General features: G+C 72.2%; 48 protein-coding genes. 4 read left to right on the top strand and 44 right to left on the bottom strand.

Annotation, left to right across the window (positions count from 1 at the left end; genetic code table 11):
* Positions 1-166 precede the first annotated feature (166 nt).
* The 14 genes from ACWDNY_RS18690 to pyrR form a co-directional block, all read right to left on the bottom strand.
* Positions 167-2314, bottom strand: coding sequence for a primosomal protein N' (locus tag ACWDNY_RS18690; protein ID WP_451646861.1), 2148 nt, complete (start codon positions 2312-2314; stop codon positions 167-169).
* A gap of 245 nt (positions 2315-2559) precedes the next feature.
* Entirely contained in the window at positions 2560-3768 is a 1209-nt protein-coding gene (gene metK, locus ACWDNY_RS18695) for a methionine adenosyltransferase (RefSeq protein WP_451646862.1), read from the bottom strand.
* Between the two features lie 237 nt (positions 3769-4005).
* Entirely contained in the window at positions 4006-5208 is a 1203-nt protein-coding gene (gene coaBC, locus ACWDNY_RS18700; protein ID WP_451646863.1) for a bifunctional phosphopantothenoylcysteine decarboxylase/phosphopantothenate--cysteine ligase CoaBC, read from the bottom strand.
* A gap of 150 nt (positions 5209-5358) precedes the next feature.
* The gene (rpoZ, locus tag ACWDNY_RS18705) at positions 5359-5631 is read right to left on the bottom strand and encodes a DNA-directed RNA polymerase subunit omega (protein WP_004933985.1); all 273 of its coding nucleotides are present in this window, start codon (positions 5629-5631) and stop codon (positions 5359-5361) included.
* Between the two features lie 50 nt (positions 5632-5681).
* The gene (gene gmk, locus ACWDNY_RS18710) at positions 5682-6239 is read right to left on the bottom strand and encodes a guanylate kinase (protein ID WP_451646864.1); all 558 of its coding nucleotides are present in this window, start codon (positions 6237-6239) and stop codon (positions 5682-5684) included.
* Positions 6240-6276: 37 nt separating this feature from the next.
* Positions 6277-6600 (bottom strand): integration host factor, encoded by a 324-nt coding sequence (locus ACWDNY_RS18715; RefSeq protein WP_003977346.1) that lies wholly within the window; start codon positions 6598-6600, stop codon positions 6277-6279.
* A gap of 262 nt (positions 6601-6862) precedes the next feature.
* The gene (pyrF, locus tag ACWDNY_RS18720) at positions 6863-7708 is read right to left on the bottom strand and encodes an orotidine-5'-phosphate decarboxylase (RefSeq protein WP_451646865.1); all 846 of its coding nucleotides are present in this window, start codon (positions 7706-7708) and stop codon (positions 6863-6865) included.
* Positions 7705-8820: a quinone-dependent dihydroorotate dehydrogenase gene (locus ACWDNY_RS18725; RefSeq protein WP_451646866.1), complete on the bottom strand. Its 1116-nt coding sequence runs from the start codon at positions 8818-8820 to the stop codon at positions 7705-7707. The genes pyrF and ACWDNY_RS18725 overlap by 4 nt, the downstream gene beginning before the upstream one ends.
* A gap of 73 nt (positions 8821-8893) precedes the next feature.
* The gene (carB, locus tag ACWDNY_RS18730) at positions 8894-12202 is read right to left on the bottom strand and encodes a carbamoyl-phosphate synthase large subunit (RefSeq protein ID WP_451646867.1); all 3309 of its coding nucleotides are present in this window, start codon (positions 12200-12202) and stop codon (positions 8894-8896) included.
* Positions 12195-13340, bottom strand: coding sequence for a glutamine-hydrolyzing carbamoyl-phosphate synthase small subunit (gene carA, locus ACWDNY_RS18735; RefSeq protein ID WP_451646868.1), 1146 nt, complete (start codon positions 13338-13340; stop codon positions 12195-12197). Before carA ends, carB begins: the two co-directional genes overlap by 8 nt.
* A complete protein-coding gene (locus ACWDNY_RS18740; protein ID WP_451646869.1) occupies positions 13337-13906 on the bottom strand; it encodes a PH-like domain-containing protein in 570 nt (189 codons plus the stop codon). The genes carA and ACWDNY_RS18740 overlap by 4 nt, the downstream gene beginning before the upstream one ends.
* Positions 13903-15189 carry a dihydroorotase gene (locus ACWDNY_RS18745; RefSeq protein ID WP_451646870.1) on the bottom strand — a complete coding sequence of 429 codons (1287 nt, stop codon included), beginning with the start codon at positions 15187-15189 and terminating at the stop codon, positions 13903-13905. The genes ACWDNY_RS18740 and ACWDNY_RS18745 overlap by 4 nt, the downstream gene beginning before the upstream one ends.
* Entirely contained in the window at positions 15186-16172 is a 987-nt protein-coding gene (locus ACWDNY_RS18750; protein ID WP_451646871.1) for an aspartate carbamoyltransferase catalytic subunit, read from the bottom strand. The genes ACWDNY_RS18745 and ACWDNY_RS18750 overlap by 4 nt, the downstream gene beginning before the upstream one ends.
* Before the next feature lie 96 nt (positions 16173-16268).
* Positions 16269-16838: a bifunctional pyr operon transcriptional regulator/uracil phosphoribosyltransferase PyrR gene (pyrR, locus tag ACWDNY_RS18755; protein WP_451646872.1), complete on the bottom strand. Its 570-nt coding sequence runs from the start codon at positions 16836-16838 to the stop codon at positions 16269-16271.
* Positions 16839-17091: 253 nt separating this feature from the next.
* On the opposite strand from pyrR, the gene bldD reads away from it, so the two are divergent.
* On the top strand, positions 17092-17595 hold the full coding sequence (gene bldD, locus ACWDNY_RS18760; RefSeq protein ID WP_451646873.1) for a transcriptional regulator BldD: 504 nt from the start codon (positions 17092-17094) through the stop codon (positions 17593-17595).
* Positions 17596-17800: 205 nt separating this feature from the next.
* On the opposite strand, the gene nusB is transcribed toward bldD, so the two are convergent.
* The 13 genes from nusB to ACWDNY_RS18825 all read right to left on the bottom strand — a co-directional run bounded on the left by nusB (position 17801) and on the right by ACWDNY_RS18825 (position 30909).
* Positions 17801-18235 carry a transcription antitermination factor NusB gene (gene nusB, locus ACWDNY_RS18765; protein WP_451646874.1) on the bottom strand — a complete coding sequence of 145 codons (435 nt, stop codon included), beginning with the start codon at positions 18233-18235 and terminating at the stop codon, positions 17801-17803.
* A 2-nt stretch (positions 18236-18237) separates the two neighbouring features.
* A complete protein-coding gene (efp, locus tag ACWDNY_RS18770; protein ID WP_451646875.1) occupies positions 18238-18804 on the bottom strand; it encodes an elongation factor P in 567 nt (188 codons plus the stop codon).
* Between the two features lie 56 nt (positions 18805-18860).
* The gene (locus ACWDNY_RS18775; protein WP_451646876.1) at positions 18861-19970 is read right to left on the bottom strand and encodes an aminopeptidase P family protein; all 1110 of its coding nucleotides are present in this window, start codon (positions 19968-19970) and stop codon (positions 18861-18863) included.
* Between the two features lie 162 nt (positions 19971-20132).
* Positions 20133-21035 (bottom strand): Pro-rich N-terminal domain-containing protein, encoded by a 903-nt coding sequence (locus ACWDNY_RS18780; RefSeq protein WP_451646877.1) that lies wholly within the window; start codon positions 21033-21035, stop codon positions 20133-20135.
* A 162-nt stretch (positions 21036-21197) separates the two neighbouring features.
* Positions 21198-22289, bottom strand: a complete 1092-nt coding sequence (aroB, locus tag ACWDNY_RS18785; protein ID WP_451646878.1) for a 3-dehydroquinate synthase — start codon at positions 22287-22289, stop codon at positions 21198-21200.
* Positions 22286-22804: a shikimate kinase gene (locus tag ACWDNY_RS18790; protein WP_451646879.1), complete on the bottom strand. Its 519-nt coding sequence runs from the start codon at positions 22802-22804 to the stop codon at positions 22286-22288. The genes aroB and ACWDNY_RS18790 overlap by 4 nt, the downstream gene beginning before the upstream one ends.
* Positions 22801-23985 (bottom strand): chorismate synthase, encoded by a 1185-nt coding sequence (gene aroC, locus ACWDNY_RS18795; RefSeq protein ID WP_451646880.1) that lies wholly within the window; start codon positions 23983-23985, stop codon positions 22801-22803. The genes ACWDNY_RS18790 and aroC overlap by 4 nt, the downstream gene beginning before the upstream one ends.
* Before the next feature lie 322 nt (positions 23986-24307).
* On the bottom strand, positions 24308-25147 hold the full coding sequence (locus ACWDNY_RS18800; RefSeq protein WP_451646881.1) for a shikimate dehydrogenase: 840 nt from the start codon (positions 25145-25147) through the stop codon (positions 24308-24310).
* Complete coding sequence (mltG, locus tag ACWDNY_RS18805) at positions 25128-26822, bottom strand: endolytic transglycosylase MltG (RefSeq protein WP_451646882.1); 1695 nt, start codon at positions 26820-26822, stop codon at positions 25128-25130. Before mltG ends, ACWDNY_RS18800 begins: the two co-directional genes overlap by 20 nt.
* A gap of 122 nt (positions 26823-26944) precedes the next feature.
* Positions 26945-27409 carry a Holliday junction resolvase RuvX gene (ruvX, locus tag ACWDNY_RS18810; RefSeq protein ID WP_451646883.1) on the bottom strand — a complete coding sequence of 155 codons (465 nt, stop codon included), beginning with the start codon at positions 27407-27409 and terminating at the stop codon, positions 26945-26947.
* 15 nt (positions 27410-27424) lie between these two features.
* A complete protein-coding gene (gene alaS, locus ACWDNY_RS18815; protein WP_451646884.1) occupies positions 27425-30097 on the bottom strand; it encodes an alanine--tRNA ligase in 2673 nt (890 codons plus the stop codon).
* Complete coding sequence (locus ACWDNY_RS18820; RefSeq protein WP_451646885.1) at positions 30097-30456, bottom strand: hypothetical protein; 360 nt, start codon at positions 30454-30456, stop codon at positions 30097-30099. Before ACWDNY_RS18820 ends, alaS begins: the two co-directional genes overlap by 1 nt.
* A gap of 9 nt (positions 30457-30465) precedes the next feature.
* Entirely contained in the window at positions 30466-30909 is a 444-nt protein-coding gene (locus tag ACWDNY_RS18825; protein ID WP_451646886.1) for a DUF948 domain-containing protein, read from the bottom strand.
* Between the two features lie 157 nt (positions 30910-31066).
* Here ACWDNY_RS18825 and ACWDNY_RS18830 point away from each other — a divergent pair, with 157 nt between their 5' ends.
* Positions 31067-33199: an ATP-binding protein gene (locus ACWDNY_RS18830; RefSeq protein ID WP_451646887.1), complete on the top strand. Its 2133-nt coding sequence runs from the start codon at positions 31067-31069 to the stop codon at positions 33197-33199.
* A gap of 24 nt (positions 33200-33223) precedes the next feature.
* Here ACWDNY_RS18830 and rpsD read toward each other — a convergent pair whose 3' ends face one another.
* From rpsD to ACWDNY_RS18855, 5 genes are all read right to left on the bottom strand, one after another.
* Positions 33224-33838 (bottom strand): 30S ribosomal protein S4, encoded by a 615-nt coding sequence (rpsD, locus tag ACWDNY_RS18835; RefSeq protein WP_451646888.1) that lies wholly within the window; start codon positions 33836-33838, stop codon positions 33224-33226.
* Between the two features lie 345 nt (positions 33839-34183).
* Positions 34184-35539: a replication-associated recombination protein A gene (locus tag ACWDNY_RS18840; protein ID WP_451646889.1), complete on the bottom strand. Its 1356-nt coding sequence runs from the start codon at positions 35537-35539 to the stop codon at positions 34184-34186.
* A 108-nt stretch (positions 35540-35647) separates the two neighbouring features.
* Positions 35648-36304, bottom strand: coding sequence for a vitamin K epoxide reductase family protein (locus ACWDNY_RS18845; RefSeq protein WP_451646890.1), 657 nt, complete (start codon positions 36302-36304; stop codon positions 35648-35650).
* Positions 36305-36830: 526 nt separating this feature from the next.
* Positions 36831-38093, bottom strand: coding sequence for a histidine--tRNA ligase (gene hisS, locus ACWDNY_RS18850; RefSeq protein WP_451646891.1), 1263 nt, complete (start codon positions 38091-38093; stop codon positions 36831-36833).
* Between the two features lie 11 nt (positions 38094-38104).
* Complete coding sequence (locus ACWDNY_RS18855; protein ID WP_451646892.1) at positions 38105-38821, bottom strand: MBL fold metallo-hydrolase; 717 nt, start codon at positions 38819-38821, stop codon at positions 38105-38107.
* A 196-nt stretch (positions 38822-39017) separates the two neighbouring features.
* On the opposite strand from ACWDNY_RS18855, the gene ACWDNY_RS18860 reads away from it, so the two are divergent.
* A complete protein-coding gene (locus ACWDNY_RS18860; protein WP_451646893.1) occupies positions 39018-39836 on the top strand; it encodes a peptidylprolyl isomerase in 819 nt (272 codons plus the stop codon).
* 134 nt (positions 39837-39970) lie between these two features.
* Positions 39971-41200, top strand: a complete 1230-nt coding sequence (locus tag ACWDNY_RS18865; RefSeq protein ID WP_451646894.1) for a DUF349 domain-containing protein — start codon at positions 39971-39973, stop codon at positions 41198-41200.
* Between the two features lie 128 nt (positions 41201-41328).
* Here ACWDNY_RS18865 and ACWDNY_RS18870 read toward each other — a convergent pair whose 3' ends face one another.
* From ACWDNY_RS18870 to ACWDNY_RS18925, 12 genes are all read right to left on the bottom strand, one after another.
* Entirely contained in the window at positions 41329-43893 is a 2565-nt protein-coding gene (locus tag ACWDNY_RS18870; RefSeq protein ID WP_451646895.1) for a RelA/SpoT family protein, read from the bottom strand.
* A gap of 239 nt (positions 43894-44132) precedes the next feature.
* On the bottom strand, positions 44133-44672 hold the full coding sequence (locus ACWDNY_RS18875; RefSeq protein WP_451646896.1) for an adenine phosphoribosyltransferase: 540 nt from the start codon (positions 44670-44672) through the stop codon (positions 44133-44135).
* Positions 44669-45787, bottom strand: a complete 1119-nt coding sequence (gene secF / locus ACWDNY_RS18880) for a protein translocase subunit SecF (RefSeq protein ID WP_451646897.1) — start codon at positions 45785-45787, stop codon at positions 44669-44671. Before secF ends, ACWDNY_RS18875 begins: the two co-directional genes overlap by 4 nt.
* A gap of 1 nt (position 45788) precedes the next feature.
* Positions 45789-47582: a protein translocase subunit SecD gene (gene secD, locus ACWDNY_RS18885; RefSeq protein WP_451646898.1), complete on the bottom strand. Its 1794-nt coding sequence runs from the start codon at positions 47580-47582 to the stop codon at positions 45789-45791.
* 129 nt (positions 47583-47711) lie between these two features.
* Positions 47712-48209 carry a preprotein translocase subunit YajC gene (gene yajC, locus ACWDNY_RS18890; protein WP_451646899.1) on the bottom strand — a complete coding sequence of 166 codons (498 nt, stop codon included), beginning with the start codon at positions 48207-48209 and terminating at the stop codon, positions 47712-47714.
* A gap of 166 nt (positions 48210-48375) precedes the next feature.
* Complete coding sequence (gene ruvB, locus ACWDNY_RS18895; RefSeq protein ID WP_451646900.1) at positions 48376-49470, bottom strand: Holliday junction branch migration DNA helicase RuvB; 1095 nt, start codon at positions 49468-49470, stop codon at positions 48376-48378.
* 132 nt (positions 49471-49602) lie between these two features.
* Positions 49603-50208: a Holliday junction branch migration protein RuvA gene (gene ruvA / locus ACWDNY_RS18900; protein ID WP_451646901.1), complete on the bottom strand. Its 606-nt coding sequence runs from the start codon at positions 50206-50208 to the stop codon at positions 49603-49605.
* Positions 50205-50789, bottom strand: a complete 585-nt coding sequence (gene ruvC / locus ACWDNY_RS18905; protein WP_451646902.1) for a crossover junction endodeoxyribonuclease RuvC — start codon at positions 50787-50789, stop codon at positions 50205-50207. The genes ruvA and ruvC overlap by 4 nt, the downstream gene beginning before the upstream one ends.
* A gap of 136 nt (positions 50790-50925) precedes the next feature.
* Positions 50926-51678 carry a YebC/PmpR family DNA-binding transcriptional regulator gene (locus ACWDNY_RS18910; protein ID WP_451646903.1) on the bottom strand — a complete coding sequence of 251 codons (753 nt, stop codon included), beginning with the start codon at positions 51676-51678 and terminating at the stop codon, positions 50926-50928.
* Positions 51679-51760: 82 nt separating this feature from the next.
* The gene (gene pdxT / locus ACWDNY_RS18915; RefSeq protein WP_451646904.1) at positions 51761-52369 is read right to left on the bottom strand and encodes a pyridoxal 5'-phosphate synthase glutaminase subunit PdxT; all 609 of its coding nucleotides are present in this window, start codon (positions 52367-52369) and stop codon (positions 51761-51763) included.
* Positions 52370-52421: 52 nt separating this feature from the next.
* Complete coding sequence (pdxS, locus tag ACWDNY_RS18920; protein WP_451646906.1) at positions 52422-53270, bottom strand: pyridoxal 5'-phosphate synthase lyase subunit PdxS; 849 nt, start codon at positions 53268-53270, stop codon at positions 52422-52424.
* Between the two features lie 215 nt (positions 53271-53485).
* On the bottom strand, positions 53486-54028 hold the full coding sequence (locus ACWDNY_RS18925; RefSeq protein WP_451646905.1) for a hypothetical protein: 543 nt from the start codon (positions 54026-54028) through the stop codon (positions 53486-53488).
* Positions 54029-54671: the final 643 nt, after the last annotated feature.

The raw sequence follows: 54671 nt of genomic DNA on the forward strand, positions 1-54671 counted from the left end.
CACCGCCCTCCCGGGGCGCATCCCGGGAGGGCGGTGGCGCGCCGACGCCGGCCACACGGCGCCGCCCCGCGCCTCCCGCACCGTGGGCAGGCCCGCCCGGGTTCCCCTCGTCGGGCATGCCGCGGTGCGGCTTCGGCGCCGCCCTGCGCGCACCGGCGCGCACCGCTCAGCCGATGTCCGGCGGGTCGATCCGTACCCAGACCGCCTCGCCGCTCCCCCGCGCCGTCCGCGCCGCCTGCGCGGCCTTCAGCGCGGAGGCCAGCACCGCCCCGCTGCCCGGCGGCACCCGGATCAGGGCGCGTTCCCATTGCTCGCCGGGCGGCGGCGCCCCCGTCCGGCGCGGCCGTCCCGCCGGGGTGACCGGGAGGGGGACGGGCCCCAGCACCTGCGCCTCGCCAGGCAGCTCGACGGCGCGGAGGAACTCGGCGACGGCCTCCGGCGGACCGGACACGGCGGCCATCCGCGACACCGGCGGAAAGCCCAGTTCCGCCCGCTCCGCGAGTTCCCGGACCGCATGGCCGACGGGGTCCCACCGCACCAGTGCCTGCACGGGCCGCAGCGTCGGCTCGGCCACGACGACCACGGTCCCGCCCGCCTCCTGCGGCCGGACCAGCGCCGCGGCGCCGATCCACCGGCGCAGCGCCTCCTCACCCGCCCGAAGATCCGGCCGGCCCAGCATGGCCCAGCCGTCCAGCAGCAAGGCCGCCGCGTATCCGCCCTCGGCGACCGGTTCGGCGCCGGGTGTGCTGACCACCAGCGCGGGAGCCGCGGGCACCGTGTCCAGGACGTGCTCGCGCCCCGACGTGCGCACCGGGACCGCGGGGAAGGCGCGGCCCAGTTCCTCGGCGGTCCGCCGGGCTCCGACGACCTGCGCCCGCAGCCGGAACGCGCCGCACTCCGGGCAGTGCCAGGCGGCCTCCTCACGCCCGCACCACTCGCACCGCGGCGCCCCGGCGTCCTGCGCCTGCAGGGGTCCCGCGCAGTGCCGGCAGCGCGCGGGCGCCCGGCACTGCGCGCACGCCATCCGCGGTACGTACCCCCGCCGGGGCACCTGCACGAGCACGGGTCCGTGCCGCAGGCCCTCCCTGGCCACCGACCAGGCCGCCGAAGGCAGCCGCGCGGCGCGCGCGGCCTCGTCGCGCGCCAGGTCCCCGTCCCCCACGGTGCGCACCAGCGGCGCCACACGCCGGACCTGCTCCCGCGCCGCGGTCAGGGGGCGCGCCCAGCCCCTCTCGACGAGCTGCGCTGCCTCCACGGTGCAGGACCGGCTGCCCAGCAGGAAGGCGCAGCCGTCCTGCGCGGCGCGCAGCATCAGCACCTCCCGGGTGTGCGGCTGCGGCGCGTGCGGCTCGCTGTGACTGTCGTCCCCGTCGTCCCAGACGGCGACGAGCCCCAGGTTCCCCACCGGTGCGAACATCGCGGCCCGCGTCCCCACGACGGCCCGCACGGAGCCGCGGCGCACCGCGAGCCACTGCCGGTACCGCTTCTCCGGCCCCGCGTCGGCGGTGAGCAGAGTGTGCCGTCCCTCGCCCAGGAGGGCGGTCAGCGCGGCGTCGACCCGGCCGGCGGCCCGTCCGTCCGGTACGACGACGAGCGCGCCGCGTCCCGAGGCGAGCGTGGCCGCGACGGCGCGGGCCAGCTCCTCGCTCCACCCGGGACCCGGCAACGCGTTCCACACGGCCCGCGGTGAGCCGCCGGCGGCCAGTGCCTGCAGAAAGCCGGCTCCTCGCTCGTACCGCGTCCAGGAGCCCGCGCCGGGCGCCGGCGGGGGCGGCAGCGGCGCGGTTGACGGCCGCTGCTCGGCCCGCGCGCTGCGCGGCGGCACGGCGAGCTGCAGTACGTCGGCGACGCTGCCCGCGTACCGGTCGGCGACCGCCCGGGCGAGCCCCAGCAGCTCCGGGCTCAGCACCGGTTCCGGGGACACGACCTGGGCGAGCGCGGCGAGCGGCCCGGAGTAGTCGCTGTCGGCACGCCGCTCCACGAGGAATCCGTCGATGAGTCCGCCGCCCTCGCGGCGGCCCTCGCGCACCCGGTGGCGCCCGGCGCCGAACCGCACGCGCACCCGGACTCCCGGCTGGGCGTCGGCGTCCAGCTCCGCCGGCACGGCGTAGTCGAAGTACCGGTCGAGGTGCAGCACGCCCTTGTCGACGAGTACCCGTGCGACGGGCAGTTCCTCGGCGAGCGCGGCCCCGCGCCAGGTCCGCGGCCTGGCCCGCGGGGCCTTCGCCTTGCGGACGCTGTCCCGGATGAGCGCGAGCTGCTCCGGCGGCGCGCCCTCGGCCCCGCTGTCCCCCCGCTCGTTCTCGCTGCTCACGCTTGCATTCTTACCAAACGGCACGGACAACCGGCGGCGCCCGAGCCCCCTCGCGGCCGGGCTGCGGGCGGGAGGCCCGAAGGACCGCGGGCCGGAAGACACGGGCCGGAGGTCACGGGCTCGCCCACCCCGCGTCGCGTGGTGCCCCGCCGCACACTGCTCGGGTGCCCCGGTGCCGGCACGCCGGAGGCCCGGTTCCCCCGCCTGGGGAACCGGGCCTCGGAGCACCACCTGCTTCGGAGGCCCTACAGCCCCGCCGCCTCGCGCAGGGCGTCCACGCGGTCCGTGCGCTCCCACGTGAAGTCGGGCAGCTCACGGCCGAAGTGGCCGTAGGCGGCGGTCTGGGCGTAGATCGGGCGCAGCAGGTCGAGGTCGCGGATGATCGCGGCCGGGCGGAGGTCGAAGACCTCCTCGATCGCCTTCTCGATCTTCTCGGGTTCGATCTTGTGGGTGCCGAAGGTCTCCACGAACAGGCCGACGGGCTCCGCCTTGCCGATCGCGTAGGCGACCTGGACCTCGCAGCGGGAGGCCAGACCCGCCGCCACGACGTTCTTCGCGACCCAGCGCATCGCGTACGCCGCCGAGCGGTCCACCTTGGACGGGTCCTTGCCGGAGAAGGCGCCGCCGCCGTGGCGGGCCATGCCACCGTAGGTGTCGATGATGATCTTGCGGCCGGTCAGGCCGGCGTCGCCCATCGGGCCGCCGATCTCGAAGCGGCCGGTGGGGTTGACCAGGAGCCGGTAGCCCTCGGTGTCGAGCTTGATGCCGTCCTCCAGCAGCGCCTTGAGCTCGGGCTCCACGACGAACTCGCGGATGTCGGGCGTCAGCAGCGACTCGAGGTCGATGTCGGAGGCGTGCTGGGAGGAGACGACGACGGTGTCCAGGCGGACCGCCTTGTCGCCGTCGTACTCGATGGTGACCTGCGTCTTGCCGTCCGGGCGCAGGTAGGGGATCGTGCCGTTCTTGCGCACGTCCGACAGGCGCTTGGACAGGCGGTGGGCCAGGAAGACCGGCAGCGGCATCAGCGTCGGCGTCTCGTCCGAGGCGTAGCCGAACATCAAACCCTGGTCACCGGCGCCCTGGCGGTCCAGCTCGTCGTCATCGCCCTCGACCCGGGTCTCGTAGGCCGTGTCGACGCCCTGCGCGATGTCCGGGGACTGCGCGCCGATCGACACCGACACGCCGCAGGAGGCGCCGTCGAAGCCCTTCTTCGAGGAGTCGTAGCCGATCCCGAGGATCGTGTTGCGGACCAGGGTCGCGATGTCCGCGTAGGCCTTGGTGGTGACCTCGCCGGCCACGTGCACCAGGCCGGTGGTGATGAGGGTCTCCACGGCGACCCGGGAGGTCGGGTCCTCACGCAGAAGCGCGTCGAGGATGGTGTCACTGATCTGGTCAGCGATCTTGTCGGGGTGGCCCTCGGTGACGGACTCCGAGGTGAACAGGCGACGGGACACAACGCTCCCTGGGGTTGCAGCGGCTGCTGGCTGATCATTGTGGACGGGCACGGGGCTGCGCCCGGCGGCGTCCGGGGGACAGTTTATCGGGCGGACTCGACCACCGGCCCACCTGTCTCGCCTCTCGGGAGCTCTGTGACCTGCGGCACGGGCATTCTGCCCAAGCCGAGCGGCCCTGACCAGAGCGGCCGCGCGCCGGACCGGACCTCCGGCGCACCCCGCTCGGCCCGGGCCCGATCAGGGCAGGCGGGTGGCCACGAGGTCCCAGACGATGTCGGCCAGCGCCTCCTTCGGACCGTGCGGCACAAGGGTTTCGCTGCCGTCGGCGCCGAGCACCACGGCCTCGTTCTCCTCCTCGCCGAAGGTCTTGCGCTCGCCCACCTCGTTGACGACGAGGAGGTCGCAGCCCTTGCGCGCGAGCTTCGTACGGCCGTTGGCGAGGACGTCGTCGGTCTCGGCGGCGAAGCCCACGATCACCTGTCCGGGCCTCGCCCGGTCGGCCGATATCTCCGCGAGAACGTCCGGATTGCGCACCAGGGCGATGGGCTCCGGCTCCCGGTCGTCCTTCTTCTTGATCTTCCGCCCCGCGTAGACCGCGGGACGGAAGTCCGCGACGGCCGCCGCCATGACCACCGCGTCGGCGTCCGCGGCCGCCTTCAGCACCGCCTCGCGCAGCTGCAGGGCGGTACCGACAGGCACGACGTCGACGCCGGCGGGGTCCGGCAGGCCGGTGTTCGCGGCGATCAGCGTGACACGGGCGCCGCGCGCGGCCGCCGTACGCGCGAGGGCGTAGCCCTGCTTGCCCGACGAGCGGTTGCCGAGGAAGCGGACGGGGTCCAGCGCCTCACGGGTGCCCCCGGCGCTGACCACGACGTGCCGGCCGCCGAGGTCCGGCTCGGTGACGCCGCGGGCCAGCACCCGGCGGCAGACCTCGAAGATCTCGGCGGGGTCGGGCAGCCGGCCCTTGCCGGTGTCGACGCCGGTGAGCCGGCCGACCGCCGGTTCGATGACGACGGCGCCGCGGCGGCGCAGCGTCGCCACGTTCTCCCGGGTGGCCGGGTGCTCCCACATCTCCGTGTGCATGGCCGGCGCGAAGACGACCGGGCAGCGGGCGGTGAGCAGGGTGTTGGTGAGGAGGTCGTCCGCCAGACCGTGGGCGGCCTTGGCGAGCAGGTCCGTCGTGGCCGGGGCCACCACCACCAGGTCGGCGTGCTGGCCGATGCGGACGTGCGGCACCTGGTGGACGTCGTCCCAGACCTCGGTCGTGACGGGGTGACCCGACAGGGCCGACCAGGTCGCGGCACCCACGAAGTGCAGCGCGGAGGCCGTGGGGACGACGCGGACGTCGTGTCCCGACTCCGTGAACCTGCGCAGCAGCTCACAGGCCTTGTAGGCGGCGATGCCTCCGCTCACGCCCAGAACGACCCTCGGCTTGTCCACCGTCTCTCCCGCCACTCGGCTGCCCCGCGCCCGGGACGGGCGCACGGGACCATGACACACCACAGGCCCGACGATCGCGCCGTCGGGCCTGTGGAAAAACCTGCCGCGATCCGCTGATACGCAGATACGCAGTATTGCTGCTACGTCGCGTTACTGCCCCGGGCCCTCGACGGCCTCGGAGGTCAGCAGACCCGCGTTGATCTCGCGCAGGGCGATGGAGAGCGGCTTCTCGTGGACGTGGGTGTCCACGAGCGGACCGACGTATTCCAGCAGACCCTCGCCGAGCTGCGAGTAGTACGCGTTGATCTGGCGGGCCCGCTTGGCCGCGTAGATCACGAGGCTGTACTTCGAGTCCGTGGCCTCGAGGAGCTCGTCGATCGGCGGGTTGATGATGCCCTCGGGCGCGGAGATGGAAGAGGACACGCTCTACCTTCCGATGGATGGGAAAGAATCAGTCAGTGTGACCGTCACGATCACACCACGTCCATCAAGGCTAGCAGCTCGCGCGCCACGTCCTCGACGGAGGTGTTGACCAGGGTCTCGTCGAACTCGGGTTCGGCCGCCAGCTCGACCCTGGCCGCCTCCAGCCGGCGCTCGATCACCGCCGGCGATTCGGTGCCCCGTCCGGTGAGCCTGCGCACCAGCTCCTCCCAGGACGGCGGAGCCAGGAACACCAGGTGGGCCTCGGGCATCGACTCCCGGACCTGCCGGGCGCCCTGGAGATCGATCTCCAGGAGGACCGGCACGCCGGCCTCCAGGTGTTCCAGGACGGCGGCGCGCGGGGTGCCGTAGCGGTTGCCGGCGAACTCGGCCCACTCCAGCAGCTCACCGTTGGCGATCAGCTTGTCCATCTCGTCGTCGGTGACGAAGAAGTAGTGGACCCCGTGCTGTTCGCCGGGGCGGGGCTTGCGGGTCGTCGCCGACACCGAGAGCCAGACCTCGGGGTGTTCCTTGCGCATATGGGCGACGACCGTGCTCTTGCCGACCCCCGAGGGGCCGGAGAGCACGGTCAGCCGCGGACGTTCACTCATGCAGCGATTATTCCAGCAATCCCGGGGTTCCCGGGACTCAGGAGCCGGTGCTGCCGAACTCGCGCTCCAGGGAGGCGATCTGGTTGGAGCCGAGGCCCCGCACACGGCGGCTCTCTGAGATGCCGAGACGCTCCATGATCTGCTTGGCGCGGACCTTGCCCACGCCCGGCAGGGACTCGAGCAGGGCGGAGACCTTCATCTTGCCGATGACGTCGTTCTCCTGTCCCTGCTTGATGACCTCGTGCAGGGAGGCGCCGGAGTGCTTGAGTCGATTCTTGACCTCGGCCCGCTCCCGGCGAGCCGCGGCGGCCTTTTCGAGCGCGGCTGCGCGCTGTTCAGGGGTAAGGGGCGGAAGAGCCACGCCTACGTCACCTCGGATGTCGAACTGTCGGATACGGACCGGTGAGGAACCTAGTCGCCCCACACCTGGGGAGAGACGAGCAACACGCTTGCCCGTTCTCTCGACGGAGACTAGCGGTCAACTCCGCCAGAGTCAGCGAGAACGGCGGAAAAGTCCTGGTCAGCCTCCGTGAGGACGGACATTTAGGTCATACTGCCCTGGATTTGGAGATGTATCCAGACCTGGCAGGTCCCCGGACCGGCGCCGCGGGCCGCCGGAGGCTTCAGCCGCCGGCGACCGCCGCCCGGACCTCCTCCGCGAAGCGTTCCGCGGCGTCACGCAGCGCGACGGCGTCGGGACCGTGGCGCAGGACACCCCGGCTGACGTTGGGCACCACGTTGCGCACCGCGGCGCCGAAGACGCGCGGCAGGTCGGCGGGTGTCGCCCCCTGGGCCCCGATCCCGGGTGCGAGGAGCGGCCCGTTGATGTCGAGGCCGTAGGAGGACAGGTCGCCGAGCGTGGCGCCCACGACCGCGCCGAAGGAGCCCAGCGGTGCCCGGCCCGCGTTCTCCTCGGCCAGGTGCGCGAGCACGGTGGCGCCGACGGTGCGGCCGTCGGGCCGGACGGCGTGCTGCACCTCACCGCCCTCCGGGTTCGAGGTCAGCGCCAGCACGAACAGCCCGGCACCGCTCGACCGCGCCAGTTCGACCGCGGGCCTCAGGGACCCGTAGCCGAGGTAGGGCGAGACGGTCAGGGCGTCCGAGAACAGCGGCGCGTCCGGGTGCAGGAAGGCCTCGGCGTAGGCGGCCATGGTCGAGCCGATGTCGCCGCGCTTGGCGTCCATGACGACCAGGGCACCGGCCGCCCTCGCCTCCTGGACCGACTTCTCCAGCACGGCCAGGCCCCGGGAGCCGAAGCGCTCGAAGAAGGCGCTCTGCGGCTTGAGCACCGCGACCCGGTCGGCGGTGGCCTCCACCACCGTGCGGCTGAACCGCTCCAGACCGGCGACGTCGTCGTTCAGGCCCCACTCGGTGAGCAGGGACGCGTGCGGGTCGATGCCGACGCACAGCGGGCCGCGCTCGTCCATGGCGCGGCGCAGACGGGCGCCGAAGGGCTCCAGGGGATTCATGCGGTCCGGTCCGCCTTCCTGACGTCGGCGCCGACCGCGTCGGCGAGCGTGGCGTACGGGCTGGTGCGCAGACGCGCGGCCAGCCCCTTGTGCAGGGCGCGGGCCCAGCAGGGCCCCTCGTAGACGAAGGCGCTGTAGCCCTGGACCAGCGTCGCGCCGGCCAGGATGCGCTGCCAGACGTCCTCGGCGTTCTCGATGCCGCCCACGCCCACCAGGGTGATGCGGTCGCCCACGCGCGCGTACAGTCGGCGCAGCACCTGCAGGGACCGTGCCTTGAGCGGGGCGCCCGACAGGCCGCCGGTCTCCTTGACCAGGGCGGATTCCGACCTCAGGCCGAGTCCCTCGCGGGCGATGGTGGTGTTCGTGGCGATGATCCCGTCGAGGTCGAGCTCGACGGCCAGGTCGGCGACCGCGTCGACGTCCTCGTCGGCGAGGTCCGGCGCGATCTTCACCAGCAGCGGCACACGGCGGCCGGGGACCGCGCGGTCGGCGGCCTCGCGCACCGCGCTCAGCAACGGCCGCAGCGCCTCGGTGGCCTGCAGGTCGCGCAGGCCGGGGGTGTTCGGGGAGGAGACGTTGACGACCAGGTAGTCGGCGTACGGAGCCAGGCGCTCGGCCGACTTCACGTAGTCGCCGACGGCCTGGGTCTCCGGGACGGCCTTGGTCTTGCCGATGTTGACGCCGACGACGGTCCTGAAGACCGGCGTGCGGGAGGCCAGGCGTGCGGCGACGGTCAGCGAGCCGTCGTTGTTGAAGCCCATGCGGTTGATCAGCGCCCGGTCGGCGACCAGGCGGAACAGCCGCTTCCTGGGGTTGCCGGGCTGCGGCTCCCCGGTGACCGTGCCGATCTCGACGTGGTCGAAGCCGAGCATGGCCATGCCGTCGATGGCGACGGCGTTCTTGTCGAAGCCGGCGGCGAGCCCGAACGGGCCGTGCATGCGCAGCCCGAACGCCTCCGTGCGCAGTTCCCGGTGGCGGGGGGCCAGGGCGGCCGCGAGGAAGGTGCGCAGCACGGGGATGCGGGCGGCCAGGCGGATCCAGCGGAAGGCCAGGTGGTGCGCGGCCTCCGGGTCCATCCGTCGGAACACCAGGCGGAAGAACAGCTTGTACATGTGTCGGTGAGTCCTCGTGAAGCCTCATGAGGAGGGGGACACCGTTTCCGGTGTCCCCCTCTCCTGTGGGCTGCTAGTCGCGGGCCGCGGTCAGGAATCCGGCGTGTTCCTGGAGGGAACGGACGCCCACGTCGCCGTGGGTGAGGGCGTCGATGCCCTGGACCGCCGCGGCGAGCGCCTGGACCGTCGTCAGGCAGGGCACGGACCGCGCCACGGCCGCCGTACGGATCTCGTAGCCGTCGAGGCGGCCGCCGGTGCCGTAGGGGGTGTTGACGATGAGGTCGACCTCGCCGTCGTGGATGAGCTGGACGATGGTCTTCTCGCCGTTGGGGCCGGTGCCCTCGGACTGCTTGCGCACGATCGTGGCGTTGATGCCGTTGCGCTTGAGGACCTCGGCGGTGCCGGAGGTGGCGAGCAGTTCGAAGCCGTGGGCGACCAGCTCGCGCGCCGGGAAGATCATCGACCGCTTGTCCCGGTTGGCCACCGAGATGAACGCGCGGCCCTTCGTCGGCAGCGGGCCGTACGCCCCGGCCTGCGACTTGGCGTAGGCCGTGCCGAAGACGGAGTCGATGCCCATGACCTCGCCGGTGGAGCGCATCTCCGGGCCGAGGACCGTGTCGACGCCGCGGCCGTGGATGTCGCGGAAGCGCGACCACGGCATCACGGCCTCCTTGACGGAGATCGGCGCGTCCAGGGGCATGGTGCCGCCGTCGCCGTTCTTCGGCAGCAGGCCCTCGGCGCGCAGTTCGGCGACGGTCGCGCCCAGCGAGATCCGGGCGGCCGCCTTGGCCAGCGGCACCGCGGTGGCCTTGGAGGTGAAGGGCACGGTGCGCGAGGCGCGCGGGTTGGCCTCCAGGACGTAGAGGATGTCGCCGGCCAGGGCGAACTGGATGTTGATCAGGCCGCGCACGCCGACGCCGCGGGCGATGGCCTCGGTGGAGGTCCGCAGGCGCTTGATGTCGAAGCCGCCCAGGGTGATGGGGGGCAGGGCGCAGGCGGAGTCGCCGGAGTGGATGCCGGCCTCCTCGATGTGCTCCATCACGCCGCCGAGGTAGAGCTCCTCGCCGTCGTAGAGGGCGTCGACGTCGATCTCTATGGCGTCGTCGAGGAAGCGGTCGACGAGGACCGGCCGGGAGGGGCTGATCTCGGTCGACTCGGCGATGTACGTCTCCAGGCGCGTCTCGTCGTAGACGATCTCCATGCCGCGTCCGCCGAGGACGTAGGAGGGCCGCACGAGCACCGGGTAGCCGATCTCGTCGGCGATGGCCTTGGCCTCGGCGAAGGTGGTGGCGGTGCCGTGCTTCGGGGCGGGCAGGCCGGCCTCGGCGAGGACGCGGCCGAAGGCGCCGCGGTCCTCGGCCGCGTGGATCGCCTCGGGGGACGTGCCGACGATCGGCACGCCGTTGTCCTTCAGCGCCTGCGCGAGGCCCAGCGGGGTCTGGCCGCCGAGCTGGACCACGACACCGGCGACCGGGCCGGCCCGGCGCTCGGCGTGGACGATCTCCAGCACGTCCTCCAGCGTCAGCGGCTCGAAGTACAGCCGGTCGGAGGTGTCGTAGTCGGTGGAGACGGTCTCCGGGTTGCAGTTGACCATCACGGTCTCGTACCCGGCGTCGTGCAGGGCGAAGGAGGCGTGGACGCAGGAGTAGTCGAACTCGATGCCCTGGCCGATGCGGTTGGGGCCGGAGCCCAGGATGATGACCGCGGGCTTCTCGCGCGGGGCGACCTCGGTCTCCTCGTCGTAGGAGGAGTAGAAGTACGGCGTCCTGGCGGCGAACTCGGCGGCGCAGGTGTCGACCGTCTTGTAGACCGGGCGGACGCCGAGGGCGTGCCGGACCTCGCGGACGACGTCCTCGCGCAGGCCGCGGATCTCGCCGATCTGCTGGTCGGAGAAGCCGTGCCGCTTGGCCTCGGCGAGCAGCTCCGGGGTGAGTTCGGCCGCTTCGGCGAGCTCGTCCGCGATCTCCTTGATCAGGAAGAGCTGGTCGACGAACCACGGGTCGATCTTCGTGTACTCGAAGATCTCCTGCGGGGTGGCGCCGGCGCGGATCGCCGCCATGACCGTGTTGATCCGGCCGTCGGTCGGGCGCACGGCCTCGCGCAGCAGGGCGTCCTTGTCGCCGGGGTCGCCGGTGAAGGTGAACTGGCTGCCCTTCTTCTCCAGCGACCGCAGCGCCTTCTGGAACGCCTCGGTGAAGTTGCGGCCGATGGCCATGGCCTCGCCGACCGACTTCATCGTGGTGGTCAGCGTGGAGTCGGCGCTGGGGAACTTCTCGAAGGCGAACCGGGGCGCCTTGACGACCACGTAGTCCAGGGTCGGCTCGAAGGAGGCAGGGGTCTCCCGTGTGATGTCGTTGGGGATCTCGTCGAGGGTGTAGCCGACGGCGAGCTTGGCCGCGATCTTGGCGATCGGGAAGCCGGTCGCCTTCGAGGCGAGGGCCGAGGAGCGCGAGACGCGCGGGTTCATCTCGATGACGATCACACGGCCGTCCTCGGGGTTCACCGCGAACTGGATGTTGCAGCCGCCGGTGTCGACGCCGACCTCGCGGATGATGGCGATGCCCATGTCGCGCAGGACCTGGTACTCGCGGTCGGTGAGCGTCATCGCCGGGGCGACGGTGATCGAGTCGCCGGTGTGGACGCCCATCGGGTCGAAGTTCTCGATGGAGCAGACGACCACGACGTTGTCCTGCTTGTCGCGCATCAGCTCCAGCTCGTACTCCTTCCAGCCCAGGATGGACTCCTCCAGCAGCACCTCGGTGGTCGGGGAGAGCGCGAGGCCGGTCCCGGCGATGCGGCGCAGCTCCTCCTCGTCGTGGGCGAAGCCGGAGCCGGCGCCGCCCATCGTGAAGGAGGGGCGCACGACGACCGGGTAGCCGCCCAGTTCCCCGACGCCGGCGAGCACCTCGTCCATGGTGTGGCAGATGACCGAGCGGGCGGACTCCCCGTGCCCGATCTTCTTGCGGACCTCCTCGACGACCAGCTTGAACTGGTCGCGGTCCTCGCCCTTGTGGATGGCCTGGACGTTGGCGCCGATCAGCTCGACGCCGTACTTGTCCAGGACGCCGTTGTCGTGGAGCGAGATCGCCGTGTTGAGCGCGGTCTGGCCGCCCAGGGTGGGCAGCAGGGCGTCGGGGCGCTCCCGGGCGATGATCTTCTCGACGAACTCGGGGGTGATCGGCTCGACGTAGGTCGCGTCGGCGATCTCCGGGTCGGTCATGATCGTCGCCGGGTTGGAGTTGACGAGGACGACGCGCAGGCCCTCGGACTTCAGGACGCGACACGCCTGGGTGCCGGAGTAGTCGAACTCCGCGGCCTGGCCGATGACGATCGGGCCGGAGCCGATGACCAGGACGGACTGGATATCGGTGCGCTTAGGCACGCTGGCCCTCCATCAGGGAAACAAAGCGGTCGAACAGGTAGGCGGCGTCGTGCGGGCCGGCAGCCGCTTCCGGGTGGTACTGGACGCTGAAGGCGGGCCTGTCGAGCAGATTCAGGCCCTCCACCACGTTGTCGTTGAGGCAGACGTGGGAGACCTCGGCGCGGCCGAAGGGGGTGTCGGAGACCTTGTCGGTCGGGGCGTCGACGGCGAATCCGTGGTTGTGCGCGGTGACCTCGACCTTGCCGGTCGCCCGGTCCTGCACCGGCTGGTTGATGCCGCGGTGGCCGTACTTCAGCTTGTAGGTGCCGAAGCCCAGCGCGCGGCCGAGGATCTGGTTGCCGAAGCAGATCCCGAACAACGGGGTGCCGCGCTCCAGGACCCCCCGCATCACGGAGACGGGGTGGTCGGCGGTGGCCGGGTCGCCCGGCCCGTTGGAGAAGAACACGCCGTCGGGCTCGACCGCGTACACGTCCTCGACCGTGGCCGTGGCGGGCAGTACGTGCACCTCGATGCCGCGCTCGGCCATGCGGTGCGGGGTCATGCCCTTGATGCCGAGGTCCACCGCGGCGACGGTGTACTTCTTCTCGCCCAGCGCGGGGACGACGTAGGCCTCCTTGGTGGCGACCTCGGCGGCCAGGTCCGCGCCCACCATCTCGGGGGCCTGCCGCACGCGCGCGAGCAGCGCGGCATCGTCCCGGACCGCGTCGCCGCTGAAGATGCCGACGCGCATGGCGCCGCGCTCGCGCAGGTGGCGGGTGAGGGCCCGGGTGTCGACGCCGCTGATGCCGACGACGCCCTGGGCGGTGAGCTCGTCGTCCAGCGTGCGCCGGGAGCGCCAGGAGGACGGCACGCGCGCGGGGTCGCGCACGACGTAACCGGAGACCCAGATCCGCCGGGACTCGGGGTCCTCGTCGTTGATGCCGGTGTTGCCGATGTGCGGGGCCGTCATCACGACCACCTGACGGTGGTACGACGGGTCGGTGAGGGTCTCCTGGTAGCCGGTCATGCCGGTGGAGAACACGGCCTCGCCGAACGTCTCCCCCACGGCCCCGTAGGCGCGGCCGCGGAAGACCCGGCCGTCCTCCAGGACGAGTACGGCGGGAACCTTCTGTCCGGTTCCCCTGGTGGAGGTGGTCATCGTTCGACGCCTTCCGTGGTGTTCGTCTCGGTCATGGTGGTGAGGGCCTGGACCCACCGGGTGTGCTCGGCCGCCCGGTAGGAGCGGAAGCCGGAGTCGATCAGCCTGCCGCCGTGCTCCCAGGTCACGACGAGCAGTCCGCCCTCGGTGAGGACCTTGCCGGCGATGCCCTTGTCCAGCCGGGCCCCGCGCAGCCGTGCCGCGGGGACGAAGAAGTCCGTGGCCCCGGGGCGTACGACGTCCAGGCCCGCGTCCGTCAGGGTCAGCTCGGCCCGGCTGCGGGTGCCGAGTCCGTGCGCGACGATGCGGTCGAGCCACTGCCCGGCGGTGGTGGAGCCGTGGTAGCGCCCGCTCATCGTCAGTGTCGGCTCGCCCGGGTCCTCGGGAGCGTCCGGCAGGTCGGGCAGGTCGCCCTGGAGCGTCGCGCGCCACTTCCAGCCCTCGCGCATCAGCCAGTAGACGAGGGCGACGAAGAGGGCGAGGCCGACGAGCCAGCCGATCCGGGCGGCCCAGTCGGTGACGTCGGCCGACTTCCGTGCGGCCGCGAGCAGGGTTACAGATGTCACGTGAGCTTCCCGTCGACGAGCGTGGCCTTGCCCCGGAGCCACGTATGGGTGACACGGCCCGGCAGCTCACGCCCCTCGTAGGGGGTGTTGCGGCTGCGCGAGGCGAAGCCCGCGGGGTCCACCTGCCCACGGTATGCCGGGTCGAGCAGTGTGAGGTTTGCGGGCTCACCTGCCGAGACGGGCCGTCCATGGCCCCGGGCCCGGCCGATGCGCGCGGGCGTGAAGGACATGCGGTCCGCGACGCCGGCCCAGTCGAGCAGACCGGTGTCGACCATGGTCTCCTGGACGACCGACAGGGCGGTCTCCAGGCCGACCATGCCCATGGCGGCCGCCGCCCACTCGCAGTCCTTGTCCTCGTGCGGGTGCGGGGCGTGGTCGGTGGCGACGATGTCGATCGTGCCGTCGGCGAGCGCCTCGCGCAGGGCCCGCACGTCGCGTGCGGTGCGCAGCGGCGGATTGACCTTGTAGACCGGGTCGTAGGTGCGCACCAGCTCGTCGGTGAGGAGCAGGTGGTGCGGGGTGACCTCGGCGGTGACCTGGATGCCGCGGGACTTGGCCCAGCGGACGATCTCGACGGACCCGGCGGTCGACAGGTGGCAGATGTGGACGCGGGAGCCGACGTGCTCGGCGAGCAGCACGTCCCGGGCGATGACCGACTCCTCGGCGACGGCGGGCCAGCCGCCGAGGCCGAGCTCGGCGGAGACGACGCCCTCGTTCATCTGGGCGCCCTCCGTCAGCCGCGGTTCCTGCGCGTGCTGGGCGACGACACCCCCGAAGGCCTTCACGTACTCCAGCGCCCGGCGCATGATCACCGCGTCGTCGACGCACTTGCCGTCGTCGGAGAAGACGGTCACGCCGGCCGCCGACTCGTGCATGGCGCCCAGCTCGGCGAGCTTGCGGCCCTCCAGACCGACGGTGACGGCACCGACGGGCCGCACGTCGCAGTAGCCGTGCTCCCTGCCCAGCCGCCAGACCTGCTCGACCACGCCGGCGGTGTCGGCGACCGGGAAGGTGTTGGCCATGGCGAACACGGCGGTGTAGCCGCCGGAGGCGGCCGCGCGGGTGCCGGTCAGCACCGTCTCGGAGTCCTCGCGGCCGGGCTCGCGCAGGTGGGTGTGCAGGTCGACCAGGCCCGGCAGGAGGATCCTGCCGCCGGCCTCGACGACCTCGGCGCCCTCGGCGGACAGCCCGGTGCCGACCTCGGCGATCGTCTCGCCGTCGATCAGGACGTCCTGCGGCGCGCCGCCGAGCACCTTCGCACCACGGATCAGGGTCTTGCTCATCGCTCTTGCTTCTCCTCGGTACGAGAGTGGGTGAGGGCGGGCTCCTTGCCACCGAGCAGGAGGTACAGCACGGCCATGCGGATGGAGACGCCGTTGGCGACCTGTTCGACGGCGGTGCAGCGGCCGGAGTCGGCGACCTCGGCGGTGATCTCCATGCCGCGGACCATCGGGCCGGGGTGCATCACGATGGCGTGCTCGGGCATCCGCGCCATGCGGTCGGCGTCGAGGCCGTAGCGGCGGGAGTACTCGCGCTCGGTGGGGAAGAACGCGGCGTTCATGCGCTCGCGCTGGACGCGCAGCATCATCACGGCGTCCGACTTGGGCAGCGCGGCGTCGAGGTCGTAGGAGACCTCGCAGGGCCAGGACTCGACGCCGACCGGCAGCAGCGTGGGCGGGGCGACCAGGGTGACCTCGGCGCCCAGGGTGTGCAGCAGGTCGACGTTGGAGCGGGCGACCCGGCTGTGCAGGACGTCACCCACGACGGTGACGCGCCTGCCGGAGAGGTCATGGCCCAGGCCCGCGTCCCGGCCGACCAGGCGGCGGCGCATGGTGAAGGCGTCGAGCAGGGCCTGCGTGGGGTGCTGGTGGGTGCCGTCGCCGGCGTTGATGACGACGGCGTCGATCCAGCCGGACCCGGCGAGGCGGTAGGGGGCGCCGGAGGCGCCGTGCCGGATGACCACGGCGTCGACGCCCATGGCCTCCAGGGTCTGCGCGGTGTCCTTCAGGGACTCGCCCTTGGACACGCTGGAGCCCTTGGCGGAGAAGTTGATGACGTCCGCGGACAGCCGCTTCTCCGCGGCCTCGAAGGAGATCCGGGTGCGGGTGGAGTCCTCGAAGAAGAGGTTGACGACGGTGCGGCCGCGCAGGGTCGGCAGTTTCTTGATCGGCCGGTCGGCGACCCGGGCCATCTCCTCGGCGGTGTCGAGGATCAGGACGGCGTCGTCGCGGGTGAGGTCGGCGGCCGAGATGAGATGACGCTGCATCTGTCAGGCTCCGTAAGGCAGTTCATTCAGGAGAATTCGGGCAGGCGAGGGCGCGGCGGTGCGGCGTACGGCGGCGCGTACGCCGGAGCGCTGCTGCTACTGCTCGCCCAGGGCGGCCGGCGTGGCACCGAGCAGGACGGTGTCGCGACCGTCCTCCTCGGCCAGCTGGACCTTGACCGTCTCCCGCAGCGACGTGGGGAGGTTCTTGCCGACGTAGTCGGCGCGGATGGGCAGTTCGCGGTGGCCGCGGTCGACGAGGACCGCCAGCTGCACGGCGCGGGGACGCCCGATGTCGTTCAGTGCGTCGAGGGCGGCGCGGATGGTGCGGCCGGAGAAGAGCACGTCGTCGACGAGGACGACCAGGCAGCCGTCGATGCCGTCACCGGGGATCTCGGTGCGGGCCAGCGCACGCGGCGGGTGCATGCGCAGGTCGTCGCGGTACATGGTGATGTCGAGCGAGCCGCAGGGGACCTTGCGCTCGGTGATCTGCTCGAGCTTGGCGGCGAGCCGCTGGGCGAGGAAGACGCCCCTGGTCGGAATGCCGAGGAGCACCACGTCGTCGGCGCCCTTGGCGCGCTCGACGATCTCGTGGGCGATGCGGGTCAGTACCCGCGCGATGTCCGGCCCCTCGAGGACGGGCCTGGCATCGGACGCTTGTGTGTCCATGGGAAACGGACCTCCTTCTCCGCCTCACGGGACGGACCTTAAAGGACGTCGGGATTGCGCCACCCACGGTAGCAGGCCCCGCGGGGGACTCCGTTCACCCCCTGACCCCCTCGACCGCGGGCCGTACGGAAGGGGCGGTGCGGCCCATTCGGCTTGACGCAGCAGAGTAACTCTGCGTAACCTCACAGTGAGTTACCAGCCGCGCGGCACGGAAACAGAGCCGACGGCGCCGACACAGTGTCCGGGGAGCCATATGTCCAGCGAATACGCCAAACAGCTCGGGGCGAAGCTCCGGGCCATCCGCACCCAGCAGGGCCTTTCCCTCCACGGTGTCGAGGAGAAGAGCCAGGGACGCTGGAAGGCGGTCGTGGTCGGTTCGTACGAGCGCGGAGACCGTGCCGTGACCGTGCAGCGTCTTGCCGAGCTGGCCGATTTCTACGGTGTTCCGGTGCAGGAGCTGCTGCCGGGCACGACCCCTGGCGGCGCCGCCGAGCCCCCGCCGAAGCTGGTCCTGGACCTGGAGCGGCTGGCCACGGTGCCGGCCGAGAAGGCGGGCCCGCTGCAGCGGTACGCGGCGACCATCCAGTCCCAGCGTGGTGACTACAACGGCAAGGTCCTCTCGATCCGCCAGGACGACCTGCGCACGCTCGCCGTCATCTACGACCAGTCCCCCTCGGTGCTCACCGAGCAGCTGATCAACTGGGGTGTGCTCGACGCCGACGCCCGCCGCGCCGTGGCGGCTCACGAGGACAGCTGAGTCCCGGGGGACTGGGCAGGCCTCAGCAGAAACGTGCCGCCGGGGCGGCCGGACCATGATGGTTGCGGCCGCCCCGGCGGCTCTCTGCGTCCCTCACGGGGCGCTGACGGGCCCGGGGGGCGGGCGGCGCGCCGAGGGCCCGCAGCGGCGACGCTGCGGGCCCTCGAGGGTGTCCGGGTCCGTGCCCGTGCCGTGCCTGGCGTCCTCAGGCCCCTTCGCGCCGCAGGGAGGGCTTGAGGTCCTTCAGGCGGCCGAGCAGACCGTTGACGAACGAGGGCGACTCGTCCGTCGAGAACTCCTTCGCCAGCTGCACCATCTCGTCCAGGACGACGGCGTCCGGGGTCTCGTCGACCCAGATCAGCTCGTAGGCGCCCAGGCGCAGGAGGTTGCGGTCGACGACGGGCATGCGGTCCAGCGTCCAGCCGACCGCGTACTGCGCGATCAGCTCGTCGATACGGGTCGCGTGCTGGGCGTACCCCTCGATGAGCTGCATGGTGTACTCGCTCACCGGCGGCTGACGGGTGTCGGTCCGGGCGTGCCGGACCCAGTCCGCGAGGACGGTCAGGACGTCGGCGTCTCGCTGGTCGCCCTCGAAGAGGATCTGGAAGGCGCGCTTGCGGGCCGTGTTGCGGGCAGCCACGGTTAGCTGTTCACCCGGCCGAGGTAGTCGCTCGTGCGGGTGTCGACCTTGATCTTCTCGCCGGTGGTGATGAAGAGCGGGACCTGGATCTGGTGGCCTGTCTCCAGCGTGGCGGGCTTGGTGCCGCCGGTGGAACGGTCACCCTGGACGCCCGGCTCGGTCTCCGCGATGGTCAGCTCGACGGCGGCCGGGAGCTCCACGAAGAGCACCTCGCCCTCGTGCTGGGCCACGGTGGCGGTGAAGCCCTCGATCAGGAAGTTGGCGGCGTCGCCGACGGCCTTCCGGTCGACGTGCAGCTGGTCGTAGGTCTCCATGTCCATGAAGACGAAGTAGTCGCCGTCCATGTAGGAGAACTGCATGTCGCGCTTGTCAACGGTGGCCGTTTCGACCTTGACGCCGGCGTTGAAGGTCTTGTCGACGACCTTGCCGGACAGCACGTTCTTGAGCTTGGTGCGCACGAAGGCCGGGCCCTTGCCGGGCTTGACGTGCTGGAACTCGACGACGGACCAGAGCTGGCCGCCTTCGAGCTTGAGCACCATGCCGTTCTTGAGGTCGTTCGTGGAAGCCACGGTTGCGGAATCTCCTGGACTGACGTACGACCCCGGGGCAGGCGCGCAGCGCGAGGCTAGAGCGCGAGCAGCTCCTTGGTCGTGATGGTGAGTAGCTCGGGTCCGCCGTCCGCCTCGGGGCGCACGACGAGCGTGTCATCGATCCGGACACCGCCCCGGCCCGGGAGGTGGACCCCCGGTTCGACGGTGACCGGCACGCAAGCGTCCAGTTTACCCATGGCCGTGGGGGCCAGCTGCGGGTCCTCGTCGAATTCGAGTCCCACGCCGTGGCCCATCAGCGGAGGCAGGCCTTCCGCGAACCCGGCGGCGTCGAGTACCTGGCGGGCCGCGCGGTCCACTTCACGGTAGACGGTCCCGGGCGCCAGCGCCTCCCGTCCGGCCCGCTGCGCGGTGAAGACCAGGTCGTAGAGCTGGATCTGCCAGTCCGCGGGGGACGTGCCGATGACGAAGGTGCGGCCGATCTCGCAGCGGTAGCCGCGGTAGGCCGCCCCCAGGCAGACGGAGAGGAAGTCGCCCTCCTCGACCCGCCGGTCGGTGGGCCGGTGGCCGCGCCGCCCGGAGTTCGGGCCCGTGGCGACGGACGTCGGGAAGGCGGGGCCGTCGGCGCCGTGGTCCACGAGCCGGCGCTCCAGCTCAAGGGCGAGGTGGCGCTCGGTGCGGCCGACGAGGATGGACTCCAGCAGTTCGCCGAGCGCCTGGTCGGCGATCTCGGCGCCGATCCGCAGGCAGGAGATCTCCTCCTCGTCCTTGACCACCCTCAACTGCTCGACGGCGCTGCCCAGGTCGGTGAGGCGCAGGCCGGACGCGACGGCGGCGAGGGCGCGGTGGCGTGCCACGGTGAGGTGATGCTCCTCCACGGCGAGGGAGTCGGCGCCCTGGGTCCCGGCGATGTCGGCCGCGGCGACGGCCGGGTCGCCGGCCGGTCTCTGCATGACCTGGACGGGCAGCGTCTCGTCGGGGCGGCCCTCGTAGGGGCGCTCCTCCGGCGGACCCACGCACACCAGCAGGTCCCCGCGTTTGCCGAGCAGCAGGACGGCACCCTGCGGGGCCGCTCCCGCGAGGTACCGCACATTGGCGGGACGAGTCACCAGCGCCGCCGCGCTGCCGCCCGCGTTGCAGCGCTCCCGTAGCCGGGCCCGGCGGGCCGCGTACACCTCTGATGACATGAACCGAGCCTAAGAGCGGCGGCCCGATGTCGCCGGTCGGGAGAGCCGAGTGGGCGGTCACCGGCCGCCGCAATCGGGGGCGCTGCGGGGTGCCGGGGACGGCTGGTCACAGGTGGAAGAGGACGGCGGCGAGGAAGGAAGGTTTCTCCCGGTCCGCCGCCGTCACCAACTGGGCGGGCTCGCGATCGAACGGGCCAGGACCTCGTCCAGGAGGCGGGCGGTGGCCGGGACGTCGAGCTGGGAGTTGTCGATGATCGGCAGTCCCGAGCCGTACCAGCCGGCCATCCGGCCGTGGATGCGCGCGACCTCCTCGTCGCCGAGGCGGCGGTTGCCGGTGCGCTCGGCGTTGCGCTCCAGGACGACGTCGAGGCCGGGCAGCAGGACGACCGGGAGGAGCCCGGGGCCGACGTGCCGCTTCCAGCCGCCGAGGCCGACGACCGGCCGGTCGGGGAAGACGGCGTCGTCGAGGATGCAGGAGATCCCGTTGGCGAGGAAGTTGCGCGCGGCGAAGCCGCAGGTGCGGCGGGCCAGGCGGTACTGGGCCTCGGAGTGGTCGTTCCAGCCGGACTGCGGGTCGGCGAAGCCGGAGCGGACCCATTCGCGGACGTCGTCGAGGCTGATGTGCGCGGTGGGGACCCGGCGGTGGTCGGCCCAGTACTTGGCGACGCTCGTCTTGCCGGCGCCGGCCGGCCCGATCAGCAGCACCGCGAGGGTCGTGACGGCCGCGCCGGGCGCGGCCGCCGCGGGCGGCACGCTGGGCATGGCCACCGGGCCGCCCGGGGGCAGCCTGACGTGCCCGGTCGTCTCCGGGACCGGCGCGCCCGGCGGGACCTGGTGGAGCGGCGGGACGGGAGGAGCCGCGTGGGGCGGGGGCGGCGCGACGGGCGGGTGCGGGCCCGGCGCCGCGCCGGGGTAGCCCGGCGGGGGCGGGGGCACGGGCGCCGAACCCTGGTGCGCGCCCGGGTGCTGGGGACCCGGGTGGTGTGCGGCCGACGGCCGGCCGGCGGCCGGTCCGTGCCCCGGCTGGTGGGGCGGCGGCAGCGGACTCCCCACTGCGTGCTGCATCCGGTGCCACTCCGTCTCGTACAAGGCAATGGGCGCTGGCAGCGGGCGAGAGCCCCGCTGCACCGAACGGTACCGTCCCCGGCCGCCCTGTGGTGAACGGCCGGGGACGGCCCCAAGTGCCCGGCGCCGCGGGCGCGTCGGGCGAAGGGCGCCTTCCGGGACCTACTGCCCCACTTCGCCGTAGGCGGCGAGGAGGACGGCCGGGTCCGGCCCCTCCAGGACGGTGGGCTTGGCCAGGCCGTCGAGGACGATGAAGCGCAGCAGGTCGCCGCGGGACTTCTTGTCGACCTTCATCGTCTCCAGCAGCCTGGGCCACTGGTCGTACCGGTAGTGCAGCGGCAGCCCGACCGACTCCAGGACGGTGCGGTGCCGGTCGGCGGTGGCGTCGTCCAGACGGCCCGCGAGACGGCCGAGTTCGGCGGCGAAGTGCATGCCCACGGCCACCGCCGCGCCGTGCCGCCATTTGTAGCGCTCGTTCTTCTCGATGGCGTGGCCGAGGGTGTGCCCGTAGTTGAGGATCTCCCTGAGGCCCGACTCCTTGAGGTCGGTGGAGACGACGTCGGCCTTGACCCGGATCGAGCGCTCGATGAGCTCGGCGGTGTGCGGACCGGCCGGGGTGCGGGCCGCCTGGGGGTCGGACTCGATGAGGTCCAGGATCACCGGGTCGGCGATGAAACCGGCCTTGATCACCTCCGCGAGGCCCGAGACGTAGTCGTGGACGGGCAGCGAGTCCAGCGCCGCCAGGTCGCACAGCACACCCGCGGGCGGGTGGAAGGCACCCACGAGATTCTTGCCCTCGGCGGTGTTGATGCCGGTCTTGCCGCCGACGGCCGCGTCCACCATGGCCAGCACGGTCGTCGGGATCGCGATCCAGCGCACCCCGCGCAGCCAGGTCGCCGCCACGAAACCGGCGAGGTCGGTGGTCGCGCCGCCGCCGACGCCGACGATAACGTCGCTCCGGGTGAACCCGGACTGCCCCAGCGCCTTCCAGCAGTAGGCGGCGACCTCCGCGGTCTTGGCCTCCTCGGCGTTGGGGACCTGGATGGCCACGGCCTCGTAGCCCTGCTCGGCCAGGTCGGCCCGCAACGTCTGGCCGGTCTCGGCCAGCGCCTCGGGGTGCACGACCGCGACCCGCCTGGCCCGGTCGCCGATCAGACCGGCCAGCTCGCCCAGGAGCCGACGTCCGACGAGCACGTCGTAGGGTTCGGTGCCCGCCGTGCCCGCGATGTGGATGCGGGTCACTTCCTCGCTCATGCTTCCTTCAACTCCACTGCGTCCAGGACGGTTCGGGCGACCTCTTCGGGACCGCGCCCGTCGGTGGCCACCACGGCCGTGGCGACTTCCTCGTACAGGTGGCGGCGGGCCTCCATCAACTCGCGCCACTGCTTGCGCGGGTTGACCGCGAGCAGCGGACGGGCCGCGTTCAGGCCGGTCCGCCGGACGGCCGACTCGACGTCCATCGACAGGTACACCACGCGCAGCCCGCCCAGCAGCGCCCGGGTGTCCGGGTCCAGGATCGCGCCGCCGCCCAGGGCGAGGACGCCGTCGTGCTCGGCCAGCGCGCGGGCGACGGCCTGCTTCTCGATCGCGCGGAACGCCGGCTCGCCCTCGTCGACGAAGATCTCCGCGACGGTCCGGCCCTCGGCGGCGACGATGTCGTCGTCGGTGTCCCGGTACGCCACCCCGAGACGGTCTGCCAGCAGCCGGCCGACGGTGGACTTGCCCACGCCCATCGGCCCGACCAGGACCACGGCAGGCGCGGCGCTCACCGGATCGCCAGGTTCTCGAGGTACGACCGGACGTTGCGGGCGGTCTCGGCCACGCTGTCGCCACCGAACTTCTCGGCCACCGCGTCGGCCAGGACCAGGGCGACCATGGCCTCGGCGACGATGCCGGCCGCCGGCACCGCGCACACGTCGGAGCGCTGGTGGTGGGCCTGAGCCGGCTCGCCGGTGGCCACGTCCACCGTCCGCAGCGCCCGCGGGACGGTGGCGATCGGCTTCATCGCCGCCCGCACCCGCAGCAGCTCACCGGTGGACAGCCCGCCCTCGGTGCCGCCGGAGCGGCCCGTGGCACGCCGGACGCCCTCGGGCGTGGCGAGGATCTCGTCGTGCGCCTGGGAGCCGGGCACCCGCGCCAGCTCGAAGCCGTCGCCGACCTCCACGCCCTTGATCGCCTGGATGCCCATGAGCGCCGCCGCGAGCCGGGCGTCCAGCCGCCGGTCCCAGTGCACGTGCGAGCCCAGGCCGACGGGCACCCCGTAGGCCAGCACCTCGACCACGCCGCCGAGCGTGTCGCCGTCCTTGTGGGCCTGGTCGATCTCCGCGACCATCGCCTTGGACGCGTCGGCGTCCAGGCAGCGCACCGGGTCGGCGTCCAGCTTCTCGACGTCAGCCGGCGTCGGGTACACCCCGTAGGGCGCCCTGGCCGAGGCCAGCTCCACGACGTGCGAGACGACCTCGATGCCCGCGGTCTCCTTCAGGTACGACCGCGCCACCGCGCCCAGCGCCACCCGGGCCGCCGTCTCACGGGCGCTCGCGCGCTCCAGGATCGGCCGGGCCTCGTCGAAGCCGTACTTCTGCATGCCGGCCAGGTCGGCGTGGCCGGGGCGGGGCCGGGTCAGCGGCGCGCTGCGGGCCAGCTCGGCCAGCTCCGCCGGATCGACCGGATCGGCCGCCATGACCGTCTCCCACTTGGGCCACTCCGTGTTGCCCACCATGACCGCCACGGGCGAGCCGAGGGTGCGACCGTGGCGGACACCGCCCAGGAAGGTGACCTCGTCGCGCTCGAACTTCATGCGGGCACCACGCCCGTAACCCAGGCGCCGCCGCGCGAGGTGGTCCGCCACCATGTCCGTGGTGATCGGCACGCCGGCGGGAAGACCCTCCAGCGTGGCGACGAGTGCGGGGCCGTGCGACTCGCCCGCGGTCAGCCAACGCAACCTGCTCAACGGTGCTCCTCATGCTCGCGCCTGGAACTGCGACGGCGCGGCCGGGTGCGCGGCCCTGGCCCGCCATCTCCGATCCTCCCACGTCCGGCGGGCGGGCCCGGCCGACGGTCCAGCAGGCGGACGCCCGGCGAGACGCCCCGGCGGGGGACGGCGGGTGCCCGTGCCCCCTGCCCACCCACGCGCGCGGCAGTGCCGGCGGGCACGGGTCCGTGCGCCCGCGCCGAGCAGGCAGTCCACCGGGGACGGGCAACGCCCGGCCGGACGGGACCGGCCCGGCCGGTCCGCTCGCGCCGGAGCGGTCCGCCTGCTCCCGGCCGCGCCGTCAGCGCTCCGACAGCGCCTTCTCCCCCGCCCGGCGCATGGCCTCCAGCGGGGCCGGGGAGCGGCCCGTCATCTGCTCGACCTGGAGGGCCGCCTGGTGCACGAGCAGGTCCAGGCCGCTGACGACGGCGCCGCCGACCATGGACCAGCGGGCCGCCAGGTCGGTCGGCCAGGGGTCGTAGAGGACGTCGAAGAGGGTGGCGGGCCGCTCCGGCACGGCGCCCGCGAGCGCGTCCGTCGTGCCGGCCGGGGTGGTCGCCACCAGCAGGGGCGCGCGCAGGGCCTGTGCCGCGTCCGCCCAGGGGGCGGTGCGCACCTCCACACCCAGCCGCTCGCCCCACTGCCGCATCTCGGCGGCCCGGGCCTCGCTGCGGACGTAGGCGACGACCTCGCCGGTGCAGACGCGCGCGAGCGCGGCCAGCGCCGAGGACGCGGTGGCGCCGGCACCGAGGACCGCCGCGGAGTCGACCTGTTCGATGCCGTGCTCGCGCAGGGCGGCGACCATGCCGGGGACGTCGGTGTTGTCGCCGGCTCGCCGGCCGTCCTCGGTGAGCACCACGGTGTTGACCGCCTCGACGGCGGCCGCGGTCTCGCTGATCGTGTCGAGCAGTGGGATGACGGGCCGTTTCAGCGGCATGGTGATCGACAGGCCCGCCCACTCCGGCCCGAGCTCCCGCAGGAACCCGGGCAGGGCCGGCTCGTCGACCTCGAACCGGTCGTACGACCAGTTCGCCAGGCCCAGTTCCGCGTAGGCGGCGCGGTGCAGCACCGGCGAGAGGGAGTGGGCGATGGGCGAGCCGAGCACGGCCGCCCGGCGGGCCTCAGTTGCCCGAGCTGGCATTGAACTTGTCCTTGAGCTTCTGGAACTCGGCGTAGGTGCGGGCGAACTCGGTCTTGTTCATTCCGTCGGTCGCGACGAAGTAGATCCAGCCCTCGTCGGTCGGATCCAGGGCCGCCCTGAGCGCCTCGTCGCCGGGGTTGCCGATCGGCCCGGGCGGCAGTCCCTTGCGCGTGTAGGTGTTGTACGGGTCCTTGTTGCTGTTGATCTCGGACTCGCTGATGTTGATGTTGCTCTCGCCCTTGAGGTAGTTGAAGGTCGAGTCGAACTGCAGCAGCTGGTTGGTCTCGGTGTTCGTGGGCTTGAGGCGGTTGTAGACGACCTCGGCCATCTTGCGGAAGTCGTCGTGCGTCTTGCCCTCGGCCTGGACGAGGCTGGCGACCGTGATGACCTGCAGCGGGTTGGCCAGGTTCAGTTCCCTGGCCTTCGCGGCGAGGTCGAAGCGGCCGTAGGCCTGGTTGGCCTGCGTGACCATCTGCTTCAGCACCGACTCGGGCTTCATGCCCTTGGCGGCGGGATAGGTGCCCGGGTAGAGGAAGCCCTCCAGCGGGTCCTTGATCTCCTTGCCGGTGTTCGCCCAGCTCGGCAGGCCGAGGACCTTGGACTGCTTCTCGGCGGTCTTCCTCGTGGTCCCCGCGGACAGTTCCAGTTTCTTGTCGATCGCCGCGTAGACCAGGACGTTGCGCTCACCCGGCGTGACCATCACGTTGTTCTGGCTCTTGGGGTCGAGCATCAGAGCGACCGCGCTGTCGGCGGACATCCGCTTCTTCAGCAGGTAGGCACCCGCCTGGAGCTTGTTGCCGTCGGGGTTGCGCGTCTGCGCGGACACGAAGGCGTCGACGCTTTTGACCACGCCGGCCTGCTTCAGTTTCCGGCCGATGTCGTACCCGCCGGCACCCTTCGGGATCTCCACGGTCACCGTCTCGTCGGTGCCGTCACCCGCGTAGTCCGGCGGCGCGCCGAAACGATTTTGGTAGAACTGGTAGCCGTAGTACCCGACGCCGGCCAGGCCGCCGCCGAACACCAGCACGACGACCAGGCAGGCGCAGCCGTTGCGCCGTTTCCTGCCCTTGTTCCTGTTCTTGCCGCCGCGGCCCCGGCGGTCGCCGCGGCCACCGCCCTCCCCCGGGTCGTCGTCGGGGTCGTCGGAGTCGGAGTCGTCGTCCCCGGCGAAGAACGCGTGGTCCTCCTGCCCGGGGTCGGGGTCCCAGTCGGGCCGCGGCTCCGGTTCCGCACCGCGGCGGCTCGGCGGCTCCGGCGGCGGATAGGCCTCGGGCGTGCTGTAGAGGTCGGCCTGCTCCGCGTGGTAGGCGGTCTGCTGCCCGTAGGGGTCGGTCGGGTCGACGCCGGCGGGGTACGCCACGTGCGCGTGCGTACCGGTGGTGTCCCAGCCGCCGTCCTGCCGGTACTGCTGCGGCTCCTGCTCGGCGTACCGCTGGTGGCCCTGCTCGTCGTACTGCGGGGTGTGCGGGTACTGGTCCTGCCCGTAGCCGGCCTGCGGCTGGTGCCCCCAGTCGCCGTACTGCTGCTGCGGCTGCTGCGGGTGGTGCTGCGGCCGGCCGCCGTACGGAGACCGCTGGCCCGCGTCGGCCTGCTGCTCTCCCCATCCGCCGTCCCCGTACAACGGGTCCTCCGGATGCCACGGTGCGGAGCCTGGGCCCCGGCCATACTCAGTCATCGATCCCCTAGAGCCGCGAGGCGACGGTCGCCCGGCCCTCGTCCCCGGCTCCCGTTCCGCCTCTTGCTGTGCACCGGCTGTTCGAACAACGGCGCATCGCGCGGAACGTTACCGTATCGCGATCAGATGCCCACTTCGACGCCCTCGCCGGGTGCTTCGCCTGACACTCGTTCGGATTCGAGGGCCTGCTGCAGGATGACCACGGCAGCGGCCTGGTCGATGACGGCCCGGCCCTTCTTGGACTTCACGCCCGAGGCGCGCAGCCCCTGACCGGCCGTCACGGTCGTCATCCGCTCATCCACCAGTCTTACCCCGACCGGGGCGATCATGCGGGCCAGTTCCCGCGCGAAGCCGCGGACCTTGACGGCCGCCGGGCCCTCGCCCCCCTTGAGGGAGCGAGGGAGCCCGACGACGACCTCGATCGGCTCGTACTCCTCCACGAGTCGGCCCAGCCGCCGGTAGGCCGCGGGGACGTCCCGGCCCGGGACCGTCTCCACCGGGGTGGCGAGGATCCCGTCCGGGTCGCAGGAGGCGACCCCGATCCGGGCGTCCCCGACGTCGATCGCGAGCCGGCGTCCTCTCCTCATCGTCGTGACCGCTTCCTACTTGGCGGTCTCGGCGACCAGGCGCTCGACGGCCTCGGCGGCCTCCCCGACGGCAGCCGGGTTCTGGCCGCCGCCCTGGGCGACGTCGGGCTTGCCACCACCGCCGCCGCCGAGGGTCTTGGCGGCCGTGCGGACCAGGTCGCCGGCCTTCAGACCGCGCTCGCGGGCGCCCTCGTTGGTGGCGATCACCGTCAGCGGCTTTCCGTTGTTCACCGTGAACAGGGCGACGACGGCCGCCCGGCCGCCCTGGACGCGGCCGCGCACGTCGAGGACCAGCCTGCGCAGGTCGTCGGGCATGGTGCCGTCCGGGACCCGCCCGGTCACCACGGCGACCCCGCGGACGTCCCGGGCGGACTCGGCGAGACCGGCGGCGGCCTGCAGCACCTTCTCGGCGCGGAACTTCTCGATCTCCTTCTCGGCGTCCTTCAGCTTGCCGAGCATGCCGGCCACCTTGTCCGGCAGCTCCTCAGGACGGCCCTTGAGCAGTTCGCTGAGCTGGTTGACGACCGTGTGCTCGCGGGCGAGGAAGGTGTAGGCGTCGACGCCGACCAGGGCCTCGATGCGGCGCACGCCCGAGCCGATGGAGGACTCGCCGAGCAGCTTCACCAGGCCCAGCTGGGCGGTGTTGTGCACGTGCGTGCCGCCGCACAGCTCCTTGGAGAAGTCCCCGATGGTCACCACGCGCACGCGCTCGCCGTACTTCTCACCGAACTCGGCGATGGCGCCCTGCTTCCTGGCCTCGTCGATACCCATGACGTCGGCGCGCACGTCGAGGTCGCGGGCGAGCACCTCGTTGATCTTCTGCTCGACGTCGGTCATCACCGTCTGCGGAACCGCCGACGGTGAGCCGAAGTCGAAACGGAAGCGGCCGGGCTGGTTCTCCGAACCGGCCTGGGCGGCCGTCGGGCCGAGAGCGTCGCGCAGGGCCTGGTGGGTCAGGTGCGTGGCCGAGTGGGCGCGGGCGATGGCCCTGCGGCGCAGGGAGTCGATCGAGGCGTGCGCCTTGGCGCCGACGGTGAGCTCGCCGACCTGGACGACGCCCTTGTGGACGTACACGCCCGGGACCGGCTTCTGGGTGTCGCGCACCTCGACGACGGCGCCGGAGTCCACCTTGATGCGGCCGGTGTCGCCGATCTGGCCGCCGCCCTCGGCGTAGAACGGGGTGCGGTCGAGGACGATCTCGACCTCGTCGCCCTCGGTGGCGGCCGGGGAGGACACGCCGTCCACGAGGATGCCGACGACCGTCGACTCGCCCTGGGTGTCGTTGTAGCCGATGAAGTCGGTCGCCCCGGCCCTGTCGGCGATCTCGCGGTAGGCGCCGAGGTCGGCGTGGCCGGTCTTCTTGGCCTGGGCATCGGCCTTGGCGCGCTCCCGCTGCTCCTTCATCAGGCGGCGGAAGCCGTCCTCGTCCACGGACAGCCCCTGCTCGGCGGCCATCTCCAGGGTGAGGTCGATCGGGAAGCCCCAGGTGTCGTGGAGCAGGAAGGCCTTGTCGCCGGAGAGGACCGTGCCGCCCGACTGCTTGGTCTCGGTGACGGCGGTGTCGAGGATGTTTGTGCCGGCCTTCAGCGTCTTGAGGAAGGCGTTCTCCTCGGCGAGGGCGACCTTCTCGATGCGCTCGCGGTCGGTGACCAGCTCCGGGTACTGCTGGCCCATCATGCCGATCACGGTGTCGATCAGGTCCCTGACGACCGGGCCGGTGGCGCCGAGCAGGCGCATGTTGCGGATGGCGCGGCGCATGATGCGGCGCAGGACGTAACCGCGGCCCTCGTTGCCGGGGGTGACGCCGTCGCCGATGAGCATCGTGGCGGTCCGCATGTGGTCGGTGACCACGCGCAGGGACACGTCCGAGTCGTGGGCGTCGCCGTAGCGGACGCCGGTCAGCTCGGTGGCCTTCTCGATGACGGCCATGGAGGTGTCGATCTCGTACATGTTCTGCACGCCCTGCAGAATCATGGCGAGCCGCTCGAGACCGAGGCCGGTGTCGATGTTCTTGCTCGGCAGGTCCCCGAGGATCTCGAAGTCGTCCTTGCCGGTGCCCTCGCCCCGCTCGTACTGCATGAAGACGAGGTTCCAGATCTCCACGTACCGCTCGTCGTTGACGGCGGGGCCGCCCTCGGCGCCGAACTCGGGACCGCGGTCGTAGTTGATCTCGGAGCAGGGGCCGCAGGGGCCGGGGACGCCCATGGACCAGAAGTTGTCCTTCTTGCCCAGGCGCTGGATGCGCTCCCTGGGCACGCCGACCACCTCGTGCCAGATCTGCTCGGCCTCGTCGTCGTCCTCGTAGACGGTGATCCACAGGCGCTCGGGGTCGAGGCCGTAGCCGCCCTCGTCCTGGGAGGAGGTGAGCAGCTCCCAGGCGAGCTTGATGGCTCCTTCCTTGAAGTAGTCGCCGAAGGAGAAGTTGCCGCACATCTGGAAGAACGTGCCGTGCCGCGTGGTCTTGCCGACCTCTTCGATGTCGGGCGTGCGCACGCACTTCTGCACGCTGGTGGCGCGCGGGAACGGCGGCTTGACCTCACCCAGGAAGTAGGGCTTGAAGGGCACCATGCCGGCCGGGACGAGGAGCAGAGTCGGGTCGTCCGCGATGAGCGACGCCGAAGGGACGACGGTGTGCCCGCGCTCCTCGAAGAAGCTCAGCCAGCGGCGGCGGATCTCAGCCGACTCCATCAGTGGTCCTCATTCCGGTTGTACGGGTGCTTCGTCTGCGAGTACGTCCGCGTCTCGACGTACTCCGGGTCGTTCTCGATGGCGGCGTACCGCCTGGGTGCCGGGAGTCCGGTGTCGACGGGCGCGTTCAGCCCCAGCGCCTCGCCGAGTTCGGCCTCCCGCTGGGCCATGTTGTCGCGGACGTCGAGGGCGAAGCCCACCGCTCGGTCCTTGATCCGGTGGCCGGCCTCGATCGCCTTGTTCGCCGCGGCGGCGGCCAGGCTCTCGGGGGTGAGTTGCCGCAGCTTGCGGTTGACCTTGGTGGTGGCCCACACACCGGCGGCGACGCCTGAGGTGAACCAGAACGTACGGCGGAACATCGCTAGTCCTTACTTCTCCCGGTTGTTCCGCTTCCCCCGCCGTGCGGCCGGGACGGTGCGGCCCACGATCACGGTACGCCGCGGTTCCTTGGCGGGCACGTCCTCCCGGCGGCCGCCCCCCATGGCCCGGCGCACGCCGTAGCCGAAGGCGGCGACCTTGACCAGGGGGCCGCCGAAGGTGGACGCGACGGTGGTGGACAGCGCGGACGCGTTGGACGTGACCTCCTGGACGTCCGAGGCGATCGCGTCGACCCGCTCGATCTGGGTCTGCGCGGAACGCACCGCCCGGGAGGCGTCGGCCAGCAGCGGAACGGCCTGCTCGGTCACGTCCGCCACGAGCTTGGTGGTCGCCTTGAGCGTCTGGGCCAGCCTCACCAGTGCGACGGCGAGGAAGGAGACCAGGATCGCCCAGAAGACGGCCACCAGGATCCCGGCCACCTCTCCACCGGACACTGTGCGCACCCGCTCCCTGAAACGTGCAACATCTAAAGGTCTGCACCGAGCCTATCGCGCCGGTGACGGGGCTCCGTACCGGATTACCGCCCGCGTGCTGCGGAGTTGCGCGAAGCGATTGTACGCACCGAACACGTTTCAGTACGCTGCGTATCCCATGCGAGTTCCTCAAAGCTCCGCGTCCGGCGATCTGCCACCGGAGCTCGACGCGTTCGTGGGCCGCACGACCGAACTGGCCGGGCTGGCGCGAGCGCTGGCGACCGCGCGGCTGGTGACGGTGACGGGCCCCGGCGGGGTGGGCAAATCACGCCTCGCCGCCCGGGCGGCGGCCCGCGCGAACGCTCCGGACCGCGTGAGACGCGTCGAGCTGGACCCCGTCCGCGACCCGGAGTTCGTCGACCACGCGATGGCGGAGGCCCTGGGTCTGACCGACCACACCGCGCGGCCGCCGCGCGTCGCTCTCCTCGACCGGCTCGCCGGGCGCCGGCTGCTGCTGGTCCTCGACGGGTTCGAGCACCTGGTGGAGGCGTGCGCCGGGCTGGTGACCGAGCTGCTGCGGCGGGCGCCGGGCCTGACGGTGCTCGCGGTGGGACGCCGGCCGCTCGGCGTGCCGGGTGAGCGGCTGTTCCCCCTCGGGCCGCTGCCCGAGGACGACGCGGTGCGGCTGCTGGCCGAGCGCGCCGGCCGGCAGGGCGTGTCCGTCGCCGACGGCCCGGAGGCACGGGAGCTGTGCCGGCGCCTGGACGGCATCCCGCTGGCCCTCGAGCTGGCGGCGGGGCGGCTGCCGGCGCTGCCGCCGGCGCAGCTGCTGGCCCGGCTGGACGACCGCTTCCGGGTGCTGACCGGCGGCGGTCCGCAGGCGCTGCCCCGGCACCGGACGCTGCGCACCACGATCGGCTGGAGCCACGAGCTCGCCGGCGGCCGGGAGCGGCTGCTGTGGGCGCGGCTGTCGGTGTTCGCCGGGCCGTTCGACCTGGAGGCCGTCGAGTACGTGTGCAGCGGTGACGGTCTGCCCGCGGCCGAGGTCGCCGACGCGCTGGGCGAGCTGCTCGCGCAGTCGGTGCTGGTACGGGAGGAGACGGCGGCCGGCCCGCGCCACCGGATGCTGGACACGGTCCGGGCCTACGGCGCGGACTGGCTGGAGGCGACGGGAGACGCTGTCCGGCTGCGGCGCCGCCACCGCGACTGGTACCTGGGGCTCGCCGCCTCCTGCGAGCTGGAGTGGTTCTCGCACCGGCAGGCGGAGGTGGCCGCGCGGGTCGGGGTGGATCTGCCGAATCTGCGCGGGGCGCTGGAGTACTGCCTGGCCGTGCCGGGCGAGGCGCGTCTGGCGCAGTGCCTGGCGGGCTCGCTGTGGTTCTGCTGGGTGGGCTGCGGGCGGTTGTCGGAGGGCCGGCACTGGCTGACGCGGGCCGTCGCGCTCGACGGCGGCCACGCGCCGACCCGGCTGAAGGCGCTGTGGGTGCTCGGCTATGTGGCGGTCCTGCAGGGCGACACGGTGACCGCGCCCGCGGTGCTTCAGGAGTGCCGGGAGACGGCGGAGCGCACCGGGTGCCGGACGGCGGTGGCGTACGCGGAGCACCGCACCGGGTGCCTGGCGCTGGTCGCGGACGACATGGCGGGCGCGGAGCGGCTGCTGCGCTCGGCGCTGGACCGGTACGAGGAAGCAGGCGAGCTCAACAGCAACGTGCTCATGGCCCGGGTCGAGCTGGCGATGGCCCGGGCGTTCCGGGGCGGCCTGCCGGAGGCGGTGCGGATGTGCGAGGACGTGCACCGCGTGTGCGAGGAGCACGGCGAGCGGTGGGCCCGCAACTACGCGCTGTACGTGCTGGCGTACGCGGCCTGGCGCGAGGGCGGTACGGCGCGTGCCCGGCGCCTGCTCACCGACTGCCTGGCCGGCGCGTACGGCTTCCGCGACCTGCTCGGCTCGGTGCTGGCGGTGGAGCTGCTGGCGCTGGTCACGGTGGACGAGGGCGACGCGGCGGAGGCGGCGGTACTGCAGGGCGCCGCGAGCGTCATGTGGCCGTCGGTGGGGCTCCGGCTGTTCGGCTCGGCCTACTACAACGCGCCGCACGAGCTGTGCGCGGCGCGGGCCCGGGAGCGGCTGGGTGACGAGCGGTACGAGGAGTGCCGGCGGCGTGGGGCGCGGCTGGGCCGCGCGGCGGCCGTGGCCCGCGCGCTGGAAGGGGGCGGGCCGCCGCGCCCCGCGCTGCCCGCGCCGCGTCCCGCGGGGGACACGCGCGAGCCCGCCGCCTCGCCCGTCCGGAAGGGCGGGGAGACGGCGGGCTGAGGTGGTACCGGCGCCTGCTGGTGATCAGCGGGCGTAGTACTCGACGACGAGCTGCTCGTCGCAGATCACCGGGATCTCCTTGCGGTTCGGCTCGCGGTCCAGGCGGAACGCCAGGGACTTGAGGTTCACCTGCAGGTAGCGCGGGGTCTCGCCCTCGGGGGCGAAGCCGCCCTCACGGGCGATCTGGAACAGCGTCTTGTCACGGCTGCGGTCGCGGACCTGGATCACGTCGTCGGGACGGACCACGAAGGACGGCTTGTCGACCTTCCTGCCGTTGACCTGGATGTGACCGTGGACGACCATCTGACGGGCCTGGTAGATCGTGCGGGCGATGCCCGAACGCAGGACCAGGGCGTCAAGGCGCTTCTCGAGCTCGACGATCAGGGCCTCACCGGTCTTGCCCTGAACCTTGGAGGCACGCTCGTAGGCGCGCACCAGCTGGCGCTCGGAGACGTCGTACTGAGCGCGCAGGCGCTGCTTCTCCAGCAGACGGACCTTGTAGTCCGAGTTCTGCTTGCGGCCACGGCCGTGCTCACCCGGCGGGTAGGGACGGGCCTCGAAGTACTTGACGGCCTTCGGGGTCAGCGCGATGCCGAGGGCACGCGACTTCTTGACCTTGGGGCGGGACTGGTTCGCCATGAACCAAACACCTCAATTTTTTCTGTGCGAATACGGCTTCACCAGGGTTAGGGGAGGTCGCATCCGCAGCCGGGGAAACCCTCCGGGTCCGCTGCGCGGACCTGGCGGGCAGCCGCTCCCCTGGTCTGGGCACATACGTGCAGCACGCGAGTGGCCCACCGACCTGTCCCGGTACTCCGGGTGGTGGTGGGCTGCCCGCGACACCGTTCGCCGGTGCGCGACGCTCCTGGAGATCCCCTGCCCGGGGGCCGGGTCTCCGGCTGGATGTCCCGCTCTGGTGGTGCCGGTGCCTCTTGCGAGGTGCCGGACGCGGGACTCAGCGCTCCGGGACATCCTACAGGGCGTTCAGGACCGCTTCCGCCCGAGGTGCTTGCGGGTCCACTCGACCGCGTCCGCGTACCGGGCCTCCGCGCCGTGCCGGCCGGGGGCGTAGTACTCGCGATCCTTCAGGGCGTCCGGGGCGTACTGCTGGGCGGCGATGCCCTCGGGCAGGTCGTGCGGGTACACATAGCCCCGCGCGTGCCCGAGCTTGGCCGCGCCCTTGTAGTGCCCGTCCCGCAGGTGGCGCGGCACCGGTCCGGCCAGGCCCTTGCGCACGTCCTCCAGCGCGGCGCCGATCGCGGTGGTCGCCGAGTTCGACTTCGGGGCCAGGGCGAGGGCGATGGTGGCGTGGCTCAGGGTGAGCGCGGCCTCCGGGAAGCCGATCATGGCGACGGCCTGGGCGGCGGCGACCGCGATCGGCAGGGCGTTCGGATCGGCCAGGCCGATGTCCTCGCTGGCGGAGATCATCAGGCGGCGGGCGATGAAGCGGGGGTCCTCCCCGGCGTCGATCATCCGCGCGAGGTAGTGCAGGGCCGCGTCGACGTCGGAGCCGCGGATGGACTTGATCAGGGCGCTGGCGACGTCGTAGTGCTGGTCGCCGTCGCGGTCGTACGTCACGGCCGCCCGGTCGACCGTCTCCTCCAGCGTCGTGAGGGCGATCTCGCTCTCGCCCTTGTCCAGGGCGGCCCCGGCGGCGGCCTCCAGCGCGGTCAGGGCGCGGCGGGCGTCGCCCCCGGCGATGCGCAGCAGGTGCTCCTCGGTGTCCTCGGGGAGGCCGACGGCGTCCCCGAGGCCGCGCTCGTCGGTGAGCGCGCGGCGCAGCAGGCCCCGGACGTCGTCGTCGGTGAGGGGTTCGAGGGTGAGGAGGAGGGAGCGGGACAGCAGCGGGGAGATCACGGAGAAGTACGGGTTCTCCGTGGTGGCCGCGATGAGGGTCACCCAGCGGTTCTCCACGGCGGGGAGCAGGGAGTCCTGCTGGGCCTTGCTGAAGCGGTGGATCTCGTCGAGGAAGAGGACGGTCTCCTGGCCGTAGCCGCCGGAGGCGCGGCGGGCGCCGTCGATGACCGCGCGGACCTCCTTGACGCCCGCGGTGATCGCCGACAGCTCCACGAAGCGCTTGTTGGTGGCCTTGGAGACCACATAGGCCAGCGTCGTCTTGCCGGTGCCGGGCGGGCCCCAGAGGATCACGGAGGAGGGTCCGGCCGGGCCGCCCGAGCCCTCGCCGACCAGTCTGCGCAGGGGTGAGCCCGGCTTGAGCAGGTGCTGCTGGCCCACCACCTCGTCGAGGGTGCGCGGGCGCATCCGTACCGCCAGGGGGCTTGCTGCCGGTTCCCTCTCCTGGCGTTCTTCTGCTGCGGCGGTGAACAGGTCGGGCTCCACGACGGCAACCTTATGTCACCGCACCGACAACGCCGTCGGGCCCGGAGCCGGTGCGGTCCGGCTCCGGGCCCGACGGCCCGCGTTCGTGGCCCGGGCTCAGGCCCGGGCTCAGGCCCAGAGGCTGCCGCCCCAGCGGGTCAGGATCAGCATGACGACGACTCCGCAGTGCGTGACCGGCAGCACCCAGGTGAACTCGGCGAGGAAGGTCTTCACCGGGCGCGGCACGGGCAGGAAGCCGTTGCGGGCGTTGAACGAGGTCACGTACCAGAACATGACGATCGTGGCGACCCAGGCCAGCGAGCACCACAGGCACAGCGCGTTGATGCGGTACAGCGACTGGAACTGCAGCCAGGTGACGAAGCAGACACCGAAGAGCGTGCCGAAGTTGAAGGTCAGCCAGTACCAGCGGGGGAAGCGGGCGCGGGCCAGCAGGCTCATCCCGACGCAGACGACGATGCCGTAGGCGACCAGGCCGAGCATCGGGTTCGGGAAGCCGAAGACCCCGGCCTGCTTGGACTCCATGACGCTGCCGCACGAGATGATCGGGTTGATGCTGCAGCTGGGGGTGAACGTCTTGCCGCTCACCTTGCCTTCGAGGATCTTGAACTTGTCGATCGTGATGACCCACGCCGCGAGCAGTCCGGCCGCGCCGGTGATCACCAGCAGCAGGCCGAAGGCGCGGCTGCCCTCCACCGTCCGTGGCCCGGGTACCGAGGGTTCCGGCTCGCGCTCGGTAGAGACGTCCCTGACTGTCGTCTTGCTCATCACGCCGATTCCGTCACTCGAGAGCTGAACCTGCTTCGGGCACGGGCCATTCTGCCGCACGGGCGCGGCTGTCCACCGTTCGATCCGCATAAGGAGTGCGCGCGGCGCCCTCCGCGCGCCCGGCGGCGGACGAGGCCCAGAGCGGGCGGCAGCCGTGTCTCCGGGGTGCGGTCGGGACCCGGGCGGGCGGTCCGGGAGCACCGTCGCGCCACGTCGTCGCCGCAGCCGCCACCCGGCTCCGACCAGCGGAAACGCGCTGCCCGGGCCGGCCGGCCCCGCCGCGCGGGCACGAGCTCGTGCGGGGGAATCCGCTGGGTTCCATGGGCTCCGCTCGCGGCCGGGGGCGCCCGTCCCGGGGCCGGGGCGGCCGGCCGGCGCACGCGTGTGCCCGTGCGGGGAGAATCGTCGGGCCGGCCGAATCCGCGCCCGTGAGGTTGACCGTCCCGGTGGGGCATGCGGCACTTCGCGCCCGGACCCGGGGCGAGGCGCCGGGCGCCTCACGGCACCCGGCGCCCCCGGCGGTGTCTCAGCCGAGCCGTGACTCCAGTTCCGCCACGATCTCGTTGACCCCGATCGGCGTCTGCTCGCCGGACTCCATGTCCTTGAGCTGGACGACGCCCTCGGCGAGGTCGCGTTCGCCGGCCACCACGGCGTAGCGGGCGCCGCTGCGGTTGGCGTTCTTCATGGCGCCCTTGAGGCCCTTGTGACCGTAGGAGAAGTCGGCGGCGATGCCGTTCTTGCGCAGCTCGGTGACCTTCCCGAAGAGCACGCGGCGGGCCTCCTCGCCGAGCGGCACGGCGAACACGCTCGTGGCGGCGGGCAGTTCGAGCTCGATGCCTTCCGCCTCCAGCGCCAGCACCGTACGGTCGACGCCCAGCGCCCAGCCCACCGACGGCAGCGCGGGACCGCCGATCATCTCCGACAGGCCGTCGTAGCGGCCGCCGCCGCCCACCGCGGACTGCGAGCCGAGGCCGTCGTGGACGAACTCGAAGGTCGTGCGGGTGTAGTAGTCCAGACCGCGCACCAGTTTCGGGTCGTCCTCGAAGGCCACGCCCGCCGCCGTGATCAGCTCGCGGACCTCCTCGTGGTACGCCTTGCACGCGTCGCACAGGTAGTCGCGCAGCAGCGGGGCGCCCGTCAGCTGCTTCTGCACCGACTCGCGCTTGTCGTCCAGCACGCGCAGCGGGTTGATCTCGATGCGGTGGCGGGTGTCCTCGTCGAGGTCGAGGCCGCGCAGGAAGTCCTGCAGGGCGGCGCGGTAGACCGGACGGCACTCCTTGTCGCCGAGGCTGTTGAGCAGGATGCGGAAGGTGCGCAGGCCCAGGGAGCGGTACGCCTGGTCGGCGAGGATGATCAGCTCGGCGTCCAGCGCCGGGTCCTCCGCACCGATCGCCTCGGCGCCGACCTGCGAGAAGTGGCGGTAACGGCCCTTCTGGGGGCGCTCGTAGCGGTAGTACGAGCCCGAGTACCAGAGCTTGACCGGCAGGTTGCCCGCCTTGTGCAGGCCGGCCTCCAGCGCGGCGCGCAGGACGGAGGCGGTGCCCTCGGGGCGCAGCGCCAGCCTGTCGCCGCCCTTGGTCTCGAAGGCGTACATCTCCTTGGTCACGATGTCGGTGGACTCGCCGACGCCGCGCGCGAACAGCTCCACGTTCTCGAAGCCGGGCGTCTCGATGTAGCCGTAGCCGGAGTTGCGCAGGGGGGCCGCGATCGCCTCCCGGACCGCGAGGTACTTCGCGGAGTCCGGTGGGATCAGGTCGTACGTGCCCCTGGGGGCCTTGAAGGTGCTCACGAAGTCTCTCGTCACATTCCTCGTCGGGGAGCGGGCCGGGCGCTCTGCTCCTGGCCGCCCGCCGCCACCTGCCGCAGATAGGGGTTGGTGGCGCGCTCCTGGCCGATGGTCGTCTGGGGGCCGTGTCCGGACAGCACCACGGTCGAGTCGTCGAGCGGCAGGCACACGCGGGCCAGCGAGTCGAGCATCTCGGCCATGTCACCGCCGGGCAGGTCGGTGCGTCCGATGGAGCCGGCGAAGAGCAGATCCCCGGAGAAGAGGACCGACGGGACGTCGGGGCTCTCGGGCATCCGGAAGGTCACCGACCCCTTGGTATGGCCGGGCGCGTGCGCGACGGAGAACTCCAGGCCGGCCAGCTCCAGCCCGGCGCCGTCGGTCAGCTCCTCGACGTCGTCCGGCTCCCCCACGGTCAGCTCGCCCATCAGCGGCATCCCGATGGAACGGCCGAGCGCCTTCTCCGGGTCGCTCATCATGTAGCGGTCGGCGGGGTGGATCCAGGCGGGTACGCCGTGGGCGCCGCACACGGGGACGACGGAGGCCACGTGGTCGATGTGGCCGTGGGTGAGGACGACGGCGACGGGCTTGAGGCGATGCTTCCTGAGCGCGTCCTCGACACCCTGGGCGGCCTGGTGGCCGGGGTCGATGATCACGCACTCCTCACCGGCGGCGGGGGCGACGAGGTAGCAGTTCGTCCCCCAGGCCCCGGCGGGGAACCCGGCAATGAGCACGATCGTCCTTCGTTGTGTCGGTACGGGTGGTCCCGGGCGGATACGCGTGGCTGCGCGTGGCCCGCCCGTCGTCAGAGCCTACCGGCGCTGCCGATTCCTCAGCGAACCCATATACGGTACGGGGCACAACGCAGGCGGTCGGCCGCGGGACGCACGCGCACCGGCCGGCACCCCAGACGCATGAGGAGAGAACCCGGTGGTCAGCCAGGAACAGCGGCAGCGTCAGCTCGCCCGGGAGAAGTTCTTGCGGCAGCAGCAGCGGCGCACCGCCGCGCGGCGCAAAGCGCGCATGCGCAACTCCGTGATCGCGTCGGTGCTCGGCGTGGTCGTCATCGGCAGCGTCGCGCTGTACACGACCGGTGTCCTGAAGAACGACGACGGCAAGGCCGGCGCCAGTGCGGACGTCTCCCCCAGCGCCTCGCCCAGCAAGGCGCCCGACCCGTGCGAGAAGGCCGCCGCGGGTTCGGTGAAGAAGCTGAGCTGGAAGAAGGAGCCGGCGATGACGATCGACAGGTCGGCGGCGTACTCGCTCAAGCTGGACACGACGTGCGGCGAGATAGACGTGGCCCTGAAGGCCGCGGCCGCGCCGCACACCGTGAACTCGTTCGACTTCCTGGCCGGCAAGGGCTACTTCGACCACACCAAGTGCCACCGGCTCACCACGAACGGCATCTACGTACTGCAGTGCGGCGACCCGACGGGAACCGGCAGCGGCGGTCCCGGGTACACCCTTCCCGACGAGAATCTCAAGGACAAGAGCCTGAAGGGGAACGTCTACCCGGCCGGCACGGTGGCGATGGCGAACACCGGCCGGCCGCACACCGGCGGGAGCCAGTTCTTCCTGGTCTACCAGGACAGTCAGCTGCCGCCCAACTACGCACCGTTCGGTACCGTCTCCGCATCCGGGCTGAAGGTGCTGAAGAAGATCGCCGACGCGGGTGAGAACACCGGCGCGGGTGACGGGGCACCCAACGCGACGGTCGTGATCGACAAGGCCACCGTCGCGAAATCCTGACGTCAACCGCGAGATTTCGGTCGCGCAGGATGCGGACAGGCAACCCGCCGGTCGCCTATGTTGGCGGTGACGAAACTGTGGACGATGCCCGGGGGAGCGAAGGCCCCTCGCAGGCATCATGTGGAGGAGGCGCTGTGAGCAGCGACCCGTGGGGCCGCGTCGACGAGACGGGGACCGTGTACGTGCGGACGGCCGACGGCGAGCAGGTCGTCGGTTCCTGGCAGGCCGGCTCCCCCGAGGAGGCGCTTGCCTACTTCGAACGCAAGTACGAGGGCCTGGTCGTCGAAATCGGCCTCCTCGAGAAGCGCGTGCGGACCACCGACCTTTCGGCGAAGGACGCCCAGGCCGCCATCGACCATCTCCGGGATCAGATCGACGCGCACCACGCGGTCGGTGATCTGGACGCCCTGCGCGCCCGCCTGGACCAGCTGGTCCGGACGGTCGAGGCACGCCGCGAGGAGCGCAAGGCGCAGCGCGCCCGGCAGGCCGACGAGGCCCGGCACGCCAAGGAGGCGCTGGTCGACGAGGCGGAGGAACTGGCCCGGTCCGACCAGTGGCGGGTGGCCGGTGAGCGGCTGCGCGCGCTCGTGGACACCTGGAAGGGACTGCCGCGCCTCGACCGCAAGTCCGACGACGAGCTGTGGCACCGCTTCTCGCACGCGCGGTCGGCGTTCTCCAAGCGGCGCAAGGCCCACTTCGCGCAGCTGGACGCGCAGCGCGAGGAGGCCCGCAAGACCAAGGAACGGCTGGTCGCCGAGGCCGAGGCGCTCTCGGAGTCGACGGACTGGGGTGTCACCGCGGCCCGTTACCGCGAGCTGATGGCGGAGTGGAAGGCCGCGGGCCGCGCCCAGCGCGAGCACGAGGACGACCTGTGGAACCGCTTCCGCGGCGCCCAGGACGTCTTCTTCGCCGCCCGCAGCGCGGTCTTCGCCGAGCGGGACGCCGAGCAGGCGGAGAACCTGAAGCTGAAGGAGGAGCTGGCCCAGGAGGCCGAGAAGCTCCTGCCGATCACGGACCTCAAGGCCGCCCGGGCCGCCTTCCGTTCGATCAACGAGCGCTGGGAGGCCATCGGTCACGTGCCGCGCGACGCCCGTCCGCGGGTCGAGGGCCGGATGCAGACCGTCGACCGGGCGATCCAGGAGGCCGAGGAGACCGAGTGGCGCCGGACGAACCCGGAGGCCCGGGCACGTGCCGAGGGCCTGACGGGTCAGCTCCAGGCCGCGGTGGACAAGCTGAGGGGCCAGATCGAGCAGGCCCGCACCCAGGGCAACACCTCCCGGGCCGACAAGCTCGAACGGGAGCTGGAGGGCCGCCAGGCCCTCCTCGACCAGGCGCTCAAGGGACTGCACGAGTTCGGCGGCTGAGTCCACGCCGGCACGGCCGGTCACTGTCACCGGGGCCCGGGGTGGGCGACCACCGCCGGGCCCCGGGGCGTTCCGCCGCCCCCGGCCGGCCGGCGGACGCCGGGCCCGCTCGGCCAGGTCGGGTCAGGTCACTGCCTGCGCGCCGACGTCACCCGGTACACGTCGTAGACGCCCTCCACGCCCCGTACCGCCTTCAGGACGTGCCCCAGGTGCTTGGGGTCGCCCATCTCGAAGGTGAAGCGGGAGGTCGCGACCCGGTCGCGGGAGGTCTGGACGGCCGCCGAGAGGATGTTGACGTGCTGGTCGGACAGCACCCGCGTGACGTCGGACAGCAGCCGGGAGCGGTCCAGGGCCTCGACCTGGATGGCGACCAGGAAGACCGAGGACTGCGTCGGCGCCCACGCGACGTCCAGCATGCGCTCCGGCTCGCGGGAGAGGGACTCCACGTTCACGCAGTCGCTGCGGTGGACGGACACCCCACTGCCCCGCGTGACGAACCCGATGATGGGGTCGCCGGGAACCGGGGTGCAGCAGCGGGCCAGCTTCACCCACACGTCGTCGACCCCCTTGACGACGACGCCCGGGTCGGCGCTGGCGCGGCGCTTGCGGCTGCGGCCGCGCGACGGCGGCACGCTCTCGTCGTCGATCTCCTCGGTGGCCGCCTCCTCGCCGCCGAGCGCGTGGACGAGCTTCTGCACGATGTTCTGCGCGGAGACGTGGCCCTCGCCGATCGCCGCGTACAACGCGGAGATGTCCGAGTAGCGCATCTCGTGGGCCAGCGTGACGAGTGAGTCGCCGGTGAGGATGCGCTGGATGGGCAGGTTCTGCTTGCGCATGGCCCGCACGATCGCGTCCTTGCCCTGCTCGATCGCCTCGTCGCGGCGCTCCTTGGAGAACCAGGCCCTTATCTTGTTCCGGGCGCGCGGCGACTTCACGAAGCCGAGCCAGTCGCGGGACGGGCCCGCGCCGGTCGCCTTGGACGTGAAGACCTCCACCAGGTCGCCGTTGTCGAGCGTCGACTCCAGCGGGACGAGACGTCCGTTGACCCGCGCTCCTATGGTGCGGTGACCGACCTCGGTGTGGACCGCGTAGGCGAAGTCCACCGGGGTGGCCCCGGCGGGGAGCGCGATGACGTCGCCCTTGGGGGTGAAGACGAAGACCTCGTTGCGGGACAGGTCGAAGCGCAGGGACTCCAGGAACTCGCCGGGGTCCTCGGTCTCCTTCTGCCAGTCCAGCAGCTGCCGCAGCCACGCCATGTCGTTGATGGCGTCCTTGTCCTTGCCGGACGCCTTGGGCACGTCGGTGCGCACCTTGGAGGCGCCGGCGACGGCCTCCTGCTTGTACTTCCAGTGCGCGGCGATGCCGTACTCGGCGCGGCGGTGCATGTCGAACGTGCGGATCTGCAGTTCGACCGGCTTGCCGCTGGGGCCGATGACCGTGGTGTGCAGCGACTGGTACATGTTGAACTTGGGCATCGCGATGTAGTCCTTGAACCGCCCCGGAACCGGGTTCCAGCGGGCGTGGACGGTGCCCAGTGCCGCATAGCAGTCGCGGACGGTGTCGACGAGGACGCGGATGCCGACCAGGTCGTAGATCTCCGCGAAGTCACGGCCGCGGACGATCATCTTCTGGTAGACGCTGTAGTAGTGCTTGGGGCGCCCGGTGACGGTGGCCCGGATGCGGGCGGCGCGCAGGTCGGCCTGGACCTCGTCGATCACCTTGGCCAGGTACTCGTCGCGCTTGGGGGCGCGCTCGGCGACCAGGCGGACGATCTCGTCGTACATCTTGGGGTAGAGGATCGCGAAGGCCAGGTCCTCCAGCTCCCACTTGATGGTGTTCATGCCCAGGCGGTGGGCGAGCGGCGCGTAGATCTCCAGGGTCTCGCGCGCCTTCTTCTCCTGCTTCTCGCGCTTGAGGTAGCGCATGGTGCGCATGTTGTGCAGGCGGTCGGCGAGCTTGATGACCAGGACGCGCGGGTCCTTGGCCATGGCGACGACCATCTTGCGCACGGTCTCGGCCTGCGCGGCCTCGCCGAACTTGACCTTGTCCAGCTTGGTGACACCGTCGACCAGCAGGGCGACGGTGTCACCGAAGTCGCGGCGCAGCTGGTCGAGGCCGTACTCGGTGTCCTCGACGGTGTCGTGCAGCAGGCCCGCCATCAGCGTGGCCGGGTCCATGCCGAGCTCGGCGAGGATCGTGGTCACCGCGAGCGGGTGCGTGATGTACGGGTCGCCGCTCTTGCGCTTCTGGCCGCGGTGCCAGCGCTCGGCGACCTGGTACGCGCGTTCGATCTGGCGCAGCATGGCGGCGTCGATCTTCGGGTCGTTGCTGCGCACTATCCGCAGCAGCGGCTCGAGGACCGGGTTGTAGGGGTTGGCGCGCTGGACGCCGAGGCGTGCCAGGCGGGCGCGGACGCGGTTGGAGGAGCCGGAGCGGGCCGGCTGGCCGGCGGCCGGGCGGACGACGGGAGGCGGCGCGGGACGCTCGGAGGACGGGGAGGCTCCCGATCGGGTGGCGTCGGGAGCGGGGGCCGGCTTGGGGCGTGCCTGCTGGGCGGACTTGTCGACGGGCGCCGACTGGGCGTGCTCGGCCGTCCCGCGGGTGTCGTTCGTCGCGTGCGGCGCGGGCTTCGCCGCAGGCGCCGAGGCGGACTCGGGCTTTGCGGCGGTCAGTGGCTGGGCCTCGTCTGGCAAGAGGACTCCTCGTGCGCGATCCGGGTCCCCCGGTCAGGCTCCGGAGGTCCCATGGTAGCGATCCCGGGGTCCGGGCTCGCCTCCAGCCCGGTGAGCGGGCCGTACACACCACAAACGCACGGGACGGGCGCCGGATTCCTCCGGCGCCCGTCCGTGTGGTGTCCCGCGGGTGTTCCGCGGCTCGCGCGGGACGCCCGCACCAGCGGCCGGCCGGACCCGGGGGCCCGGGGCCGGGCGGGTCAGAGCGTGAGCAGCGCCTCCAGCGGCGCGCCCGCCAGCGCCGGCTCCAGGCGGGCTCGGCCGCCGAGGAAGCCGAGCTCCATGAGGACCGCTACGCCCGCGACCTCGGCGCCCGCCCTGCGGATCAGCTCGATCGACGCCTCGGCGGTGCCGCCGGTGGCGAGGACGTCGTCGACGACCAGGACGCGGTCGGCGGCGGTCAGGTCCTCGGCGTGCACCTCGATCTCGGCGGAGCCGTACTCCAGGTCGTACGCCTGGCGGAGGGTGGCTCCGGGGAGCTTGCCCGCCTTCCGCACGGGGATGAAGCCGAGGCCCGCGCGGACGGCGACCGGGGCGCCGAGGATGAAGCCGCGGGCCTCCAGACCGACGACCTTGGTCGCGTCCTGCCGGGTGGCGACGTCCGCCAGGGCGCCGGTGAGCGCGGTGAACGCCGACGGGTCCGCCAGGAGCGGGGTGATGTCCTTGAACACCACCCCCGTCTCCGGGTAGTCCTCCACGTCGCGGATACGGCTGAGCAGGAGCTCCTGGATGTCGGTCATCGGCGCTTTCCGGAAGGTCGGCCGCGGCCCCGGCTCCGGGACGCGGGCTGCTGGCGCGGGCCCGCGAAGGCGGGGGCGGCGTCGTCGGTGTCGTCGTCGCCGGGCACGCCCGCGGACTCGGCGTCCAGGGGCTCGCCCTTGGCGGCCGCCTGGGCCCGCTTGGCGAGCACGCGCCTCCTGAGCGCCTTCATCTGCGGCTCGCGCTCCTTGAGGTCGGCTACGAGCGGCGTGGCGATGAAGATCGAGGAGTACGCACCGGCCGCGAGGCCGACGAACAGCGACAGCGAGATGTCGTTGAGCATGCCCGCGCCGAGGACGCCACCGCCGATGAACAGCAGGCCTGCCACCGGCAGCAGCGCGACCACCGTGGTGTTGATCGACCGCACCAGGGTGCCGTTGATGGAGCGGTTGGCGATGTCGCTGTACGTCCAGCGGGTCTGCCTGGTGACGTCCCTCGTCTGCTCCTTCAGGCTGTCGAAGACGACGACCGTGTCGTAGAGCGAGTAACCGAGGATCGTCAGCAGACCGATCACGGTGCCCGGCGTCACCTCGAAGCCGACGAGGGCGTAGATGCCGGTGGTGATGGTGATGTCGTGGATCAGGGCGACGAGGGCCGCGAGGGCCATGCGCCACTCGAAGGCGATCGCCAGGTAGATCACCACGAGCACCATGAAGATGGCGAGGCCCTGCCAGGCCTTGTTGGCGATCTGCTCACCCCAGCTGGGGCCGACCAGGTCGGCGTTGATCTTCTCCGCGTCGACCCTGAGGTCCTTGGCCAGCGCGTCCTTGATCTGGTCCGACTTGTCGGTGTCGATACCGGCGATCTGGATGCGCAGGCTGCCGTCGCCCAGCTTCTGGACGATCGCGTCGTGGCCGGAGGCCTCCTCCGCGTACGTCTCGGCCTGGGGCACCGAGACGCTCATGCCCTTCGGTGTGGTGAAGACCGCTCCGCCCTGGAACTCGATGCCCATGTTCAGGCCGCGCACCGCCAGGCCGAGGATGGCCGTGATGGTGATCAGGATGGAGACGCCGTACCAGATCTTGCGGTTGCCGACGAAGTCGTAGCCGACCTCGCCGCGGTGCAGTCGGGCGCCGAGGTTGCCGAGCTTCGACATCTCACGCCTCCTTCGTCTCGACGGGGCCGGCGGCCGGACGGGATGGACGACGGGTGCGGCGCAGCGGCGGCTTGGCACCCAGGCGCTGGGGGTCCAGACCGGACCAGCTGTGGCCCTGTCCGAAGAACTTCCTGCGGGCCAGGACCGTCAGCAGCGGCTTGGTGAACAGGAAGACGACGACCACGTCGAGGAGTGTGGTCAGACCGAGCGTGAACGCGAACCCCTGGACCTTGCCGACGGTGACGATGAAGAGAACCGCGGCGGCCAGGAACGACACGAAGTCGGACACCAGGATGGTGCGCCGCGCGCGCGGCCAGCCGCGCTCGATCGCCGGGCGCAGCGAGCGGCCCTCGCGGAGCTCGTCCCGGACCCGTTCGAAGAACACGATGAACGAGTCCGCGGTGATGCCGATCGCGACGATCGCGCCGCAGACGGCCGGCAGGTTGAGCGCGAAGCCGATGGCCGGGCCGAGCAGCGCCATGATCACGTAGGTGAGGAGCGCGGAGACCAGCAGGGAGGCGACGGCGATCATGGCCAGGCCGCGGTAGTAGACCACCAGGTAGATGACCACCAGGGCGAGGCCGATGGCGCCCGCGATGAGGCCGGCGTGCAGCTGGTCGCCGCCGAGCGCGGCGGTGACGGTGGTGACGCTGTCCTCCTTGAAGGTCAGCGGCAGGGCGCCGTAGGACAGCATGTTGGCGAGGCTCTGTGCGGCCTGCTGGTCGAAGCTGCCGGAGATCTCCGCGTTGCCGCCGGTCAGCGCCTCGCGGACGTACGGGTCGGAGACGACCTCACCGTCGAGGACGATGGCGAACTGGTTCTGCGGGGACTGCTTCTGGGCGAGCTTGCCGGTGATGTCCGCGAACTTCTTGGCGCCCTTGGACGTGAAGTCCATGGTGACGGTCCAGCCGGCGGCGGTCTGCGTGTTGTAGACGGCCTGGGCCTTCTTGACGTCCGTACCGTCCACGGCGGCGGGGCCGAGGACGTACTTCTGCCACACGCCCTGGGAGTTCTTGCCGCAGGCGACGGTCGACTCGGTGGGCCGGGCGCCCTTGCCGGCGGTGGCGCGGACCGCTTCCTTGCTGCAGTCCAGCCCGGCGTACTCGGCCTGGAGCTTGCTGTCGGTGCCGCCGGCGGACGGGGTGGCGCCGGCGCCCGTCGGGTTGGGGGACGCCGAGCCGCCCGCCGACGGGGTGGCGTCCGCCGTCAGGCCGCCGGTGACCGCGCGGCCCTGCTGGGTCGGGCTCGCCGACGGGCTCGCGGAGGAGGTCGCCTTGTCGGCGCCCTTCCCGGTGGCCTTGTCGGCGCCCTTGTCGGTGGCCTTGTCGCCGGTCTTCCCCGGGGTGCCGGAGGAGGCGCTCGGCGTCGGGGTCGGCGTGGCGCCGCCGGAGACCTCGGTGGCGAGGACCGGACGGAAGTACAGCTTCGCGGTGGTGCCGACCTGTTCCCGGGCCTGCTCCGAGTTGGTGCCCTTGGGAATGTTGACGATGATGTTGCGGTCGCCCTGCGTCTGGACCTCGGCCTCCGAGACACCCAGACCGTTGACACGGCGGTTCATGATGTCGACCGCGGTGTCCATGTTGGTCTTGTTGATCGCGGCTTCCTGACCGCGCTCGGGGACCGCCCTCAGGGTGATGCTCGTACCGCCGGCCAGGTCGATGCCGAGACGCGGAGTGGTGTGCCCGGAGGCGAACATGCCTCCGGTGAGCGCCACGATGGCGATCAGGATGAGGGCCAGCGAGCGCCACGGCTTGCTCTGGGCGCTCCCGCTCCGGCCCTTCTTAGGTGCTGCCACCTTCTCTGACTCCCTCTCGGGCCGCCCCGCGCCGGGTGGGCCCGGTGGCGGCCATGACATGGTGTCGGAACCCCGTACGAAAAGCGCACCCCAGAGCGCGCGGCCCCTGCCGCGCGCCCTGGGAGGTGACTACTTCGTCTCGGAGTCGCCGTCGGTCTTCTTCGGCTCTTCGTTCGCCTTCGCCTCGGCGGCGGTGTCGACGGGCTCCTCGGCCGCGTCCTTCTTGCCGAGGTCGACCGGCTTGTCGTCGGAGGCGGCGGAAGCGTCGGCGGCGGGCTCGTCGGTCCCGGTGAGGGAGGAGGCGTCGTCGGGGACGACGCCGGCGTCGGACTTCAGGTCGTGCTCGATGCCGTGGACGATGCGGTTGTACTCGTCGTCGGACAGGACGGCGCCGATCGCGTTCTTCGCGAACAGCAGCTCCACACCCGGGCCCGCGTCGAGGAGGACCGTCTCGTCGCTGACATCCTTGACCGTCGCGTACATGCCCCCGATGGTGCGGACACCACTGCCGGGCTGCATCTGGTTCCGCATGTCGGCGGCCTGCGCCTGCTTCTTCTTGGCCGACCGGGTCATCAGGAACATGGCCCCGATGAGCACGATGAACGGGAGGAGGGTCACGAGACTCACGGGTCGGTACTTCCTTCACACGACCGCGTTGGTGGGCGGCCTTCTGGATGGGGGTGTAGGTGTGCTGCCGACTGGGGCGGCATCGGCGGAGTCTAAGCGAGTCCGCACACAAGGAACAACGCTCAGCATGGCACCTGGGTTCCTGCCCCGGCCACTGCGCGCGCCGTCACGCCCCGAACAGGTCCTGTTGTCCGTTTCCCGCAGCCGGCGCGCGGGGCGGGGTCAGACCGAGGTGTGCCCAGGCGGCGGGGGTGGCGACCCGGCCGCGCGGGGTGCGGGCGAGCAGGCCCTCCCGGACGAGGAAGGGCTCGGCGACCTCCTCGACGGTCTCCCGCTCCTCCCCCACCGCGACGGCCAGTGTCGACAGACCCACCGGGCCGCCGCCGAACAGCTTCAGCAGTGCCTGGAGGACCGCCCGGTCGAGCCGGTCGAGACCGCGGGCGTCCACCTCGTACACCGCGAGGGCGGCCGCGGCGATCTCCCTGGTGATCAGCCCGTCGGCCTTGACCTGGGCGTAGTCGCGCACACGGCGCAGCAGGCGGTTGGCGATGCGGGGCGTGCCACGGGAACGGCCGGCGATCTCGGCGGCGCCGTCGGCCTCGATCTCGACGTCGAGCAGGCTCGCCGAACGGTGGATGACGCGCTGGAGTTCGGTGGGCTCGTAGAACTCCATGTGCGCGGTGAAGCCGAAGCGGTCGCGCAGCGGGGGCGGTAGCAGGCCGGCGCGCGTGGTGGCGCCGACCAGGGTGAACGGGGGCAGTTCGAGCGGGATGGCCGTGGCGCCGGGGCCCTTGCCGACGATGACGTCGACCCGGAAGTCCTCCATCGCCATGTACAGCATCTCCTCGGCGGGCCGGGACATCCGGTGGATCTCGTCGAGGAAGAGTACCTCGCCCTCCTGGAGGGAGGACAGGATCGCGGCGAGGTCGCCGGCGTGCTGGATGGCGGGGCCGCTGGTGATGCGGATGGGGGCGCCCATCTCGGCCGCGATGATCATCGACAGGGTGGTCTTGCCGAGGCCGGGGGCGCCGGAGAGCAGCACGTGGTCGGCGGTGGCGCCGCGCGCGCGGGCGGCGCGCAGCACGAGGTCGAGCTGTTCGCGGACCTTCTCCTGGCCGATGAACTCACCCAGGTCCTTGGGGCGCAGGGCGGCCTCGACGGCCTGGTCCTCACGGTCGGCGACAGAACCCACCAGCCGCTCCGCGGCGGGGCCGGCGAGCGGCTCGGCGGCGGAGCTGTCGGTCGTGTCGTCCCAGTTCACTCGAGTTCTCCTAGCCGGGGTTGCCGGGTGCGTCGGTCGGGCGGGGCCCGGAGGGTGACCTTCCGGGAAGCGCGGCGCGCGGGGCGTTCCGAGGCCTCACGGCGGGGCCGCCGGCCCGCGGGCGGGCTGCGCTCAGCGGGCCCGGTTCAGGCTCTGCAGGGCCGCCTTGAGCAGCGCGCCCACCTGAGGGGTGCCCTCCGCTGCCTCGGCCTGCGGGGCGACGGCCGCCACGGCCTCGTCGGCCTCGCGGGTGGCGTAGCCGAGGCCGATCAGGGCGGCGTGCAACTGGTCGCGCCACCCGCTCGTCACGGCCGCGCCGACGGCGGGGGCGCCGACCGGCTCGCCGAGGCGGTCCTTCAGCTCCAGCAGCAGCTTCTGGGCGCCCTTCCTGCCGATGCCGGGGACGGCGGTGAGCGCCTTCTCGTCGCCGGTGGAGACGGCGCGGCGCAGGGCGTCCGGGCGGTGCACGGCCAGCATGGCCTGGGCCAGGCGCGGCCCGACGCCGCTCGCGGTCTGCAGCAGCTCGAAGATCTGGCGCTCGTCGTCGTCCGCGAAGCCGTACAGGGTGAGCGAGTCCTCCCGTACGACGAGGGAGGTGGCGAGCCTGGCCGGCCGGCCCACACGCAGCGCCGACAGCGTGTTCGGCGTGCACTGGACGGCCATGCCGACACCGCCCACCTCGACCACCGCGGCGTCGGGAGCGAGCGCGGCCACCGTGCCGCTGACGAAGGCGATCACGCGATACGCCCCTTCGACGTGTCGGATGCGTGCGACGGGTTCGGCGCCGTCGACGGGTTCGGTGCCGGCGCCGCCCGCAGGGCGACGGCCTGTTTCAGCCGCTGCTGGGCCGGGGCGCGCCAGATGTGGCAGATGGCGAGGGCGAGGGCGTCGGCGGCGTCGGCGGGCTTCGGTGGCGCGCTGAGCCGCAGCAGGCGGGTCACCATGGCGCCGACCTGCGTCTTGTCGGCTCGGCCGCTGCCGGTGACGGCGGCCTTCACCTCGCTGGGCGTGTGCAGGGCGACGGGAAGTCCGCGGCGGGTGGCGCACAGCAGCGCGACGGCGCTGGCCTGGGCGGTGCCCATGACCGTGCGGACGTTGTGCTGGCTGAAGACCCGCTCGACGGCGACGTACTCGGGCCGGAACTCGTCCAGCCACCGCTCGATGCCCTGCTCGACGGCGACCAGGCGGTGTCCCAGCTCCGCGTCCGCCGGGGTGCGGACGACGCCGACGCCGAGCATGGTCAGCGGGCGGCCCGCGACGCCCTCGACGACACCGACACCGCACCGTGTCAGCCCCGGGTCCACCCCCAGCACGCGCACGCGCGCCCCTTTCCTCGATCGCCTGTTTGTGCAGGCTATCGGGTGCCACTGACAACGGCGCACAGCGGCGCCGGACAGGGGGACGGGCCGACGGCTGCCCACCGCCGGCCCGTCGGGCCCGTCGAGCCGGCCGGCCTCAGGCGTCGACCTTCTCCATGACCTCGTCGCTGACGTCGAAGTTGGCGAAGACGTTCTGCACGTCGTCGCTGTCCTCCAGCGCGTCGATCAGCTTGAAGATCTTCTTGGCGCCCTCCTCGTCCAGCTCGACCTGCATGGTCGGGACGAAGTTGGCCTCGGCGGAGTCGTAGTCGATGCCGGCGTCCTGCAGGGCGCTGCGGACCGCGACCAGGTCGGTGGCCTCGCTGATGACCTCGAAGTTCTCGCCGAGGTCGTTGACCTCCTCGGCACCGGCGTCCAGCACGGCCCCGAGGACGTCGTCCTCGCCCAGCCCGCCCTTGGGCACGATCACGACGCCCTTGCGGTTGAACAGGTACGACACCGAGCCCGGGTCGGCCATGGAGCCGCCGTTGCGGGTCATGGCGACACGGACCTCGGAGGCGGCGCGGTTGCGGTTGTCCGTGAGGCACTCGATGAGCACCGCGACGCCGTTCGGACCGTAGCCCTCGTACATGATCGTCTCGTACTCGGCGCCGCCGGCCTCCAGGCCGGCGCCGCGCTTGACCGCGGAGTCGATGTTCTTGTTCGGGACCGACTGCTTCTTGGCCTTCTGGATGGCGTCGTACAGCGTCGGGTTGCCCTCGGGGTCCGCTCCGCCCATGCGGGCCGCGACCTCGATGTTCTTGATGAGCTTCGCGAAGAGCTTGCCGCGCTTGGCGTCGATGACGGCCTTCTTGTGCTTCGTCGTGGCCCATTTAGAGTGGCCGGACATCTGCCTGTCTCCTTCGCGTAACCCAGCTCTGCAACGAACTCCCCCGGCGCTTGTGGAGCCCGGGAGGTGCCCCCCGGAGATCCTACAAGGACTCCGCTGCCCGCTTCGCGCGCACCATGTCGACGAACAGGGTGTGCACGCGGTGGTCGCCGGTCAGTTCCGGGTGGAACGACGTGGCCAGGACGCCGCCCTGGCGGACCGCGACGATGTGGCCCTCGTGCTCGGCGAGCACCTCGGCCCCGGCGCCGACGGACTCGACCCACGGCGCGCGGATGAAGACGCCCTCCACGGGGTCGCCCTCGACGCCCTTGACGTCGACCGCGGCCTCGAAGGACTCGTTCTGCCGGCCGAAGGCGTTGCGGCGCACGATCATGTCGATGCCGCCGATGGTCTCCTGGCCCGAGCGCGGGTCGAGGATCTTGTCGGCGAGCATGATCATGCCCGCGCAGGTGCCGTAGACGGGCATGCCGTCGCGGACGCGCGCGCGCAGCGGCTCCATCACTCCGAAGAGGACGGCCAGCTTGGAGATGGTGGTGGACTCGCCGCCGGGGAGGACGAGGCCGTCGACCTCGGCGAGCTCTTCGGGGCGCCGCACCGGCCTGGCCACGGCGTCGGCCGCGGCCAGGGCGATGAGGTGCTCCCGTACGTCGCCCTGGAGGGCCAGGACGCCAATGACGGGTGCGTCGGTCATGTGTGTGCTGCAGTCCTTCGTACGTACGGCTTCACGGCCTCGGCGGCGTGGTTCACCAACCGCGGTTGGCGTAGCGCTCGGTCTCGGGGAGGGTGTCGCAGTTGATGCCGACCATGGCCTCGCCGAGGTTGCGGGAGGCGTCCGCGATGATCTTCGGGTCGTCGTAGAAGGTGGTGGCCTTCACGATGGCGGCGGCGCGCTTGGCCGGGTCGCCCGACTTGAAGATGCCGGAGCCGACGAAGACGCCCTCGGCTCCGAGCTGGCGCATCAGCGCGGCGTCGGCGGGGGTCGCCACGCCGCCGGCGGAGAAGAGGACCACCGGGAGCTTGCCCAGCTCGGCGACCTCCCTGACCAGCTCGTACGGGGCGCGCAGTTCCTTGGCGGCGGCGTACAGCTCGTGGTTGTCGAACCCACGCAGCCTGGCGATCTCGTTCTTGATCTGACGCAGGTGGCGGACGGCCTCGACGACGTTGCCGGTGCCGGCCTCGCCCTTGGAGCGGATCATCGCGGCGCCCTCGGCGATACGGCGCAGGGCCTCGCCGAGGTTGGTGGCACCGCAGACGAACGGGGTCGTGAACGCCCACTTGTCGGAGTGGTTGACCTCGTCGGCCGGGGTGAGGACCTCGGACTCGTCGATGTAGTCGACGCCGAGGGACTGCAGGACCTGGGCCTCGACGAAGTGGCCGATGCGGGACTTGGCCATCACCGGGATGGAGACGGCGTCGATGATGCCCTCGATCATGTCCGGGTCGGACATGCGGGCCACACCGCCGTCCTTGCGGATGTCGGCCGGGACCCGCTCCAGGGCCATGACCGCGACGGCGCCCGCGTCCTCGGCGATCTTCGCCTGCTCCGGCGTGACGACGTCCATGATCACGCCGCCCTTGAGCTGCTCGGCCATGCCGCGCTTCACGCGGGCGGTGCCGGTCTCGGGGGTCTGGTCGGAGTTGGGGATCGTGGTGGACACGAGGTGACCTCACTCGGGGGAAAGGCGATTGTTGCTCTCCCGAGGAAACGCGAGTGGACCAGGCCACAGCAAGGGCCAATGGCAAGCCGGTGGACCCTTTTCGGCCGGTGGCGGCCGAAACGCCCTCGTGGACGGCGCGCACGGAGGGCTCAGGCCCCCCGATCCACCAGGGCCGCGGGCGGCTCGTCGTCCATCTCGAAGGCCATCGGGAAGGGCGCGTGACCGGCCAGCCGGAACCAGCGCACCTTGCGGTGCTCGCGCAGCCTGCGGGCCGCCCCGACCGCGTCGTTGTGGAAGCGCCGGGCCATCGGGACCCTGCGTACGGCCTCGGTCAGCTCCCGGGCCGCGTCCTCTCCGCCGGGCGCCCCGCGGACCGCCTCGACCTGCGGTGCCTCCGCGAAGACGGCCCGCAGCGCCTGGCTCAGCTCGCTCTCGGCGACCTCCCGCTGCTCCTCCTCGGCCTGCCGGGCGGCGTGCGCGGCCTCGTACAGCACGATCGAGGCCGCCGGGTCGAGCACCCCGGAGGTGGCCAGTTCCTGGGCGACGGAGGCCCGGCGCAGCAACTGGGCGTCGAGCGCGGCGCGGGCGGCGTCGATGCGGGCGTGCAGGCGGTCCAGCCGGCCCGCCGTCCAGCTCAGGTACAGGCCGACGGCGACGAGCGCGACGAGGATCCAGACGAGGGTTGCGGTCACGGGCGGCAAGGCTACCGGGGCGGGCCACCGCGGCCGCGGGCGGTCCGGGCGTGGCCGGGGGGCGGCTCGCGGAGGGGGTTCCGGCCTCCCGGGCGCTGGTGCGCCGGGGGCCCCGGTGGTCCCGGGCCGCCGGCAGGGGGCGGCTGGTGTTGCCGGTACGGGCCACGGCCCCGGGGTCTCGGCCGACGATCCGGTGCAACCCGCTCTCCCGGCCGGCTCAGGCCGCCACCGGGCTCGCGAGGGTGCGGGGCCGGGCCGCGGGGTGCCCGTCCTCGGACCGGCGCGGATCGGGTCTCTCGCCGGCCGACGTTCCGGTGCAACCCGCTCTCCCGGCCGGCTCGGGCCGCCACCGGGCTCGCGAGGGTGCGGGGCCGGGCCGCGGGGTGCCCGTCCTCGGACCGGCGCGGATCAGGCCTCTCGCCGGCCGACGTTCCGGTGTAACGCGCTCTCCCGGCCGGCTCGGGCCGCCACCGGGCTCGGGGGGGACGGGGCCGGGCCGCGGGGTGCCCGTCCTCGGACCGGCGCGGATCAGGTCTCTCGCCGGGGAACCGGTGCAACCCGCTCTCCCGGCCGGCTCAGGCCGCCACCGGGCTCGCGAGGGTGCGGGGCCGGGCCGCGGGGTGCCCGTCCTCGGACCGGCGCG

The organism is Streptomyces sp. NPDC003697, from assembly GCF_053587115.1.

Bases quoted from the DNA above. Each gene is read 5' to 3' on its own strand.
- ACWDNY_RS18780 (WP_451646877.1), bottom strand. From the start codon at position 21,035: ATGCAGCACGCAGTGGGGAGTCCGCTGCCGCCGCCCCACCAGCCGGGG.
- aroB (WP_451646878.1), bottom strand. From the start codon at position 22,289: ATGAGCGAGGAAGTGACCCGCATCCACATCGCGGGCACGGCGGGCACC.
- rpsD (WP_451646888.1), bottom strand. From the start codon at position 33,838: ATGGCGAACCAGTCCCGCCCCAAGGTCAAGAAGTCGCGTGCCCTCGGC.
- ruvX (WP_451646883.1), bottom strand. From the start codon at position 27,409: ATGAGGAGAGGACGCCGGCTCGCGATCGACGTCGGGGACGCCCGGATC.
- ACWDNY_RS18750 (WP_451646871.1), bottom strand. From the start codon at position 16,172: ATGCAGCGTCATCTCATCTCGGCCGCCGACCTCACCCGCGACGACGCC.
- secF (WP_451646897.1), bottom strand. From the start codon at position 45,787: ATGTCGAAGCTCGGCAACCTCGGCGCCCGACTGCACCGCGGCGAGGTC.
- ACWDNY_RS18725 (WP_451646866.1), bottom strand. From the start codon at position 8,820: ATGTACAAGCTGTTCTTCCGCCTGGTGTTCCGACGGATGGACCCGGAG.
- ACWDNY_RS18745 (WP_451646870.1), bottom strand. From the start codon at position 15,189: ATGAGCAAGACCCTGATCCGTGGTGCGAAGGTGCTCGGCGGCGCGCCG.
- pyrF (WP_451646865.1), bottom strand. From the start codon at position 7,708: ATGAATCCCCTGGAGCCCTTCGGCGCCCGTCTGCGCCGCGCCATGGAC.
- pdxT (WP_451646904.1), bottom strand. From the start codon at position 52,369: ATGACCGACGCACCCGTCATTGGCGTCCTGGCCCTCCAGGGCGACGTA.
- ACWDNY_RS18830 (WP_451646887.1), top strand. From the start codon at position 31,067: ATGCGAGTTCCTCAAAGCTCCGCGTCCGGCGATCTGCCACCGGAGCTC.
- ACWDNY_RS18875 (WP_451646896.1), bottom strand. From the start codon at position 44,672: ATGACCGACATCCAGGAGCTCCTGCTCAGCCGTATCCGCGACGTGGAG.
- gmk (WP_451646864.1), bottom strand. From the start codon at position 6,239: ATGAGTGAACGTCCGCGGCTGACCGTGCTCTCCGGCCCCTCGGGGGTC.
- mltG (WP_451646882.1), bottom strand. From the start codon at position 26,822: ATGACTGAGTATGGCCGGGGCCCAGGCTCCGCACCGTGGCATCCGGAG.
- ACWDNY_RS18820 (WP_451646885.1), bottom strand. From the start codon at position 30,456: ATGTTCCGCCGTACGTTCTGGTTCACCTCAGGCGTCGCCGCCGGTGTG.
- ACWDNY_RS18775 (WP_451646876.1), bottom strand. From the start codon at position 19,970: ATGTCATCAGAGGTGTACGCGGCCCGCCGGGCCCGGCTACGGGAGCGC.
- ACWDNY_RS18845 (WP_451646890.1), bottom strand. From the start codon at position 36,304: ATGAGCAAGACGACAGTCAGGGACGTCTCTACCGAGCGCGAGCCGGAA.
- ACWDNY_RS18800 (WP_451646881.1), bottom strand. From the start codon at position 25,147: ATGCCAGCTCGGGCAACTGAGGCCCGCCGGGCGGCCGTGCTCGGCTCG.
- bldD (WP_451646873.1), top strand. From the start codon at position 17,092: ATGTCCAGCGAATACGCCAAACAGCTCGGGGCGAAGCTCCGGGCCATC.
- alaS (WP_451646884.1), bottom strand. From the start codon at position 30,097: ATGGAGTCGGCTGAGATCCGCCGCCGCTGGCTGAGCTTCTTCGAGGAG.
- carA (WP_451646868.1), bottom strand. From the start codon at position 13,340: ATGACCACCTCCACCAGGGGAACCGGACAGAAGGTTCCCGCCGTACTC.
- pdxS (WP_451646906.1), bottom strand. From the start codon at position 53,270: ATGGCCGAGCAGCTCAAGGGCGGCGTGATCATGGACGTCGTCACGCCG.
- ACWDNY_RS18910 (WP_451646903.1), bottom strand. From the start codon at position 51,678: ATGTCCGGCCACTCTAAATGGGCCACGACGAAGCACAAGAAGGCCGTC.
- pyrR (WP_451646872.1), bottom strand. From the start codon at position 16,838: ATGGACACACAAGCGTCCGATGCCAGGCCCGTCCTCGAGGGGCCGGAC.